Raw genomic sequence first — 56,814 nt, 5'->3', positions numbered from 1 at the left:
TCCTGGGGGACGAGACCGATCCGGCCTCCGCGGATGTGCCGCATCCGTCGCTCCGACAGCGTCAGCACCGGATCGTCGGCCACCGACACCGCGCCCGCGGTGATCTGTGCGCCGGCAGGGAGCAGTCGGATGACGGCATGGGCCAGGGTCGTCTTGCCCGAACCCGATTCACCGACCAGCGCCACGGTCTCGCCGGGCCGGACGGTGAGGTCGACGCCGCGCACCGCGTCCCGGTCGGCGCCGCGGTACCGGACGTGCAGCCCGCTCACCTGCAGCGCCGGCGGCGGAGCCGCCTCGAGCGTCCCGGTCATCGATCTCCCCATTCCCGGCCGACGGCGCGACCGATCCGGTTCACGGCCAGCACCAGGGCGACGACGACCAGCCCGGGCAGCGTGGTCAGCCACCAGGCGCTGGCCAGGTAGTTGCGGCCCTCGGCCACCAGCGAGCCCCACTCCGGGGCGGGAAGCGGTGATCCGTAGCCGAGGAAACTCAGCGCCGACACGGCCAGGATGGCCGCCCCGATCTCCAGTGCGGCCAGCGCCAGCACGGGTCCGGAGGAGTTGGGCACCACGTGCCGGATCAGCACGACGGGCCAGCGGGTGCCGACGCCGACGGAGGCCTCGACGTAGGCGGACCGTCGGACCCGGACGACCTCGGCGCGGACCAGCCGGGCGAAGGTGGCCACCGCGCCGAGGCCCACGGCGATGGCGACGTCCAGCGTGCCGTACCCGAGCACCGTGACGATGACCAGCGACAGGAGCAGGCTGGGGATGGCCAACAGGACGTCGACGACCCGCATGATCGCGTCCGAGGCCCACCCGCCGGCGTACCCGGCGACGACGCCGAGCAGGCAGCCCACGACCAGGCCGAAGGCGACGGCCAGCAGGCTGGTCCGCAGTGACGTCGCGGTGCCGTGCACCATGCGGGAGAAGATGTCCCGTCCGAGGTGGTCGGTGCCGAACCAGTGATTCCAGCTGGGCGCCTGCAGCTTGTCCAGCGGGACGCCGATGATCGGGTCGTACCCGGTGAACCAGGCCGGCCGCAGCGCCCACCCGACCGCGACCAGCACGACCAGGATGGCGAGCGCCAGCCCGACCTGACGCCGGACGGTCGCCGGCCGCACCCGGCGCTGCGCCCGGCTCGGCGGCGTCGCCGGAGCAGGGCTCACGGTGCCGGTGCGCTCGCGGGGGACCGTGCTCGTCACACCGACCTCCTGGAGCCGTCGTGCACGGAGATGCGCGGGTCCAGCACCGGGTAGAGCAGGTCGACGACGAGGTTGACGACCACGAAGACCACGGCCGAGAACAGCACGATGCCCTGCACCACCGGGATGTCCTGGGCGCCCACCGACGTCTGGGTCAACCGACCGAGACCGGGCCGGGAGAAGACCGTCTCGGTGACCACCGATCCGGCCAGCAGCCCGCCGACGGACGTGCCCAGCACGGTCAGCACCGGCAGGGCCGCGTTGCGCAGCACGTGGTGCCCGTACACCCGGGTCCGGGGCAGCCCCTTGGCGTGGGCTGTCTGCACGTAGGGCTGCCGACTGACCGAGAACAGGCTGCGGGCGAGCACCTGGGCGATGGCCGCGGCGGTCGGGATGGCCAGCGTGACCATCGGCAGCACCAGCGTCGACAGGCCGGCGTTCCCGACGGCGGGCACCCAGCCCAGCTCGAAGGAGAAGATCTGCAGCAGCATCAGGCCGATCCAGAAGGTCGGCAGGGACACCCCCAGCGGGGGGAACATCAGCAGCGCCCGGCGCAGGCCGTCCCGCTGGGTGTACGCGGCCAGGAAGGCGACGCCGACGCCGAGGATCACGGCCAGGAGCAGTGCGGACCCGGCCAGCACCAAGGTGGGCGGCAGCGCGGCGAGGACTTCCGCGGTCACCGCCCGGCCGGTCCGGATGCTCTCACCGAGGTCGAGTTGCAGCACGCCCGTCAGCTGCTGCCAGTACTGCACGATCACGGGCCGGTCGAACCCGTACTCGGCGCGCAACGCTGCGGCCTGCTCGGGGTCGGCGAAACTGCCGGAGTCACCGATGTTCAGCATGATCGAGACGGGGTCGCTGGGCAGCAGGTACAGCAACGCGAAGGTCAGCGTGAAGGCCGCCCACAGCACGAACACGCCCTGACCGATGCGCCCGAGCAGGTAGCGGGTCAGCGTCCGACGGCCCCGGGGCGAGACCTCCACAGTCTCGTCCGGACCCGCCAGCAACGCCGTCTCGATCGCGGTCACCGCCCGCTCACCGCCGCGGAGAGCCCTGGGACCGCTGCGCGTGCAGCCGATCTGCGGAACACCGGCTCGGTGAAGTGGCCCCGCAGGGTGGTCGCGCTGTACTGGGTGCGGAAGTGGCCCCGCTCCTGCAGGATCGGCACGACCTCGTCCACGAACCGGTCCAGCGAGTCGGGGATCAGCGCGGGCATCAGGTTGAAGCCGTCCGCCGCCCCGGCCTCCACCCAGGCGATCAGGTCGTCGGCCAGCTGCGCGGCCGTACCGACGAAGTACCGGTGGCCGCGCCCACCCTCATGCCAGCCGACGAGATCACCGACGGTGGTGATGGTCCCGGACCGGACCAGCTCGACGATCTGCCCATACCGGCTGGCGTGACCCTGGAACTCCTCGACCGGGACCAGTCGCTCCACCGGGAACGGGTCGTTCACCGCGTAGTCCAGCAGGTCGAACCCGACCAGCTCCGACAGCACCCGCAACGGATTGTCCGCGATGTTGAGCGACCGCAGGTCGCGGGCGATGTCCAGCGCCTGCGCCGCGGTGTCGGCCAGCACCGGGCTCAGCCCGGGCAGGATCCGCACGGCGTCCCCGTCCCGGCCCGCGGCGCGGGCCTGCGCCCGCACATCGGTGGCGAACTGCCGGCCGGAGGCGATGGTCTCCTGGGCGGTGAAGATGGCCTCCGCGTACCGGGCGGCGAACGACCGGCCGTCGGTGGACGATCCGGCCTGCACCAGGACCGGGTGACCCTGCGGTGGCCGCGCGATGTCCAGGGGCCCCGCCACAGTGAAGAACTCACCGCGGTGGTCGATGGGCGACACCCGCTCTGGATCGGCGAGCACCCCGGTCGCCTTGTCGCCGACGATCGCATCCGGCTGCCAGCTGTGCCACAGCGCCAGCACCACGTCGACGTACTCGGCGGCGCGGGCGTACCGCTGCGCGTGCGGCAGCCGGTCGGTGGCGCCGAAGTTACGCGCCGGGTGGGACGACGCGGTGGTGACGATATTCCATCCGGCGCGGCCCCGACTGATGTGGTCCAGGGACGCCATCTGCCGGGCCAGGTTGTACGGCTCGGAGTACGTCGTCGACACCGTGCCGATCAGCCCGATCCGCTCGGTCCGGCTCGCGATGGCGCCGAGCAGGGTCAGCGGCTCGAGCGGGCCGAGCAGGTAGTTCCACGGATTGTCCCCGAGCCCGGGGGCGTCGGCCAGGAAGACCGAGTCGAACAGGCCACGCTCGGCGGTCCGGGCCTGGCCGATGAGTGTGGCCGGGTCGAGCTGCTCGGCCACCGAGGCGCCCGGGTACCGCCAAGCCGCCTGGTGGTTGCCGAAGGGGCGAAGGAAGAGATTGATGTGCATGACGATCAGGCCACCCAGGCGTCGTAGAACCAGTCACGCGGCGAGGTGTCCACCCCGAGGCCGTGCACGTCCGGGGCCGCGCCGACGACGATGACGTACTGGTAGAGCGGAATCTCGTAGCCCTGCTCGATGAGCAGCCGCTGGGCCTGGTCGAGCAGCTCCTGCCGGGCGTCCGGGTCGATCTCGGCGGCCTGGCCGTCCAGCAGGACCCCGAGTTCGTCGTCGGCGGGCAGCTGGGCGACGTTGCGCTGACTCGGCGACCACACCTGGCGCAGGATGTCGCCGTCGGCGCGGGTGCCGCTGGACTGGAACAGGTCGTAGTCGCCGCTGGCCAGCAGGTCCGCCCCCTCGGCCGTGGTCACCTGCTTGATGTCCAGGGCGATGCCGATCTCGGCCAGTCGCTGCTGGACGAGCTGGATGACCTGCTCGTGTCCCTGGTAGAAGAACACCCGGACACGCAGCTGCTGGCCGTCCCGCTCGCGGACGCCATCGGCGCCTACCGTCCAGCCGGCGTCGTCCAGCAGCTGCCGGGCCGCGTCGGGTCGGTGGGTCAGTGCCTCGCTCAGATCGAGGTACGCGGGACTGCTGCTGGACAGCGCGCCGGTGGCCACGCCGTGCGTGGGCGTCAGGACGGTGTCGGTGATCTCCTTGCGGTCGAAACCGATCTGGATGGCCTGCCGGACGGCGGGGTCAGCCAGCACCGGGGACGTGGTGTTGGCCTGGAAGTGGTAGGGATGACCCTCGTTGACGTGCGAGATGATGTCGAGACCGGCAGCGGTGAGGACGCTCTCGTCCTGCGGTGAGACGGTGAGGTAGGCGTCGACCTGGTCGGAGGTCAGCAGGCCGGCGCGCACGCCCGGCTCGCTGACGAAGGTGAACTCGACGCCGTCCAGGTACGGCCGACCCTCGTGCCCGCGCAGCCCGGAGGCGGATCCGTAGTCGTCCCGCGCCGCGATGCGCACCGCCTCGTCGGGCGTGTAGTCGGTCAGGGTGAACGGTCCGGAGCCGATGAGGTCCTGCCCGAGGCACACGTCAGCCGGGTCGGCGGCCAGCGTGCTGGGCGCCAGGATGCCCAGGCTCTGGGTCGAGGTCGCCTGCAGGAACGGGGCGTTCGGCTGCTCGAAGGTCACCTGCAGCCGGTTGCCGTCGACCACCTCGATCGACTGGGCGCCGGCCAGGTACCCGTTGGCGATCTGGGCCTTCGCCCCGAGCTCCTGGATGCGTTCGAAGTTGGCCTTGACCACCTCCGCGGTCAGCGGCGTGCCGTCCGAGAAGGTCACCCCGTCGCGGATGGTGAAGGTGTAGACCCGGCCATCGGGCGAGATCTCCCACGAGCTGGCCAGCCAGGGCTCGATCTCGCCGGTCTCCCGGTCCTGGTCGGTGAGCGAGTCGACCAGCGTGCGGGTGACCACGACCGAGGCGGTCAGGGTCTGCTGTTGCGGATCCAGGCAGGTGGGGTCGCGGTCGAGGGCGAAGCGCAGGGTGCCGCCGGTGACCGGTTGCCCGGCGCCGGTCGACCCGGACGACGGAGCTCCGGCGGCCGCGGACGGTGGCGTGGTCGGCGCGTCACTGCCGCAGGCGGCCAGCAGCAGCGCCGCCGGCAGGGCGACGGACAGCAGTCGGGGACGGAAGGGGGAACGCACGGGGGACTCCTCGAGAGGCGGGACGCGATGGCGGCCCGGAGACGGGGTGCCGCCAAGGGGGGCGGCCAGACGCGCACCGACGGGTGCGGGACGACGGGGTGGTACTCGGACGGGACGCTCGGCTCACTGGCCCGGACACAGGTCGGACCCGGTGCGCCCGTGGTCGACGACCCGGCGCCGCACCAGTCGCACACTCATCTGGCCTGCTCCTGCTCGCCGAGCAGCCCGACCACCGTGTCGTACAGCGCCGTCGTGGTCAGCTCCACCGAAGTCAGGTCGATGCGCTCGTCGTTGCCGTGGAAGCGGCGGCGGAACTCGGCCAGTCCGAGGTCGCGGGAGAACAGGCCGAAGCCGTAGACGACGCTGCCCAGCTCCCGCAGGTGCCGGCCGTCCGTGCCACCCGGCATCATCACCGGCACCAGCCGGGCGCCCGGGTACGTGCCCCGGACGGCGGCGGCGATGGCGTCGGCCAGCGGCGTGTCGGCCGGCGAGACGCTGGCCGCCCGATCGCTCTCGGCGACGATCTCGACGGCGTCGGACCACGGCTCCAGGACGCGCCGCAGGTGGGCGTCGACGTCGGCGCCGCGCTGACCGGGCAGCAGCCGGACGTCCAGCCCGACGCCGGCCGTCCCCGGGATGACGTTCCGCTTCGCCCCGCTGTGCAGGGTGGTCGGCGCGATGGTGGCGTGGGTCAGCGCGTGCGCGTACCCGGCCAGCTCGCCGAGTTCCGGCAGGGCGGCGTTCAGGGTGGCCGGGTCGGTGAGCCGGGCCCGCAGCGACGGCGGGAGGTCGAGCGCGGCCACCACGGCCCGCCAGTGGTCCAGCACGACCGCCTCACCGGGGTCGTCGGCGATCGCCTGCACGACCCGCGCGGCCAGCACGGCCGCGTTCTGCGCGCCGTACGGCGTCGAGCCGTGTCCCGGACGCCCCGTGACCTCGAGTTGACGGGCTGCGCCGCCCTTCTCGCCCACCGTGAGGGTGATGCCCGGCTGCTCGCCGCCGCCCAGCACTACCCCGCCGTTCTCGGTGAGCGCGTAGTCGGCCCGGATCAGGTCGGGACGGTGGGCGGAGATCCACCCGGCCCCGAACCGCCCGCCCGCCTCCTCGTCGGCCACGGCCGCGAAGACCAGATCCCCTCGCAGCCGGCCGGGTCCGGCAGCCAGCGCCCGGGTGACGACCGCCATGGCGGCGGTCAGGTTGAGCATGTCCACGGCGCCACGACCCCAGACCTCGCCGTCGACGATCTCCGCGCCGAACGGGTCGTGGCGCCAGCCGGACTCATCGACGGGCACCACGTCGAGGTGGCCGACCAGTGCCAGCGACGGTGCGGACGGATCCGTGCCGCGGATGCGCCCGACCAGGCTGGTCCGCCCGGGCGCGGGCTCGATGACCTCGTACTCGAAGTCGCTGCCCGCGAAGTGCTCGCGCAGGGTCGCCACACTGCGGTGCTCCTGCCCCGACTCGGGCCGCCCGTCGTTCACGCAGGCATTGCGGATCAGCTCGCGCAGCAGCGGCACGGTGCCGGCGAGCGGCGGCGCGCCCGCCGCGACGGGAGCCGGTTCGTGCACGGAACTCACGATGGCACTCGTTCCTGGCCGGAGCCGGGTGAAGGGAACGTCAGGTGGGGCCGACACCGTGCACGCCGGCCTGGTGGAGCGCCACATGCGCACGGACGCGGTCGAGTTCGGCCGAGAGCAGGTCGATCAGGACGAAGTCGCCGTCGAGCTCGCCGCGGTCGCGGACGAGCTGGTAGGTGCGTTCGATGCGGCCCCAGCGCTCCCGCCAGCGGTCGCGTTCCAGGGTGCTGCGGGACGCCAGGACGACATCGGTGTAACTGCGGGCCACCTGGTCGTACAGCGTGGTGAGGCCGGGCAGCCCGGCCCGGTGCTCGAGGACGGTCATGGTGCGGCTCCCTGCTGTGGGTCAGCGCGGTGGTCAGCGCTGCGGGCCCGGCCGTGATCGGCCGGAGGGTCGGGTCCAGGGCTCGACGGGACGTCGAGCGGGGGACGTCAACAGCAGGCAGACGCGGTGCGGAGCAGATCGATGTGACGCCGTGTGACAGGTGTAGGCGTCATCGAGAACCGTTGATGGACATCAGGCTTCGAAGCCTCTCGTATGGCGAGCGAGGGTGCCGACCGGCGCGAGGGCGAGCAACGTCGTCGCGGTCCGGAGGTCGGGTGAGCCGGGGCGGACACGGCCCCGTACGGCATGGATCGGTCAGCCGGAACAGATGCTGCTGTCGACCCGGTGCAGGTCGATGACGCGGCGGCGGACCAGGACGGGCAGCGCACGCGTGGCACCGATCTGCACGACCATCACCTCCGCGGTCGCGGCACCACACCGGGATGCCGCCTCGTCCGTGCTTGCGGGATCGTCGATCCCGCCGGGTCCTCACCTGGGGCACCCCACCAGGACCGGAGGGTTGCCGTCCGGCCAGCCAGGGCTGTGGGCCGGAACTCATGACCAGGTCGGAAGGTAGCCTAACGATTCCGGTCCCGTCAACCACGCGGTGGCCAGACGTCGACACCGGCTGCGCCGCGATCCGTCTCGACGCCGGTGCGACGTCCGGCACGGCTTGACCGGCTTCCGGACCGTGATCTACCGTCCGGCACGGTCATGAGTTCCAGCGTCAAGCCCTGGCTCGCTGGACGGCAACCCTCACGATGTGGCGGGGTGCCCCAGGTGACGACCCGGTGCGGGCGATCGGTCCGCGCAAGCACACCGTCGAAGCGGGGAACCAGGGTGCTGATCACCTTCCGACGCCTGCACGTCGATCTGGCTCGCGTCTGCAGCGCCGCCTGTTGCGGCTGACGCCTCTCCGTTGTGCACCGGGTCGCCTGTGACCCGCAAGGCTGTCCTGACCGCTCCCGCCGGAAGGTGTTGTCTCCATGACGTTGTCGGATCCGTTGGCCCATCCTGCCTGGACGTCGCTGACCGGCGAGCACCGGCGTTTCGCCGAGTCGCGGGGCCGAGCGGTTCGCTACCGGACCGACGTCGCGCCGTTCATCGCGCTGCCACCGGATCCCGGGCGGGAGGACTGGGCGGACCTGGCTGCGCTGGCCGGGGCCGGCACCGTCGTGCCGCTCACCGGACTGGTCGGGCCGCCTCCGGAGCATTGGCCGGTGGTGCAGCGGGGGGCCGGCGTGCAACTCAGTGGAGAGCGCATCGTCGGTGCCGCCGACCCCGAGGCCGTGCTGCTGACCGAGGCCGACGTGCCCGAGATGCTGGCCCTGGTGGAGCGGACGAAGCCGGGCCCGTTCCGCGCCCGGACCATCGAGCTGGGCCGGTACCTGGGCATCCGGCGGGACGGTGTGCTCATCGCCATGGCCGGCGAGCGCCTGCACCCGCCGGGATGGACGGAGATCAGCGCGGTGTGCACCGATGCCGCCCATCGGGGGCAGGGTCTGGGGACCCGGTTGGTGCTGGCCGTCGCGGCCGGCATCAGGGAACGCGACGAGGTGCCGTTCCTGCATGCGTCCGCGGACAACGCCAACGCCATCCGGCTGTACGAATCGCTGGGCTTCCGGCTGTCCCGGCGGGTCGAGTTCACCTTCTTGGAGGTGCCGGCCGATGTCCCGGTGGGCTGATCCGGGAGTGGCCGGCGTTCGCCGCTCCCGGTCGCCGGTCCGCTGGTCAGGCTCGGGAGGGTCGCCGACGGTGGGCCTCCCAGCGGCCCCAGTGCGCGACCTGCTCGACCGGCAGCCGCCGCGGCTCGGCCCAGCGACCGCGCGCCGGGTAGCCCAGCGGCACCAGCGCCATCGTGGTCGCGTCCTCCGGAAGGTGCAGCAGAGCTCGCACCTCGTCCTCATGGCCCACGTGGAACGACGTCAGCGCGCTGCCGATGCCGTACGCACGGGCGGCGAGGATGAGCTGCTGCACGGCGCCGTAGATCGACGCGCCCAGGCGGGGATCGGTCGATCCGACTGCGTTGCGGAGTACCGGGAACACCCAGACCGGGGCCTCGGCCAGGTGTCGGGCCAGGTGCTCGGTCGCCCGGAACGACGCCGGGCTCAGACCCTGGTCGACCGGCGCGGTGGCGGTCGAGAGTTCCTCCCGCCGGACGCCGTACGCGCGCTCCCAGCCCTCGAGGTACCAGGGCGCGATCGTCTGCTTGGTCTCCGGGTCGGTCACCACGACCCAGCCCCAGGACTGACGGTTGCCCCCGGACGGGCCGCGGGTGGCGGTGTCCAGGATGTCCCAGAGGATCTCGTCCGGGATGGGGCGGTCGGACAGGTACCGGCGGGCGGGTGTGGTCCGCAGCGCGTCGAGCAGGTGCTGGTCGGGAGTGTCCGTCATGGCTCCTCTTCGGCTGATAAATGAGAGTGGTTGCGGCGCGGATGGTGTCGTACCGGCGTGATCAGTGCGGTCACTGTACGCGGGTCGCTGCGTCCTGGGGAGGGTTGCGGTGAGTCTGGTCGTGGGCATCGAGATCGAGGGTGATGGTGGGCATCCGGCGGCCTGGCGGGCCGCCGACCATCCGCCGGACACACTGCTGTCGGCTCGCCGGATCGGGACACTGGTGGGCGAGCTCGAGGAGGCCGGCGTCGGCTTCCTGACCATCGCGGACGCGACGCCCAGTGGGGCCGGGGGCGCGGTGCCGGCCCGGCTGGATCCGGTGGTGCTGGCCTCGCTGCTGTCCGCGTCGACCACGGCGATCGGTCTGGTGCCGCAGGTGCACACCGCGCACGGTGAACCGTTCCACATCGCCAATCAGCTGAGCAGTCTCGACCACGGCTCGCGAGGACGCGCCGGCTGGTGGGTCGGCACGGAGGCGTCCGCGGACCGGGCACGGGCGGCCGGACAGCCATGGCCGGCGCACCCGGCAGTGCTGGCCGCGGAGGCATCCGACGTGGTGGACGCGGCCCGTCGACTGTGGGACTCGTGGGAGGACGATGCGATCATCGCCGACGAGATCAGTGGCCGGTTCCTGGACGCGGACAAGGTGCACCACATCGACTTCCGTGGGGATCAGTTCTCCATCCGGGGGCCAGGCCTGATGCCCCGGCCGATCCAGGGTGGTGTGCCGGTGTTCGCGGATGCCGGGCATCTGCGGCCGGGTCTGGCCGACGTGGTCGTGGTGCGGGGACCGAGTGTCTCCGCCGTTGCGGCGGCGGCGGGAGCGGCCCGGGCCGCCGGCGCGCCGCGGGTGGTCACCGAGGTCGAGGTGGTGCTGGACGCCGGGGGCGGTGCCGCGAACGACCGGCTGGCCGCCCTGGACGCGAACACCCCGTGGCCGCGGGGGGAGCGGGTGCGCCTGGTCGGCCACCCCGATCCGGTGGCGGTCGGGCTGCGCGAGCTGGCCGGGTCGGTCGACGGCGTGCGCGTGATTCCGGCCGTGCTCGACGTCGACCTGCCGGTCCTGACTGCGGCGGTGCTCCCGGCGCTCGGCGATCTCGTCCGGGTGCCGCGGCCCGGGGGCCGGCTGCGAGACCTGTTCGGGCTGCCCCGGCCGGCCAGCCGATATGCGCACCTGGCGATCGAGAGGGAGTCCGTCCGTGGCGTCTGAGGAACTGGCGCGGCCCGATGCTCAGTTGCACCTGGCCGGGTTCTTCCCGTTCGGGCCTGCCTACGTGTGGTCCGAGGCGGAGCGGAACGACATCTACTACGACTTCGCCGCCTGGCGTCAGCTGGCGCAGGCGGCGGAGCGGGGCCTGTTCAGCACCCTGTTCCTGGGCGACAGTCAGCGACTCCGAGAACATCTCGGCCGGATTACCGACACGGCAGTGACCGGCCGGCCGGACCAGCTCGTACTGTTCGCCCACCTCGCCGCCGTCACCGAGCGGCTCGGCTTCGTGGCCACGCTCAACACCACCTACACCGATCCGGTGGACCTGGCCCGCCGGCTGGCGTCGGTCGACCTGCTCAGCGGCGGACGGGTCGGCTGGAACGTCGTCACGACCGACAACGACTGGACCGGTGAGAACTTCCGCCGCGGCGGCGATGTCACCCACGAGGTGCGGTACCGGCGTGCCGAGGAACATCTCGCGTTGGTGACCTCGCTGTGGTCGGCGTGGGAGCCGGGCGCCGTCGCCACCGCTGCCTCGGCTCCCCACTGGATCCGGCCGGGGGCAGTGCACGAGGTGGCCGGCACCGGATCGCTGTCCGGCGTGCGGGCCCGGCCGTCCGTGCCACCGAGTCCGCAGGTGCGGCCGGTGCTGTTCCAGGCCGGGGAGTCCGACGAGGGACGTGAGTTCGCGGCCCGGCACGCGCAGGGCATCTTCTCCCGCTACCTGCAGTTCGACCAGGCCCTGGCCTTCGCCACCGACATGCGCCGGCGGCTGGTCCGGGCCGGTCGCCCGGCCGACGACCTGCGCATCTTCCCGGCCACCCGGATCATTCTGGGCGACACCGACGCCGAGGCCCGGGCCAGAGCGCGGTGGTTCGGCGACCGGACCTGGCCGGACCGCCGCATCCGCGCGGTCATCGAGGCGGTGTGGGGACACGACCTGTCCGACCACGATGTCGACGGCCCGCCGCCGCACACCGACCCAGTGGTCCCGACCCAGACGTTGACGCACGGCGTGGTCAACACCAACGACCGGCCGCTGCGCACCGCCGCCGCGTGGCGCGAGCTGGCCGAGCAGCGGGGATGGTCGATCCGACAACTGGTCCGGCACCTCAACGCGAGCATCGAGTTCGTCGGGTCGCCGGCGACCGTGGCCGACGAGCTGACCCGATACGTCCGAGCCGGCGCCATCGACGGGCTGAACCTGCAGCCCAACGCGATGCCCGGCGGCTTCGACGAGGTGGTCGATCGGCTCGTGCCCGAACTGCAGAACCGCGGCGTGTACCGCACGGCGTACGAGGGGACCACCCTGCGGGAACAACTGGGTCTGGCGGTGCCGAGCTGACCTCGCCGCGCGCTCAGTGGCGCCGGGTCATGCCGCCCGTCCCGACCAGTCCTGCCGTGGCCCTGACCGATCGTCAGCGGCGGACGGCGCTGGCCGCGTGCCTGGCCGCGGGTTTCGCCACCCTGGTCGACCAGGGTCTGCTGGGCATCGTGACGCCGGCCCTGCAGCGGTCGTTGGCGGCCGACACGGCGCAGACGCAGTGGATCCTGTCGGGCTACTCGCTGACCTTCGGCCTGGCCCTGGTCCCAGCCGGTCGACTGGGCGACCGGTTCGGCCGGCGCCGGCTGTTCCTGACCGGCGTCGCCCTGTTCTCCCTGACCAGCCTGGTCAGTGGCCTGGCCGTCGATCCGTGGCTGGTCATCGTCGCGCGGCTCGTCCAGGGAGCCGGCGCGGGCATGCTCAGCGCCCAAGTGCTCGGGGTGATCCAGGACCTGTTCGCCGGCACCGCACGGGCCAGGGCGCTGGGGGCGTACGGCGTGGCCGCCGGACTGTCCGGGCTGGTCGGGCCGATCGGCGGAGCGGCCCTGGTGACCGCCTCCGACGACTCCGGCTGGCGGCTGGCCCTGCTGGCTAACCTGCCGTTCGCGCTGGTCGCCTTCGTGCTGGGCCTGCTGGCGTTGCCCCGGCCGCGGCTTCGCGCGGACGCGGGGGCGGCCGCGGTGAGCGTCGACCCGGTCGGGCTGACCGGGCTGGCCGCCGCCACGGTGCTGCTCCTGCTGCCGATGGTGTGGGCGGGCGCGTCGGTGCCGCTGCTGCTCGGCGGCGCGGCCGTCGCGCTGATGCTCTTCGTCGGGTGGGAGCGCTGGTACGCCCGCCACGGGCGGACGCCGGTGCTGCTGCCGGACCTGGGCCGGGCGCCCGGCTACGTGCGTGGCGTCACCGTGGCGACCTTCTGGTTCGGCGCCGGGGTCGGGCACGGCACGGTGCTCAGCCTGTACCTGATCTCCGGCCTGGGTTTTTCGCCGATCGTCGCCGCGCTGGTCGCCCTGCCGCGGTCGGTCACGTTCGTGATCACCTCGGCGGTGAGCTGGCGGCTCGCGGTGCGGTTCGGGCACGCAGTGGTGTCGGTCGGTGTGGCCGGACAACTGCTCGGCGCGGCCGTCATCGGGCTGGCCGCGCTGTGGTTCGCGCCGTCCTCCTTCCTGTGGACGGTGGTGGCGGTGGAACTGCTCATGGGGGTGGCGCACGGGCTGTCCGAGGCGCCGAACCGGACGTTCACCCTGCAGTCCGTTCCGTCCCACTCCGCAGGGCTGGCGGCCGGCTTCCTGCAATTGAGCCAACGACTCTCGGCCACCCTAGTGGTGGCCGGTGCGGTCGGGATCCTGCTCGGCGGCGCCGGCGGGCCGACCTTCGGCACGGACGGGTTCGTGGTGGCCTCCGCGCTGGTCGTGGGGCTGCTCGCCGCGTCGCTGGTGGCCTCGATTCTCCTGGGTCGGGGCCAGCGTACGTCGCTGGAACGCGGCGACGGAGCGGTCGTGACGGCGGCCGCACCGCGCCCCGAGTCTCCCTCGCCAGGGGCCGATGTCGCGCCCGACGCGATCAGGTGACATCTGTGCCGACGCGTGTATACACTCATCGCGTCCTCGATCCCGAGCTGCGCGTCGACCCCGGTCCCGGAGCCGCTCCCATCCCGTTCGACGGAGGAACCGCGACCGTGCTGACCGCCCCGGCGTCCCGCTCCGCGGGACTTGGCGCGTCCGCCCCGCGACACCTGCTGACGATCCCGACCGTGCGTCGCCGGGTGCTCGCCCGCCGGCGTCACGTCGACCTCGGACGACTGTCCAGCCAGCTCTGTCGCTGAGCCCCGTCCCCACGAGGCTCGTCTCACCTGCGATCGCGCACGCCCGCGATCGGTCGGTGGGACCTTCGAGAATCGAAGTGACACCATGCTGTTCGCTGTCTCCGTCGACGGGCCCGGAAGTCACCCGGCCGCCTGGCACGACGAGGTCGTGCCCCGGACGTCGACCCTCGACCCGACCCGGTTGACCGAATCCGTGCGCACCGCGGCCCGGGCCGGATTCGCGTTCGCCGTCTTCGCCGACCGGTTGGCGCCACGGCACGGAGGGGACGACCTGCGGTACGACGCGGTCACTCTGGCGGCCCGGCTCGCCCCGGTCACCACCTCGATCGGCATCGTCCCCGAGGTGTCGGCTCCCCTCACCGAGCCGTACCACGTCTCGAAAGCCGTTGCCACACTCGACTTCATCAGCGGTGGTCGGGCCGGCTGGAACCCGCGGCCGACCGTCGACCCGGCCGAGGCCCGGTACGCCGGGCGGCCCGAGGTGGCGTCGGTCGAGGAGCGACTGGCCTGGGCGGACGAGCACCTGGAGATCACCCGGCGGCTGTGGGACAGCTGGGAGGACGACGCCGTCATCCGCGACGTCGACGCCGCCCGCTACCTGGACGCCGGCAAGCTGCACCGGGTCGACTTCCGGGGCCGGCACTTCGCGGTCCGCGGCCCGTCGACGACCCCGCGTCCGCCGCAGGGTCATCCGGTCACCGTCATCGACGTCGTCGACGACGCCTCGACCGCGCTGGCCGTCCGGCACGCCGACGTCGCCGTCGTGCACGCCGAGGACATCGACGAGCTGCGCGAGCGACGGGCCGAGGTGGCGGCGGCGCTCGAGGCGGCCGGCCGGCGATCGTCGACCCGGATACTCGGGCGGCTAGCCGCTTTCGGCGACTCGCGGACCGAGGCCGGGGAGCGGCTGCGCCGTCGCCTGGACGAGATCGCCGGGCCGATCACCGGCGCGCTGACGGTCACCGGTCCCGTCGCCGACATCGTCGATGAGGTCCGGACCGCGGTAACCATCGCTGCCGTCGACGGCTTCCTCGTCCTGCCCCCGACCGTCACCGGCGGACTGCAGGTCTGGACGGACGCCGTCCTCCCGGCGCTGCACCTACCGGTCCCGCCCGCCGGCGCCGCCCTGCGGGACCGGCTCGGGCTGACCCGCCCGGCCAACTCGCTCGTCGCCGCCTCCTGAGGAGTGCTCATGACCCACAGATCGCGCCAGGTTCACCTGGCTGCATACTTCCCCGGCGTCAACCACCACACCGTCTGGCGTCACCCGGATTCGGGAAGCCAGATCGAGTTCGACTCGTTCGTCGAGTTCATCCGCACCGCTGAGCGGGGCCGGTTCGACTTCTTCTTCCTGGCTGAGGGTCTCGGGGTGCGCGAGCACCGCGGGGCGATCGTCGAGCACAGCATCGCGGGCCGGCCGGACAGTCTCACCGTGCTGCCGGCCCTGGCGGCGGTCACCGAGCACATCGGGCTGGTGGCCACCATCAACTCGACCTTCAATGACCCGTACCAGCTGGCCCGGCAGTTCGGCTCGCTCGACGTGCTCAGCGGCGGCCGGGCCGGCTGGAACGTGGTCACGTCCGTCGGGGCCGGCGACAACTTCAGCCGGGGCCGGTACCTGGACTACGCGGACCGCTACCGTCGCGCCACGGAGGTCATCGACGCCTCCCGGCGGTTGTGGACCTCCCGCCCGGACGGGCCCACCGGGCCGGGACCCTCGGTCCCGATCGACTACCGGGGCGAGTTCGTCACCGTCGACGGCCCGTTCAGCGTGCCGTCGAGCCCGCAGGGACATCCGGTCATCGTCCAGGCCGGCGACTCGGACGACGGGCGCGAGTTCGCCGCGCAGCTCGCCGATGTTGTCTTCACCCCGAGCCGCGACCTCGACGGGGCCCGGGCCTTCTTCCGGGACGTCAAGTCCCGCCTGCCCCGCTACGGCCGGGCCGGGGACGACCTGCGCATCCTGCCCGGGGCGTCGTTCGTCCTGGGGGACACTTCCGACGAGGCGCGGGAGCGGGCTGCCCATCTCGAGGACCTGGCCGTCTCCGGCCCGGTCGCCATGTACCTGCTCGAGCAGCAGTGGGGTCGTGACCTGTCCGCGTACGATCCCGACGGCCCGCTGCCCGACGTCGACCCGGACTGGGAAGTCATGCCGGCGCGGGTGCGGACCCAGGAGGACCAGGACCCGCGGGCGGTGGTGGCGCGGTGGCGGGCCATCGCCGAGCACGACCGGCTGTCCATCCGGCAGCTCATGGCCCGGGTGCGCGGACTGTCGGCGATCGTCGGAACACCGGTCCAGGTCGCCGACCACATCCAGCACTGGGTCGAGACGGAGGCCTGCGACGGGTTCATCATCACGCCCGCGGTGATCCCATCCGGTCTGGCCGAGTTCGTCGACCGGGTGGTGCCGATCCTGCAGGAGCGCGGGGTCCACCGGCGGGACTACACGGGCACCACCTTGCGCGAGCACCTCGACGTGCCGGTGCCCGAGCTGCGCATGCCGGTCGCCCAGGGCGCATGACCCGCGGGCCGATACCGGCTCGCGTCCTTCCAGAACGACCACGGAGACGGGAGTTCCATGACCACCCTGAACGAGTACCTGGCCCAGAAGCGCGACGCAATCCTGACGCGCCGCGCGGCGGCGGAGCGCGGCGAGGGCCGCGGACCGCATCAGCTCCGGGCCGAGACGACCGCCGAGGGACGCAGCGGTGTCCGGCGGATCCGCATCCGCGACTTCCAGATCATCATGGACAGCGGACCGGACTTTGCCGGGTACGACCTCGGCCCGTCCTCGCCCGAACTCCAGCTCGGCGTGCTCAGCAGCTGCCTGACCCACATCTATCTCATCCAGGCGGCCGATCGGCAGGTGCCGCTGGACTCGCTGCGGGTGGAGGTCACCGGCACCATGCACCCGCAGGCCGGCCAGGCCGGCCTGGAGGACGTGCCGATCTACCCCCACCAGCTGCACTACACCGTGCACCTGGAGTCGCCGGCGTCCGAGGAGGAGCTCCGTGACCTGCACGAGGCGGTCGAGCGCAACTGCCCGATCTTCAACCTGCTGCGCGAGCCCCAGCAGGTGACCGGCACCGTCATCAACCACGCGGCCGCCCGGGAGACGGTCGACGTCGCGGTCTGAGTCATTCCTGGTCCGGCAGCATGGCCTGGACGCGTTCGTCCCGGGCCCGCCGGAGGTGGGCGCTCATCAGGACCCGAGCCAGATCACCGTCCCGCTCGCGGACGGCCTGGACGATGGCACCGTGGTCCGACACTGCCGGATCCGGTGCATCGTCCGGCCGCCGCTTGCCGTGGTAGATGCGCAGCAGGGCGTCCAGGTCGGTCAGCAACCTGGCGAGCGTCTCGTTGTGGGCGGCCCGACGCAGGGCCCGGTGCCACCGCATGTTCACATCGCGTGCGGCGTCGACCGTCTCGACCCGGAACCGCTCCTCGGTGAGGAAGTCCAGGCGCTGCAGGTCGAACTCGGTGCGGTTCGTCGCCGCCTGCTCGGCACTGGCCGCCTCGAGCAGGATGCGTACCCCATAGATCTCGAGGATCTCCTCGGGATCGCGCCGCCGCACCACGAAGCCGCGGGTGGAGCGTTCCAGCCAACCCTCGTTCTGCAGTCGGCCGAGCGCCTCGCGCACCGGGGTCCGGGACACGCCGTAGCGCTTGCTCAGCACCGTCTCCAGCAGGACGGTGCCCGGCGGGTGCAGTCCCTCCAGGATCTCGTCCCGCAGTCGCTCCAGCTGGATCTGGGTGAGGTCCCGGACGTTGTCGTCGGGGCGGGCCTCGTCCGGGGCCAACTCGTCCGGACCGGGGTGAAGGCTCACGTCCACCCGGCTCCTCCCGATCACCCAACCCGTCGCTGCGCGCGGCCGACCGCGCGGCGAACCGGGGCGCGGCCACCCAATCTAGCGGGGCCGGAAGCGCCGGACCCGGGCACCACCGGGCACCCGGGTCCCGACCGACGGCAGGATCGCCGTCGTCAGCCGCGTGCCCGGCTGCCCGGGATCGCGTCGAGCAGCCGCCGGGTGTAGTCGTCGGCCGGGGCGGCGAAGAGCTCAGCGGTCGTCGCCTGCTCCACCAGCCGGCCCTGCTGCATGACGCCGACGCGGTCGGAGATCTGCCGCACCACCGCCAGGTCGTGCGAGATGAACAGGTAGGTCAGTCCCAGCTCGACCTGCAGGTCGGTGAGCAACTGCAAGATCTGGGCCTGGACCGACACATCCAGCGCGGACACCGGTTCGTCCAGGATGACCAGCTCCGGGCGCAGCACCAGCGCCCGGGCGATGGCGGTCCGCTGCCGCTGACCGCCGGACAGCTCGCCGGGCCGGCGGCGCAGGTACGACGCGGGCAGGGCGATGTGCTCGAGCAGCTCGGTGACCCGCGCCTGCCGATCGCGACCCGATCCCACCCCGAAGGCGCGCAACGGCTCCTCGATGATGTCGTACAGCGAGAAGCGCGGGTCCAAGGACGCGTACGGGTTCTGGTGCACGAACTGCACCCGAGACCGCAGTGCCCGCCTGGCGCCTCGTGAGAGCTGCTCGAGGTCGGCGCCGTCGATGGTGATTGATCCGCTGGTGGGGGAGTCCAGCCCGCCCACCAGACGGGCGGTGGTGGACTTGCCGGAGCCCGACTCGCCGACCAGTGCGAAGGTGCTGCCCCGGGCGATGGAGAAGCTGACGCCGTCGACGGCGACCAGGTCCACCCGGCCGGAGTCGGGCAGCACGACGCGGAACTGCCGACGGACGTCGGTGACCCGGACGAACTCGTCGGCGCGGCGCTCGATCGGGTCGGCGGGTCGGGCGCCGGGCGGCGACGCGGACGCCGTCGCGACGATCCCGGCGGTGGCGGTCAGCCGGTCGCTGTGCAGGGACGGCGCGGCCGCGACCAGGCGCTGGGTGTACTCGTGCCGGGGCTGCCGGGTCACCTCGGTGGCCGGACCGGTCTCCACCACCTCGCCTGCCTGCATCACCACGATCCGGTCCGCCCGGTCCACCGCCACCCCGAGATCGTGGGTGATCAGCAGCACGGACGTGCCGCGGTCGTGGGTGAGCTGCTGCAGCTTGTCCAGCACCGTGCGCTGCACGGTCACGTCCAGACCGGACGTGGGCTCGTCCGCCACGATGAGGGCCGGGTCGCAGGCGAGCGCGATGGCGATGAGTACGCGCTGGCGCATTCCACCCGAGAGTTCATGCGGGTACTGCTGACTGCGCACCAGCGGCCGGTCGATGCCGACGGCGTCCAGCAGGTCGGCCGCGGCCAGCCGGGCGGCCCGCCGGGGCAGCTTCTCGTGGATCCTCAGCCCCTCGGCGATCTGGTCGCCGATCCGGGTGACCGGGTTGAGCGAGACGGTCGGGTCCTGCGGCACCAGGCTGATCTCGGCGCCGCGGAGCGACCGGAACCGGCGTTCGGAGAGCCGGGCGATGTCCTGGCCGCGGAACCGGATCGCCCCGGCGGTGATCAGTCCCTCAGGGGGCAGCAGGCCGAGCACGGCGTGTGCGGTGGTCGACTTGCCGGAGCCCGACTCGCCGACCACGGCGACGACCTCGCCGGCCCCGACGGTGAAGTCGACGCCCCGGACGGCCGGGTGCAGCCGCCCGCCGGAGGCGTAGTCGATGTGCAGCGACTGGACGTGCAGCAACGGTTCACCGGGACCGGTCATCGGGCCTGCCGCCATTCGCCGTCCAGTGCGCGGCCGATGCGGTTGGCGGCGATGACGACCACGATGACGACGAGGCCGGGCAGGGTGGTGACCCACCAGGCGGTGGCCAGGTAGTTGCGGCCGTCGGCGACCAGCGCGCCCCACTCGGGCGCGGGCGGAGCGGCGCCGAAGCCGAGGAAGCTCAACGCGGCGATGGACAGGATCGCGCTGCCGAACTCCAGGGCACCGAGGGCCATGATCGATCCGTAGGAGTTCGGCAACACATGCCGGCCCATCACCGACCACCAGCGGACCCCGCCCTTGACCGCGGCCTCCACGTAGGCGGCGTTGCGCACCCGGAGCACCTCCGAGCGCATGACCCGGGCGAACGCCGCGACGGCGCTCACCCCGACCGCGATCGCCACGTTGAGCGTGCCGAACCCGAGCGCGGTGATGAGGATGAGGGAGATGAGCAGCCCGGGCAGGGCCAGCAGCACGTCCACCACGCGCATGATCACGTTGTCGACCACGCCGCCGAGGTAGCCGGAGATCAGGCCCAGGAGCGCGCCCACGACCAGCGCCAGGACCAGCGCGATGGCTACCGCGCGCAGCGAGTACTGGGCGCCGTGCACGACCCGGGCGAACAGGTCCCGGCCGATGCTGTCGGTGCCGAACCAGTGTTCGGCGCTGGGCGGACTCAGCTTCTCCCGCGGCACCCCGACGAGCGGGTCTGCGGCGGTGAACCAGCCGGGCCGGACAGCCCACAGCACGACGAGCAGCAGGACCCCGATGGACAGCAGCAACCCGGGGCGGCGGGCGAACCACCGCCACCGGCTGCGGCGGCGGCCGGTGGTCGCCGGCGGGGCCGCCGGGGCGGACGCCGCCGGTGCGTCGGCCGGTGCCGTGGTGGCACCGGCGATCTCCGCGAGAGTCACGTGGTTCCTTCCGAAGTCAGCGGATGGGCCGCACCGCCGTGGCGATCAGGCGACGGCGGTCGTCGCCCGGCGGATGCGCGGGTCGACCACCGGGTAGAGCAGGTCGACCAGCAGGTTGACGAGGGCGAAGACCACGGCCGAGATGACCACGACGGCGAGCACCACCGGCGTGTCCTGCCCGTCGACCGCGGTCTCCGTGAGCCGGCCGAGACCATCCCGCGCGTAGACGGTCTCGACCACCACTGAGCCGGCGAGCAGATTGCCCACGGTCAAGCCCACCACCGTCAGGGACGGCAGCATCGCGTTGCGGAACGCGTGCCGCAGGTGCACCCGCAGCCGGGATGCGCCCTTGGCCCGGGCCGTCTCGATGTACGGACTGGCGAGCACCTCGCGCAGGCTCTTGGACAGCACCTGGGCCATGACGGCCGCCGTGGGCAGCGACAGCGTCAGGGCCGGCAGCACCACCGAGGCGAAGCCGCTATTACCCCACGGCGGGAACCAGCCCAGCCGGAAGGAGAACACCTGAAGCAGGACCAGTCCGAACCAGAACGTCGGGATGGCCGCGGCCAGCGGCGGCAGCGACTGCAGCAGCTGCCGCAGCCACCGGAACGCCACCAGGTTGGACAGCACCCCGACCAGCACGCCGACGAGCACGCCGATCAGCAACGCCACCGAGGCCAGCTGGAGCGTCTGCGGCAGCGCGGCGACCAGCGAGTCGCGCACCTCGATCCCGGTGGTGATCGAGGTGCCCAGGTCGCCGCCGAGCATCCGTCCGAGGGCCAGGAAGTACTGAACGATCAGCGGCCGGTCATAGCCGTAGCGGGCCATGATCTCGGCGACCTGCTCCGGCGGCATGCTGACCGAGCCCGACCCGCCGCGGCCTCCGCCTTCCACCGCGTCGAGCTTGATGGCGATCGGGTCCGCCGGCAGCAGGTACAGCAGCAGGAAGCTGATGGTGAACGCCGCCCAGATGACCACGACCGCGGACAGGATCCGGCGGGCGACGTACCGCTTCATCCCCGCACCCGGGACGCGCCGCCGCGGCTCACTGCTCGATCCAGGTGTCGACGAACGTCGGCCACCACGGAGCCTCGAAGTCCACGCCGTGCACCTCGGGGGCGAACGCCAGCGTCTGGCTCGACTCGTTGACCGGGATGCCGTAGCCCCGCTCGATGACGATCTGCTGGATCTGGGCCAGCAGCTCCTGCCGCTGGGCGACGTCCAGCTCGCTGGTCTGCTCGCTCAGCAGCTGTTCGAGCTCGGGGTCGTAGGACTCGGTGAGGTAGGTGCTGAAATCGGGATCGAAGTAGGACACCAGCACGTCCCCGTCGGGCCGGGTGAGATTGCTGTACAGCAACTGCCAGTTCCCGGCCGCGCGATTCTCGCTGATCTGGGCCTGGGTGAGCTGCTGGATCTGCAGGTCGATGCCGATGCGCCGGAGCTGCTGCTGCACCAGCTCGTGCAGCGGCTGGTCGCCGGAACTGGAGCTTTGCACGGTGATGGTCAGCGGCCGGCCGTCCCGTTGCCGGATCCCGTCGGCGCCCTCCGTCCACCCTGCCTCGTCGAGGAGCTGGGCGGCGCGGTCGGGGGCGTAAGCCAGCTCGTCCGAGAGGTCCACGTAGTTCGGGTGCGTCCTGGACAGGATGCCGGTGGCGGGGGCCTGGTACTCGGTGAAGACGGTGTCCACGATCTCGGGCCGGTCCAGGGCGACCTGCAGCGCCTGGCGGACCGGCTCCTGGCTCAGGATCGGGTCCCGCAGGTTCACCGCGTAGTAGTACGGGATGCCGGCGGAGGCGCGGGCCGCGATCTCGAAGCCCTGGCCCTTGAGCAGGTCGACGTCAGTGGCGGGCACGGCCGATTCGACCTGGATCTCCCCGCTGGTGAGACTGCCGGTCCGCACGGAGTTCTCGGGTAGGAACTGGAAGGTGACCCGGTCGAGGTACGCCGGGCCGACATGGGCGTTCTTCGGCGACGACCACTCGTAGTCGGCCCGCTTGGTCAGCACGACCCGCTGGTTGGGCACGACCTCCTCGATGACGAACGGTCCACTGCCGATGACGCCCTCGGCCAGACGCTCGTCCGGTGTCTTCGTCCGGATCGTCTCGGGGGCGACGATGCCGAGCGGCTTCTCCGAGAGGGCCTGCAGCAGACCGGCCTTGGGTCGGTCGAAGGAGACCGTGATGGTCAGCGGGTCGACGACCTCGCTGCCCTGGTAGCCCAGCAGGTACGCGGACGACTGGAAGGCCTTGCCCTGCTTGCCGAGCTCGATGACGTCGTCGAAGAACGTCTTCACGGCGGTGGCGTCGAGCACCTCGCCGTTGCTGAAGGTGACGCCGTCCTGCAGGTGGAACGTGTACGACTGCTGGTCTTCGGAGATCTCCCACGACGTCGCCAGCCAGGGCACGATCTCGCCCGTGGCGGGCACCTGCTCGGTGAGGTTGTCCACCACGGCGTTGGCGATGAAGTTGCAGCCGGAGGTCTGAGCCTTGTCGAGCCCGCACGGCGGCTGGACGCCGACGGTGATCGAACCGCCGGTCTGCGGGTCCCCGGCGGTCTCGGCTGCCGTGCCGGAAGCGGCTGCCGCGGGAAGACTGTCGGACGGTGACGTGCTGCCGCCGCAGCCGGCGGCCAGGGCCAGCGCGGCGGCGGTGACCAGGGTGAACAGGGCTCGTGTACGGCGCACCGAGGGCCTTTCATGACGGATCGACGGGACGAGATCGACAGGACCGCATCGATCGGGGGCGGGACGGACGGCAGAGACCGAGCAGCGGGCCGTTTCTGACGGCGCAGCGGCGTTCGTCGGGCACGGCCCGGAACCGATCCGGCACAGGGCATCGCACCGACCGCGGCGTCAGGCCGGGTCGGTATCGGGGATCAGGGCTGGATCAACGCAGGGGGGCTGTGCTGCATGGCGCGTCGGCGCCGGCAGTCCGGGGACGGCGGTCAGCGGCAACAGAGTGCGGAGGAGACCCGCTGCAAGTCGACGTGGCGGCGCGCCGCCAGACGCGTGCGGGTCAGGTCCCGCTGCGTCGCGCGTTCGAACATGACGGTCGGATGCTCCCTCTCGCGGCACCGGGCGGGCGCTCACGCTGTGTCCGTACGGGTCTCGGCAGATCGTCTGTCCGGGACGCACGACAACGGATCTCCGCTGGACCCTAGGGAACGCGCCGAGCGGCTGTCAAGAATTACGGATCCGTGTGTATACACAGTGGACCCGTCGTCGGCCCGGCCGAGCGCGGCTGCTAGCCTGCTCGCGGTCACGAGTTCCAGCGTCAAGCCCTGGCTTGCTGGGCAGCAACCCTCCGATCACGGCTGGGGTGCTCCAGGTGACGACCCGGCGGGCGGGAGCCGTCCGCAAGCGTGATCGATGGACCGGCCCCGGTCCACGTGTCCCGGGAGTTGATGGTGAGCCCGAGCCGGTACCGCCTCGCACTGGTGGGTCGTCGGTACGTCGACCTGTCGCTGATGTCCAGCGCGCTCTGTCGCTGACCCCTCCGTCCTGACCGGCCCTGGCCGGTGTCCCGGGCGGTCCCCCGGGCCGACCACCGGATCCCCGGATGCGCCGTTTCGAGCGTCGGCGCGGGCCCGACCTTCCCGATCTCTCCCGACCCCTACGCGAGAAGCGAGCACCACCATGCCCACCGACCAGTTGCACGTCGGCATCGAGGTCGACGGTGCGGGAGCGCATCCCGCCGCCTGGCGGATCGATCCGGACGCGGCCCGGGACGCCCTGGGCGGCGCCGGGATCCGTCGCGCCGTCGCCGCCGCGGAGAACGGGGGCGCCACGTTCGTCACGATCGACGACTCCCTGACGCCCCCGGCGACCGGACCGGCGACGCGGCTCGACGCGGTGGTCCGCGCGGCCTTCGTCGCCCCGACCACGTCCCGGCTCGGGCTGGTGCCGTTGGTGCACCCGGCCACGGTCGAGCCCTTCCACCTGGCAAGCCAGCTCGGCGGGCTGGACCACGCCACCGCAGGCCGCGCCGGGTGGCTCGTCGGCGCGGGGCCGGTGCCGGGTGCCCGGCGCGCGCTGGACCGGCCGGTGGCCGAGGGCGCCGACCTGCTGGCCGAGACAGCCGACGTGATCGAGGTGGTCCGCGCGCTGTGGGACTCCTGGGAGGACGACGCGGTCATCCGGGACACGGCCACCGGCCGGTACATCGACCGCGACCGGCTGCACGCCGTGGACTTCGTCTCCGGCGGAACCGGCGCCACCGCCGGTCCCGCCCTGCGTACCGTCCCGGACGGCGTGCGGGCACCGTTCTCGGTGAAGGGCCCGTCCATCGTGCCTCGCAGTCCGCAGGGGCACGCGGTGGTGTTCGCCCGGGAGGGCACCGTGCCGGCCGGTGCCGCCGACGTCGTGCTGGTGGGCTTCAACGCCGATCGGCCCACCGCTGCGCCGGACGTCACCGGGGCGGCGACGGTCCTTGATCTGCCGGTCACGCTGGACACCCCGGCCGCCACCGCCGCACAGCGACGGGCCGACCTGGACGGCCTGGCGTCGGACGGTGCCGGCGCGGGGTTCGTCGGCTCGGCCGGCGATCTGGTCGAGTTGCTGCGCGGCCTGCGGGGTGTGGTCACGGGCGTCCGCATCCTGCCGTCGGTGCTGTGGACCGATCTGCCGATCGTGGTCCGTGACGTGCTGCCCGCCCTGCGCGTCGACCGGGCCGTGCCGATCCCGCGGCCGGGCGCGACCCTCCGAGACACCCTCGGCTTGGGCCGACCCGCCAACCTCTTCGCCGCCTCTGGGAGCACCCGATGACCGACCGTCAGTACGACTTTCCCCGTCCCGACGCCCAGGTCCACTTCGGCGTCTTCTTCCAGGGCGTCAATCACCACACCATCTGGTCCGACCCGGCCAGCGGGTCCCAGCTCGACTTCGAGACCTTCCGGCAGGTCATCCAGACCGCCGAGCGTGGGCTGTTCGACGCGTTCTTCCTGGGCGAGGGGCTGCGGCTGCGCGAGTCGCACGGCCGGATCCACGATCTCGACGTGGTCGGCCGACCGGACGCCATCACCCAGCTCGCGGCGCTGGCCGCGGTGACCAGCCGGATCGGCTTGGTCGCCACCCAGAACGTCACCTACAACGATCCCGCCGACCTGGCTCGGCGGCTGGCGTCATTGGACGCGCTGTCCGGCGGCCGCGCCGCGTGGAACATCGTCACCACCGACAACGCCTGGACGGGCGCCAATTTCCGGCGTGGCGGCTGGCTCGACCACGAGCAGCGGTACGAGCGTGCGGCCGAGTTCGTGCAGACCGCACAAGCCGTCTGGGACGGCGGGCCGCAGGGCCCCGCGGATCGTCCGGAGGCCGTGCGGGTGAGCGGGTCGACGCTGGACGTCTCCGTGGTGCCGACGACACCTCGCAGCCCGCAGCAGCATCCGGTGCTGTTCCAGGCCGGCGACTCTCCAGCCGGTCGCGACTTCGCCGCCCGGTACGCCGAGGTCATCTTCTCCGCGCACGGCAGCGACCTGGACGACGCGCTCGCCTTCGCCCAGGACATCCGCACCCGGACGATCGCGGCCGGCCGCCCGGCCGACGACCTGAAGATTTTGCCCGGCACCGGCTTCGTGATTGGCGACACCCCGAAAGAGGCTGAGGAGAAGGCCCGCTGGGTCAAGGAGCAGCAGGTCACCCCGGCCACGGCGCTGTCGCTGCTGGGCCAGGTCTGGGGCGAGGACCTGTCGACGTACGACCCGGACGGGCCGCTCCCGGCCCACGACCCGGTGATCGACACCATCGGCGAGACCCGAGGATCGCCACGGCGCCGGCAGGCGGCGGGCGACATCGCCCGGCAGTGGCGCGCCCGGGCCGAGGCCGAGCACCTGTCCATCCGGCAGCTGGTCATCGCCGAGGACCGCTCCCGCGGTTTCGTCGGCACCCCGGCCGCCGTGGCCGAACGGCTCATCGAGTTCGTCCGCAGCGGCGCGACCGACGGCTGCAACATCAGCCCGTGGATCGTGCCGAGCGGCCTCGACGACATCGTCGACAAGGTGGTGCCGGAGCTGCAGTCCCGCGGTGCGTACCGCACCGAGTACACCGGGACCACGCTGCGCGAGCACCTCGGCTTGCGGCCGCCGGTCACCCGACGGGACGCGGGCGAGCCGGCGGCGGCGGTGGTGGCCCGGTGACGTGCGCCCGCCGACCCCGGCGCGGCTGACAGTCTGTCGATGGATGGTCTACTGGCGGTGCTGGCCGGGCTCCCGGGCGCCGGGAAGAGTGCGCTGGCCGAGGACCTGGGCACCGCGTTGCGCTGCGCAGTTCTGTCAGTGGATCCCGTCGAGGCGGCGCCCTGGCGCGCCGGGATCGCCCGGGACCAGCCGACCGGTCTGGCCGCGTATGCGGTTGTCGAGGCCGTCGCGGCCGAGCAGCTCGCGCTGGGGCGTCCGGTCGTCGTCGATGCGGTGAACGCCGTCGAGCCGGCGAGGGAGCAGTGGCGTCGCCTGGCGGCCCGGGCCGGTGTGGTGCTGCGGTTCATCGAGGTCCGGTGTTCCGACGAGCAGGAGCATCGGCGTCGCCTGGCGACCCGGGTCCGGGCCATCGACGGCTTCCCGGAGCCGTCGTGGGAGTCCGTACAGGATCGCCGCGCTGACCTGGTGCAATGGCGGGAGGCACGGCTGGTGCTCGACTCGATGGCCCCGCGGGCCGAGAACCTGCGGGTTGCGCTGGCGCACCTGGCCGCGGCCGGGGCTGAGCTCCGGCCTCGCGTCAGTCGCCGACCGCCATCGGTCGGGACCCGTCGGCGGTCCACTCCTCCAGCGACCCGTCGTAGACCCGCAGGTCGTCGTACCCGGCCGCGACCAGGCCCAGGGCCAGCCCGGCCGCGGAGATGCCGGCGCCGCAGTACAGGACCGTCGGCTGCGATCCGGGGGCGCCGAGCACCGGCTCGGCCAGCGACCGCACCGCGTCCGGATCCAGCAGTCGTCCATCGGCGGCGTCCCGCAGGCTGCCGGCGGGCAGGTTCCGGCTGCCCGGGATGTGACCGGCGCGCGGGTACCGGGTGGTCCCGACCCCGCGGAACTGCTCGGCCCCCAGGGCGCACACCAACTGCCCGTCGGCGCGGCCCTCGACGATCGCGGTGACGTCGTCCAGGTCCGCCCAGGTGGTGCGCCCGGGGCGCAGGGTGAGCGGGCCGTCCGGCGTCGCCGGCGGCCGGTCACCGGCCTCGACGGGTCGGCCGGCGGACCGCCACGCGGCCAGTCCGCCGTCCAGCACCCGCACGGGGAGTCCGAGGTCCCGCAGCATCCACCAGGCCCGGGCCGCCCAGAACCCGTCGGTGCTGTCGTACACGACGACCTCGACGCCATCGACGACGCCGAGGGCGCGGAGCGTCCGCTCGAGGCGCTCGTCCGGGGCGACCGAGAAGTGGTACGCCACAGCCGGATCCGACACCGCGGTGAGCAGGTCGAGGTGCCGGGAGCCGGGGACGTGCTCGGCGAGCCAGGTGTCGCGACCGGACCGCGCCGGCCAGCGTTCGGTGTCGGTGGGCGGGTCCAGATGCGTGGTGGCGTCCAGCACGACCAGGGTCTCGCGGGCGGTGGTCAGCCGGTCGCCCAGGTCGGGCACGCTGATGATCGGGTGTTCAGGCATGGCGGTACCTCGTCGCTGGGTGGTCGGGCATGGTGCGGGCGTGGCCGACGCCGTACAGGTGCTCGCGGAACGTCGCCCCTTCGTAGTTGTTCCAGACCAGACCGCGCCGTTGCAGTTCCGGCACGACCAGGTCGACGAACTCCGGGAAGGAGACCCCGGAGACGGTGTCGGAGATGTTGAACCCGTCCACCCCGGCCTCGTCGACCCACTGCTCGAACTGGTCGGCGATGGTGGTCGGGGAGCCGACGAACAGCGCGCCCATGCTGGACACGCTCAGGAAGTCGCCGATCTCCCGCGGCGTCCACCGCCGGGTCGGGTCGGCCCTGGTGAAGACGGACAGCGACCCCTGGATCCCGTCGTTCTCCACGTACTCCAGCGGCATGTCCGGATCCAGCGAGGCCATGTCGACGTGCACCAGCGCGCTGAACCGGGCCAGGTTGCCCTCGGGGCTGGCGTACTGGCGGTGCCACCGGTCGTACTTGGCCTGCGCCTCCTCGTCGGTCGCCCCGGTCACGACGGTGGACAGCGGGAACACCTTGAGGGCGTCCCGGGGCCGGCCGGCCACCTCGGCCGCGTCCCGCAGCCGGGCCACGGTCGCGGCCACCATGTCCATCCGGGGGAACGAGACGAACACGCCCTCGGCGTGTTTCGCCGCGAACTCGACGCCGGCCCGGGAGCTGCCGGCCTGGTACAGCGTCGGTGTCCGTTGCGGCGTCGGCTCGACGATGAACTCGCCGGGGACGTCGAAGTAGGTGCCGTGGTGCTCGATCCGGTGCACCTTGCTCGGGTCGATGAACACCCGGGACGCGCGGTCGTGGACGACCGCGTCGTCCTCCCAGCTGCCCTCCCACAACTGGTAGGCGACGTCCATGAACTCGTCGGCGATCCGGTAGCGCTCGTCGTGCGGGACCATCACCGCGCTGAAGTTCTCCGCCTCGCTGCGCGAAGACGAGGTGACGACGTTCCAGCCGACCCGGCCGCCGGTGACCAGGTCCAGGGTGGCGAACTTGCGGGCCAGGTCGAACGGCTTCTCGTACGTGGTCGACGCGGTGATGGCGAAGCCGAGATGCTCGGTGGCACCGGCCATCGCGGAGACCAGCAGCATCGGGTCGATGATCGGGATGCCGATCGCCTCGCGGAGGGTGACGTCGGTCGAGCCCTGGTAGACGTCGATGATGCCCTGGGTGTCCGCGATGAACAGGGCGTCGAACTTGCCGCGCTCGAGGGTGCGGGCGATGTCGGTCCAGTAGTCCAGCCGGCGGTACTCCCGCACCCGGTTGTCGGGGTGGGTCCACAGGCCGATGGCGGTGTGGCCGATCGTCCCGGACTTGAAGCCGTTCAGCATGATTCGTCGGGTCATCGCGGTGAGCGTTCCTCCTCGGACGGAGCGGGCCGGGCTGGATCGTGGCCGGGTTGGTCGGTCCCGGTGCCCAGGAAGATGTCGTGGGCGGTGGCGGTGTCGAAGTCGGCGATCGGCCCGGACCACACCTGCCGGCCGGCCCGCAGGCCGACCACGTGCGAGCAGGCCGCCCGGACCAGACCCAGGTTGTGCTCGACCACCACGATGGCCACGCCGCGGTCCCGCATCCGGGTCAGTGTGTCGGCCACCGTCGGCACCAGGGCGGGCGCCAGGCCCGCGGTCGGCTCGTCGAGCAGGACCACCGTCGGCGACGCCATCAGCGCCCGGCCGATGGCCAGCATCTGCCGCTGCCCGCCGGACAGCGAGGCGGCCTGGTCGCGGCGCCGGCCGAGCAGCTCCGGGAAGACCTCGTCGACCTGCTCGAGGGTCTCGCGGTAGCCGACCCGCCGGCCGCCGGACAACCAGGCCAGCCGCAGTTGGTCGCCGACGGTGAGCCCGGCCGGCCCACCGTGCACCTGGGGCACGAAGGCCAGACCGGCGGCGTACCGGTCCGGGGTGGCTCGACCGGCCAGATCAGTGCCCGAGACGGTGATCTCGCCGGTGCTGCGGAGCAGGCCGGCGATGCCGCGCAATGCGGTCGACTTGCCCGCGCCGTTGGGTCCGACCAGCCCGATGCCGTCGCCCGGGGTCAGCGTGAACGAGGTCTCGTGCACCACCGGCACCGAGCCGTGGAACACCCGCAGGTCCCGTACGGTCAGTACCGGCGGCCCCACCGGTTCCGGACGGGGCGCGGGGCCGGCCGCGAACTGCTCGTCCAACGCGTGCGGATCGTCGGGGACCAGGTCGATCTCGAGTTCCAGGTCGCCGATGTACCGGGCGACCACGGCCGGGTCGTCCAGCGTCTCGGTCACCGGTCCTTCGGCCAGCACCGATCCGGCGTCGAGCACCACCAGCCGGTCGGCCAGCTCACGGACCCGGGTGAGGTCGTGCTCGACCAGCAGGATGCCGACCCCGTCGCGGCGCAGCGACCCGATCAGGTCGGCCACCGTCCGTCGGGCCGTGCCGGACAGTCCGGCGAACGGCTCGTCCAGCAGCAGGATCCCGGCGCCGGAGACCAGCACCCGGGCCAGCTCGACCAGCCGCTGCTGCCCGACACTGAGGCTGCCGGCACGGGTCCCGGGCCGGTGGACCAGGTCCACCCGCGCCAGCGCGTCCAGAGCGGCGGCGCGGCGGCGCCGGGCCGCCCGGGCCGCGCCCGGCAGCCCGATGGCCTCGAGCAGATCGGTGCCGCGGCGCGGCAGTCCCAGCTCCACGTTCTCCACCACGCTGAGATCGGGCACCAGGCGCGCGGTCTGGAACATCCGGGCCACGCCGGCCCGGGCCCGCTGCGGCGCCCCGGCGCGGCTCAGCCGGTGCACGTGCTCGCCGCGGGTGACGGTGACCTGGCCGCCGTCGGCGGAAACCGCCCCGCTGAGCAGGTTCAGCAGCGTGGTCTTGCCGGCACCGTTGGCGCCGATCAGGCCGACGCACTCGCCCGAGCGCACCTCGATGTCGACACCGTCGACGGCCCGGAGCGCCCCGAACGACACGTGCAGGCCCGTGCCGGTGAGCACGCTCGTGGCCGTGATCGCCGTCGGGCCGCCGGTCGGTCCGGTCGTCGGCGCGCTCACCGGCGCACCTGCCGGGCGCGGGAACGCAGCCACGACCAGCTCTGCCGGAACGCCTGCTGCGCTCCACCGGGCAAGAACAGCGCGACGGCGGTGACCAGGGCGCCGTAGACGACCAGGCGGTAGTCGTCCAGGAAGCGCAGGTACTCGGGCAGCGCGATGACGATGAGCGCGCCGACCAGCGGCGCCCAACGCCACCCTCGGCCGCCGATGATCGGGATGATCAGCAGATTGATCGAGGCGGTGGTGGTGAACTGGTCCGGGAACGCGCCGCCGGCCAGTTGCACGATGAGCGCGCCGCCGAGCGCTGCGGTCACCGCACTGAAGGCGAACGCGACGATGCGCATGGCGGGGACGCGCACGCCGAGGGCACCGGCCATGGGCGGGTCGTACCGGCCGACCAGCATGGACAGGCCGATCGGCGAGGTGCGCAGCGTCTCCTGCAGCAGGCAGACGAGGGCCAGGATGACGATGGCGGCGGCGAAGATCGACGTCACGCCGGTCAACCCGAACACCTGCAGGAACCCGACGCCGGTGATGCCGGCATCGCCGTTGGTCAAACCGGTCCAGTTGCGGGCCACGATGGTGCCCAGGGTGCCGAGCGCGAGGGTGCCGACCGCGAAGTAGTAGGCCCGCAGCCGGAGCAGCAGCATCCCGGCCAGCACGGCCAGCACCACGGCCACGGCGATCCCGCTGAGCAGCGCCACCACCGGTCCCTGCGGCACGGCCAACCGGGCCCAGGCGTACCCGCCCGCGGCCAGGAAGAGGGCGTTGCCGACCGAGACCACCCCGGAGAAGCCGACCAGCACGTTGAACCCGACGGCCGCCACGGCGTAGGCGGCGACGAGGGTGAACACCCGAAGGTCGAACGGCCCGGGCCGCAGCACCAGCAGCACCAGCGCGCCGACCAGCAGGATCACCGCCGGCTGCGTCCACCGCCAGTGCCGGGCCGGGACGCCGTCGGTCGCACCGCGCGGCGCCGCGGCAGTGGCGGCGGTCGTCGGCACCGGGGTCGGGGCGGTCATGCGACTCTCGCCGTCGCGGTCCGGCCCAGCAGCCCACCGGGCCGCACGACCAGCACGATCAGCAGCACCAGCGGCGCGATCGACTGCCGCACCGCGTCGTTCAGGTATCCGCCGGCCAGCGACTCGGACAGCCCGACGACCAGCCCGCCCACCACGGCACCGCCCGGGCTGGCCAGGCCGCCGATGATCGCGGCGGCGAAGCCGTTGACGCCCAGCGGGAGTCCGGACTCCGGGGCCAACGGCACCACGGACGCGACCAGCACGCCCGCGATACCGCCGACCACCCCGGTGATGACCCAGGCGATCACGAGCATCCGGCCGACGCGGACCCCGGCGTCCCGGGCGGCCTGGATGCCGCCGGCCACCGCGCGGAGCTGCAGGCCCACGTCCGTGCGCCGGCCGAACCAGCGCAGCGCCAGGAACACCAGGACGGCCACGACCACCAGCAGCAGGTAGTGCGCGGGCACCCGCAGGTCGCCGACCGGGATGCTCACCCCGGCCAGCGGGCTGGACAGCCGTTGCGGCTGCCGGCCGAACCACACCCCGGACAGCTGGGTGAGCGTGATCGCCACCCCGAGGGTGCCGATCACCACCACGTCCACGTCCAGTCGCCGGTCCCGCATCGGCCGGACGAACAGCAGCCCCAGCACGAGACCCGCCACGGCCGTGGCCAGCAACCCGGCCAGCAGCCCCAGGAACCAGCCGTACCCGGCGCCGGCCACCGTCACCGCGACCAGACCGGCCAGCACGAGCAGGTCACCCTGCGCGAAGTTGGCCAGACCGGAGCCGGTGTAGAGGGTGACGATGCCCAGCGCCGCCAGGGCGTACACCGCGCCGATGCCCAGGCCGATGGCCAGGAAGTAGGTCAGCTGTCCCATGGTCGGACGCCCGTCACTGCCCGTCGACGGTGACGACCGCGCCGTTCTCGTACTTCTTCCAGACCAGGTTGCCGCCACCGAGACCGACGTGGTTGTCGGCCGAGTACGTCCAGGAGCTGCCGATCCGGCCGGACAGCATCTCGTCGCTTGAGAAGATCTCCATCGCGTCCCGCAGCGCGGCACGATCCGGGCCGCTCTCGGCCAGGCTCTCGGTGATCACGGTGAGGATGTCGTGGGCGGACAGCGCATCGCTGGGCACCTGGCCGCCGTCGAACTCGGCGGCCCAGCGCTCCGAGAGCTCCTGCACCTGCGGCTTGCTCCGGTCGATGGCGTCCTGGAAGTACAGCTCGTCGGCCGCGTCGCCGGCCAGCCGGGCCACCGCCGGGTCGACCGCGGACGCGGTCCCGATGATGGGCAGGCCGAGCCCGACCTGCTGCGCGCCGAGGGCCAGAGTGGCGTAGGGCTGGCCGACCGTCCAGGCCAGCACGCTGTCCGCGCCGGAGTCCTTGGCCTTGAGCAGCGCCGCGGACAGGTCGGCGGCGTCGACGGCGAAGGTGTCCGACAGCACCGGCGCCAGCCCGGCATCGTTCAGCGCCTGCTCGAGCACCGGCTTGGCCGTGGACCCGAAGGCCGAGGTGTCGGTCAGCAGCGCCGGCTTGGTCAGGCCCTCGGCCTTGAACCGCTCGATGATGCCGGCGATCTGGCCCTGGTCGGTGGGGCCGGTCTGGAACACCCACGGGTTCTGCTGCCGGGTGATCTGCGAGCTGATGGCGAAGGCCAGCACCGGGATCTCGGCCGTGCCGATCACCTCGGACTGGGCCAGCACCACCGGCGAGTTGTAGGTGCCCGCGATGGCCACGGCGCCGTCCTGCACGAACCGGTCGACCAGGGCCACGCCGGTGGTGGGATCGCCGGCGTCGTCCTGGATGTCGAGCTCGATCGGGCGTCCGTCGACGCCACCGGCGTCGTTGATCTCGGCCGCGGTGAGCTCGAAGCCCTTGCGCATCTGCTCGGCGGGGGCGGCCGAGGCACCGGACAGCGGCAGCTCGATGCCGATGACGATCGGCTCGCCGGCGGCGCCCGTGGGGGCGGCGTCACCGCTGCTGCTCGCCGACGACGCGGCGCTGGAGGAGCTGGAGGTCTCGGCGCCGGTGCTGCCGGTGCCGGTGGAGCAGGCCGCGAGGGCCAGGCCGAGGGCGGCGATCGAGGCCAGTCGCAGGACGTGGGTGGGGCAGCGCACGGGGACTCCGTTCGTGACGGTCCGGCGGAACCGCACCGGGCCGGATCGGCGTCGCGGTGCGGGCGCGGGGAGTTCGGGGATGGGTCGGAGCTGCGGTGGTCAGCCGGCGGCGGCAGGCCGGCGACAGGAGGTTCCCGGCGCGTGCAGCAGGTGGCTCAGCCGACACCGCTGCAGCGTCCCGGCGGGACCGGCAGGTCGGGTCAGCGGAGGCGTCGGCACAGCGGCAGACCCTAACCCGCACGGATCCAGAAGTGAACATGATCGTGACGTCGGACTCGTTCGGATGCGTGTGGATCCATGCGGATCCACGCTCGCACCATTGCCGGGAGACCTGGAACACTGCAGCCATGCAGTCCTCGAGCGGAGCGTGCCGGTGACCGTCTCCGATCCCACGCGCTCCGATCCCACGCGCTCCGATCCCACGCGCGACCACGACGTCCCCGCCGACGTCGACGGCCGGCTGTACCTGCAACTGCGGCAGGACATCCTCGACCGCAAGGTCGTCCACGGGGAGCTGTTGCTGGAGACCACGGTCGGCAGCCGGTACGGCGTCTCCCGGACCCCCGTCCGGGCCGCCCTGGTCCGGCTCGAGCACGACGGTCTGGTGGAACGGGCCACCCGCGGGTACCGGATCCGCACCGGGACCGCCGAGGACGTGCTGGAGATCTACGAGGCGCGGATCGCCCTGGAGGGCGTCACCGCCGCCGCAGCCGCGTTGCGTCGGACCGACCTGGAACTGGCCCGGCTGCAGCACCTGCAGGCCGAGTCCGAGGCCGCCGAGGACGCCGTCGAGTGCAACGCGCTCCACCGCCAGTGGCACGAGGTGCTCTGGGAGGCCGGGCACAACCGGACGATCGCCGACACCCTGGTCCGGCTCTGTGCCCAGCTGACCCTGGTCGAGGACGCGCCGATCCTGGCCCGTGAGGAACTCGAGGCCAGCAGCGCCGGGCACCGCGAGATCGTCGTGGCCATCGAGGAGCGGGACGCCGACCGGGCGGGTCGCGCGCTCACCGACCACCTGACCCGGACGCGGGACATCCGGCTGGCCGACTTCGCCCGCGCTCGCCGCTGACCGGAGCGGGATCCCCAGCCGGCTGAAGGTGACGCCCGCCACACCGACCCGGAGGATCGGCCGTCTCGACGGTGCCTACAGTGTTCGACGGGGCTGTGATCGCCGACAACGCACCTGGCACGCGCCCAACGGATCCACGGCGCCGGCCGGCTCGCACCGAACGAGCAGCGCACGGTGTGCGAAGTGCACACGGGTGAACACCACGTCGCCCGGCGCAGGGTGGACCCCCGTGTCGTCGTCGGCAGCAGGAGTGTTCCCTCGTGTCTGATCTGCACCCGTCCGGTTCCAGCCCGACTCCCGACCCGTCCGATCTCCCCACCCCGGCCGTGCGCACGGCCGCCCAGGTCCCGGTGCCCACGGCCTCGGCCATGCGCCGCGCGCTGCGCCGGGCCCGGGACGGCGCCACCCTGGACCACACCGAGGCGGTGGTGCTGCTCCAGGCCGCCGGGGACGACCTGGCCGAGCTGTGCCGGATCGCCGGGAGCGTGCGGGACGCCGGGCTGACGGACGCCGGCCGCCCGGGCGTCATCACCTACTCCAAGAAGGTCTTCATCCCGCTGACCCGGCTGTGCCGGGACCGGTGCCACTACTGCACCTTCGTGACCGTGCCGGGCAAGCTGGCCGCAGCGGGCCAGCAGCCGTACCTCTCGCCCGACGAGGTGCTCGAGATCGCCCGCCAGGGCGCGGCTCTGGGCTGCAAGGAGGCGCTGTTCACGCTCGGCGACCGACCCGAGGACCGGTGGCCTCAGGCTCGCGAGTGGCTCGAGGCGGCCGGGTACGACAGCACCATCGACTACGTCCGGGCCATGGCCGTCCGGGTGCTGGAGGAGACCGGGCTGCTGCCGCACCTGAACCCGGGCGTGATGTCCTGGCAGGAGCTGCAGCGGCTCAAGCCGGTCGCCCCGTCCATGGGGATGATGCTGGAGACGACCTCGACCGAGCTGTTCACGGTCAAGGGCAACGCCCACTACGGCTCGCCGGACAAGGACCCGGCCGTGCGGCTGCGGGTGCTCGAGGACGCCGGCCGCTCCACCGTTCCGTTCACCACCGGGATCCTGGTCGGCATCGGCGAGACGGTCGCCGACCGCGCCGAGTCGCTGTTCGAGCTCCGGCGGATCGCCCGGCAGTACCGGTCGATCCAGGAAGTGATCGTCCAGAACTTCCGGGCCAAGCCGGACACCGCCATGCGGTCGGTGGCCGACGCGGACGCCGGCGAGTACCTGGCCGCGGTCGCCGTGGCCCGACTGGTGCTCGGGCCGGCCATGCGCATCCAGGCGCCGCCGAACCTGTCCGAGCCCGAGGAACTGCTGCGGCTGATCGCCGCCGGCGTGGACGACTGGGGTGGCGTCTCCCCGCTGACGCCCGACCACGTGAACCCGGAGCGGCCGTGGCCGCAGATCGACCGGCTCGCCGAGCTCACCGCCCAGGCCGGCTACCAGCTGCGCGAGCGGCTCACCGCGCACCCCGAGTACGTGCGGAACTCCTCGCCCTGGCTCGATCCGCGGGTCGTGCCGCACGTCCGGGCGTTGGCCGACCCGGACACCGGCCTGGCCGTCGAGGATCGGATCCCGGTCGGGATGCCGTGGCAGGAGCCTGATCCCGAGTGGGGTTCGGCCGGCCGGGTGGACCTGCACACGGCCATCGACGACGAGGGCCGGCGGACCGAGACCCGCAGCGACTTCGACGCCGCGTACGGCGACTGGGACGTGCTGCGCGAGCAGGTCACCGAGCGGCGGGCCCGGGAGGCGCGGGACGACCACGCTGGTCGTCCAGTGCCGGAGCGGCTCGACGCCGAGGTGGCCGCGGCGCTCCGCGCGGCCGAGGCGGACCCGTCGGGCATCAGTGACGCCCAGGCGCTCACCCTGATGACCTGCGACGGCCCGGCGCTGGACGCGCTGACCCGGCTGGCCGACGACCTGCGCCGGCAGATCAACGGTGACGACGTCACCTACGTGGTGAATCGGAACATCAACTTCACCAATGTCTGCTACACCGGCTGCCGGTTCTGCGCGTTCGCGCAGCGCAAGACCGACGCCGACGCATTCACCCTGTCGTTGGAGGAGGTGGGCCGCCGGGCCGACGAGGCGTGGGAGGCCGGCGCGTCCGAGGTCTGCCTCCAGGGCGGTATCCACCCCGACCTGCCCGGCACCGCCTACTTCGACATCGCGGCCGAGATCCGGCGCCGGCAGTCGGATCTGCACATCCACGCGTTCTCCCCGATGGAGATCATCAACGGCTCCGCGCGCACCGGGCTGTCCATCGAGGAGTTCCTCACCGAGGCGAAGGCCAACGGGCTCAACAGCATCCCGGGGACGGCCGCCGAGATCCTCGACGACGACGTCCGGTGGATCCTGACCAAGGGCAAACTGCCGACCGCGCAATGGATCGAGGTCGTGACCACCGCGCACCGGGTGGGGCTGCCGTCGTCGTCCACGATGATGTACGGCCACGTGGACACCCCGGCGCACTGGGTCGGGCACCTGCGGCTGCTGGGCCGGCTGCAGGACGAGACCGGCGGCTTCACCGAGTTCGTCGCGCTGCCGTTCGTGCACCAGTCGGCGCCCATCTACCTGGCCGGGGTCGCCCAGGCGGGCCCGTCGACGCGGGACAACCGGGCGGTGCACGCGATGGCCCGGATCCTGCTGCACGGCAAGATCCACAACATCCAGACCTCCTGGGTGAAGCTGGGTGTCGACGGCTGCCGGGCCGTGCTGCAGGGCGGCGTGAACGACCTGGGCGGCACCCTCATGGAGGAGACCATCTCGCGGATGGCCGGCTCGCAGCACGGCTCGGCCAAGACGGTGGCCGAGCTGGAGGAGATCGCCGCGGGCATCGGGCGGCCGATCCGGCAGCGCACCACCCTGTACGGCACGATCGATCCGGAACGACAGCGGCTGGCCCGGGTGAACGGCCGGCTCAACCTGGCCCTCAGCCCGGTCTGACGACCACCCCGACCCGGAGGACCTCCATGGCGGACACCGCATTCGACCCGCACGAGCTGCTGGCCTCGGCCAAGCTCGGCGTACTGGCCACGATCAAGGCCAACGGCCTGCCGCAGCTGTCGCCGGTGACCCCCTGGTACGACCGGGACGCCGGCGCGGTGTTCGTCTCGATGACCGAGGGCCGGGCCAAGACGGCCAATTTGCGGCGCGACCCGCGGGCGGCGCTCGAGGTGACCAGCAGCGACGGCTGGTCGTGGGCGACCGTCGAGGGCGCGGTCACGCTCACCGGCCCAGGCGTCGACGCGGACAGCGCGGAGGTGCAGGCCCTGGTCGACTACTACCGGGCCGCGGCCGGCGAGCACCCGGACTGGGACGAGTACCGCCGGGTGATGGTGGCCGACCGGCGGGTGCTGATGCGCCTGCAGATCGAGCGGATCTACGGCGCTGACATCAGCCGCTGACATCAGCCGCTGACTCGGCGGCGCGGGTGATCGTCCAGACTGGACTCATGGAGCTGGAACACCTGCTCGAGACGGTCCACGGGTTCGACGGTGTGCTCGACCTGGCGCCCGACGAGGCCAGTGGCGCCCCGGAGATCGCCTGGGGCGACCACTTCCTGTACTGGTCCGCCGACGGCGCGGTGCCCGAGCGGGTGCAGCCGTACGCCACCGTGGTGACCAAGGACTACCCGGACGACGACCGGTCCGACCTGGACCCGCCCGACCGCTGGCGGGTGAACGTCCACGTGGGCCGGGCCCGGTTCGCCGAGCTGACCGGCGAGGACACCCGCCACATCTCGGACCGCTGGGACTTCGCCGTCGCGGATGTGATGCTGCCCCACCCGGTGTACGGAGCCTTGGGCTGGGTGTCGGTGGTCAACCCGGGGGAGCGGACCTCGGCCACCGTGCTGGCCCTGCTGCGGGACGCGCACGAGCGAGCGCGCGCCCGGGCTGAGCGCCGGGAGCCGGAGCCCGATCCGGGGACGTGACCGGGTTGTCCCCATGGCCGGGTTGTCCACACGGCGACCGGCGCGACGACCGGCGCGGCGTTTCGACGACCGAGCATGGTCCCCGGCCGGAGCACCGGCCCCGCCCGGCCCGGCCGGATGGATCGCTCGTCGGAAGGACGTCGACATGCAAGGCTTCTCGATCACCACGGAACGGATCGCGGCCACCGGCGGCGCCGCCACCGACATCGGCGGTCGGCTGGCCGGTGAGATCGGCACCATGCACGGCCTGCTCGCCGACCTGCGCGCCGGCTGGCAGTCGAGCGAGGCGGCGCCGCGGTTCGCCGCGGCCATGGAGGGTCACCTGGCGGCGGCGGCGACGCTCAAGGACGCTCTGCTCACCCACGGCTCCTCGCTGACCAGCACCGCGCAGCAGTTCGACGCGGCCGAGTCGGCCCTGGCCGGGGCCATGCCGGCGGTGGCGTGATGGCGGTCATCGAGGTCAACTACGCGGCCATGGCCGCGGGGCACGACGGGCTGGTGGCCACCTGGGGCCGGATCGAGCAGCTGCTCGGCGAACTGGACGCCACCGTGGCCGCGACCGCGGACATGCAGGCGGAGACCCTGGTCGCCTACCGCGGACTCAAGGCCCGCTGGGATGCCTCGGCCGCCGACCGGCAGCTGACCCTGCGGGCGCTGGCCGACGCGGTGGCCGGGGCCAGTGAGCAGTACCGGCAGGTGGACGCGGCCATGGCGGCGCAGTTCCTGGGGTGAGGGCGGCGGCGGGCCTGCGGCAGGATGACCGGCATGACGCACGCCAACCTGCTGGGCCCGCCGCCGATCCACCTCCCCGTCGACCCGGCCGCGGCCCGGTTGGACGGCGGTGAGTCGGCCGAGTCGGTGGTGCGGGACCTGCCCACCTCCAGCCTGGCCTGGGCCGTGCTGGCCGAGGCGGCGCTGGACCGCGGCGACGACGTCGCCGGCTACGCCTTCGCCCGGACCGGGTACCACCGGGCGCTCGACCAGCTCCGGCGCAACGGGTGGAAGGGCGCCGGGCCGGTGCCGTGGTCGCACGAACCGAACCGTGGGTTCCTGCGCGCGCTGTCGGCGCTGGGTCAGGCTGCCGCCCTGTTCGAGGAGACCGACGAGGTCGAGCGCATCCGCGCCTTCCTGCTGGACGCCGACCCGGACATCCCCGCCGACCGGCTGCCCTGACCGCCGAGTGCTCCCGCCATCCGGCCACCCCGTTGAACGCAGGGTGGCCGGTGCGTGTCGGGCCGGCGACGAGTCGCTCGGAGCCGCTGATCGGCCTGGTCCCGCGGGCTAGCGTGGACCCGCAGACGCTGGCAGGGGTGTGGGGGAGAAGCGCATGACGCAGCTGGAGGACGCGCCGACCCGGTTCAGCCTGGTCGACGCGTCGGGGTACACGGTCGACAACTCCGACCACGACGATCCGGTCCTGGTCCGGCCGGACGGCACCCCGGTGGAGACGTGGCGGGAGGACTACCCCTACGACCACCGGATGACCCGCGGGGAGTACGACCGGACCAAGCGGGCATGCCAGATCGAGCTGCTCAAGCTGCAGCGCTGGGTCAAGGAGACCGGTCAGAAGCTGATCATCGTCTTCGAGGGCCGGGACGCCGCCGGCAAGGGAGGCACGATCAAGCGGTTCACCGAGCACCTGAATCCGCGCGGCTCGAACGTCATCGCGCTGGAGAAGCCGACCGACCGCGAGCGGACCCAGTGGTACTTCCAGCGCTACGTGTCGCACTTCCCGGCCGCCGGCGAGATCGTCCTGTTCGACCGGTCCTGGTACAACCGGGCCGGCGTGGAACGGGTCATGGGCTTCTGCAGCCGGGACGAGTACGAGGCGTTCTACAGCGACGCCCCGGCGTTCGAGCAGCTGATCACCGACAGCGGCACCCACCTGATCAAGCTGTGGTTCTCGGTGACCCAGAACGAACAGCGCACCCGGTTCATGATCCGCGAGATCGACCCCATCCGGCAGTGGAAGCTGAGCCCCACCGACCTGGCCTCGCTGGACAGGTGGGACTCCTACACCGCGGCCAAGGAGGCGATGTTCGCGAACACGGACACGCCGTACGCGCCGTGGACCGTGATCAAGAGCAACGACAAGAAGCGCGCCCGGGTCAACGCCCTGCGTCACGTCCTGTCGCAGCTGCCGTACACGGACAAGGACATCGACTCGATCGGCCAGCCCGATCCGCTCATCGTCGGCTCGGCCGCGAACCTGGACGCACCGGAGCAGCGCTGACGTCCTGCCGGCCCGGCCGGTGACCGATCAGGGCGCGCCGGCCGGGCTGACCAGCAGCAACGGCGCGGTGTGCCGGTACCAGGTCCACCGGTCCATCGGGCGCGGGTACTCGATCCCGTCCCGGGTGACGGTGGCGGGCTGGGTGCCCAGTTGCACGGCCCGTCCGACCGTCACGGTCGACCGCTCGGTCCACGGCAACCGGCCGCGGCGGACCACCGTCACCCGCACGCCCCGCTCGGCGTCGGGCACCACCTCGAGCCGGCGGGCGTCCCCGCCCAGCACCCGGTGCTCGTCCACGTACGCGGCGCCCCGCACCGGCTCGACCCGGCCGGCGCCGAGCAGCACGCCGCCGTTGTCGTCCCGCACCAACGGCACCGGCACCGCCGGCGCCGCGGCCAGGCCGGACAGGGCGGTCGCGGTCACCGGTCCGGCGGGCAGCCGCCACAACCGGGTGGTCGGCGTCGTCGTCGCCGGCCGGTAGGCGACCTCGACCTCGCCGAGCCGGTCCCGGCGCAGCAGCCGGAGCACCACCGCGGCCAGGTCCGCGTCGTCGCCCACCACCAGCACCCGCCCGGTCAGCAGGGCGTCGATCTGCTTGCTCGGCCGCGGCCCGACCCGGTGCACGGCGGTCACCGCGGGCAACTCGTCGAACTGCCCGTCTTCGGCTCCCGGATCGGCGCCGGCGCAGATCACCACACTCAGCTGCGGCACCGACTACCCTTCTCACGGCCCGTCCGATGACGGGTCCGTCGTGCTGCGCTCCCGCCGTCGGGATCGCGCCGACGTGACGACGACTGCGCACCGCCCGCCCGGGTGTGCGCACGGTGGGGAGTGTGCCATGTCCGTTCTGGTCCTGATCGGCGCCCAGTGGGGCGACGAGGGCAAGGGCAAGGCCACCGACCTGTACGGCGAGCGCGTCCAGTGGGTGGTCCGGTACCAGGGCGGCAACAACGCCGGTCACACCGTGGTGCTGCCGGACGGGCAGAAGTTCGCCATCCGGCTCATCCCGTCCGGCATCCTCACGCCGGGCGTCACCAACGTCATCGGCAACGGCGTGGTGGTGAACCCCGAGGCGCTGCTGTCCGAGCTGGACGAGCTGGAGGCCCGCGGCGTCGACACCTCCGGGCTGCTGATCAGCGCAGACGCGCACCTGGTCATGCCGTACCACGTGGCCATGGACCGGGTCACCGAGCGCTACCTGGGCAAGGCCAAGATCGGCACCACCGGGCGCGGCATCGGCCCGGCCTACCAGGACAAGGTCGCCCGGCTGGGCATCCGGGTGCAGGACCTGCTCGACCCGTCGATCCTGCAGCAGAAGGTCGAATCGGCCCTCGAGCTGAAGAACCAGATCCTGGTCAAGGTCTACAACCGCAAGGCGCTGGACGGTCAGCGGATCGTCGACGAGGTGCTGGCGCAGGGCGAGCGGTTCGCCCACCGCATCGCCGACACCCGACTGCTGCTGGACGAGGCCATCATCCGCGGCGAGCACGTGCTGATGGAGGGCTCGCAGGGCACCCTGCTGGACGTCGACCACGGCACCTATCCGTTCGTCACCTCGTCGAACCCGACCTCGGGCGGCGCGGCCGTCGGCGCGGGGCTGGGCGCCACCCGGATCACCGCCGTGATGGGCATCCTCAAGGCGTACACCACCCGGGTGGGGTCGGGGCCGTTCCCGACCGAGCTGTTCGACCAGTGGGGCGACTACCTGCGCACGACCGGCGGCGAGGTCGGCGTGAACACCGGCCGGGACCGCCGCTGCGGCTGGTTCGACGCCGTCATCGCCCGCTACGCCACGCGGGTCAACGGCATCACCGACTACTTCCTGACCAAACTGGACGTGCTCTCCTCGATGGAGCAGGTTCCGGTCTGCGTGGCCTACGACGTTGACGGCGAGCGGGTCGACGAGATGCCGCTCACGCAAACGGGTTTCCACCACGCGGTGCCGGTGTACGAGTACCTGCCCGGCTGGTTCGAGGACATCTCGGGGTGCCGCACCTTCGACGAGCTGCCGGCCAACGCGCAGGCGTACGTGCGCCGGGTCGAGGAGCTGGCCGGGGCCCGCATCTCCGCGATCGGCGTCGGTCCGGGTCGCGACCAGACCATCGTGCTGCACGACGTGCTGGGCTGACTCCGGTCGGCCGGTGCGGGTCAGCCCTTGACCGGCGGTGCGGTGGACTGCACGCGCGCGTCGAGCGCCTCCAGCAGCCCGGGCAGATCGGGCGCCACTGCCAGGTCCTGCAGGGTGGCGCCGGCCAGGAAGCCGGCGTCCACGATGCCGCGCAGGGCGTCCCGCAGCGGCGTCCAGAACCCGCCGGCGTCCAGCAACCCGACCGGCTTGGCGTGGAACCCGAGCTGACGCCAGGACCACACCTCGAAGAGTTCCTCCAGCGTGCCCAGCCCACCGGGCAGGGCGGCGAAGGCGTCGGCGCGGTCGGCCATGATCGCCTTGCGCTCGTGCATCGACCCGCACACGATCAGCTCGCTCACCCCGTCGTGCATCCACTCCCGTTCGACCATGCTCCGCGGGATGACGCCGATGACCTCACCGCCCGCCCGCAGCGCGCTGTCGGCCAGCACCCCCATCAGCCCGGCCCGGCCACCGCCGTAGACCAGGCCGATGCCGCGCCGGGCCAGTTCCGCGCCCACCTCGGCGGTCAGGGCGGCGTGCGCCGGGTCGTGCCCGTTCGACGAGGCGATGAAGACGGCGAGACGGCGCACGGGACGCTCCGGGGCGGTGACGAGGGGGACGGCGGGGCGGGTCATCGTCTCAGACGTGCGGACGACCGCGCTGTCGTCCATGATCGGCCGATGAGGCGGCTGGGCGCGGTGTGGACGGTGTCGCTGCTGGCTCTGCTGTCCGGGTGCGCCGGTGCGGGGGACGGCGTCGTCACGGTGACGCCCCCGGTGGGCGCCGGCCCCTGGACGGCCGAGGACGCCGCTCGGGCCTGGGATCTCGCGCTCGACGACCTCGAGGGCCCGCCGCTGCTGATCACCGATCTCCAGCTCCAGCAGCTCGGTGACTGGCCGGACGGCGAGGAGAAGCAGGCGTCCCTGGACGGGGCGTACACCCTGCAGGACCCCGCCTCGGCTGTCGACCCCGCGCCGCGGTCGATCGCCCTGGGATCGAGCAGCCGTGTGATGCGGGTGCTGTCCGCGGCCGAGACGGTGGAGCTGATGCGGGCTGGTCAGGGAGGGTGCGGCGATGGCTGCGCCCCGCTGACCCTCACCGACCCGATGCCGGTCGACATGGAGGTCGTGACCGTGCTGGGCCCGACCACCGTGCCCGGCTGGGAGTTCACGGTGGCCGGCACCGAGGTGCGGCTGCAGCAGGTGGCCGTCGATCCGGCGGAGTTCCTGGCCGTCGAGACGTTCCCGGACGTCGATCCGTCGTCCCCTGCCACCTCGGCCGAGGTGCTCGCCGACGGCACCGTCCGACTCAGCTTCATCGGGAACGTCCCGGCCGACAGCGGACCGTGCGGCAACGACTACTCCGGCGGCGCGACCGAGTTCGAACGCGTCGTCGTGGTCCGGGCGGTGGGCGTGCCCAACGAACAGTTCCGCGACATGCCGGACGTGTGCGACGCCGCCGCCGGCCAGCGGGCGGTCGACATCCACCTCGAGCGCCCGCTGGCCGACCCGGGGCGGATCACCCCCAGCGGACTTCCCCGGGCCCCCGCCTGGCCGGTGGGGGGCCCCCCCGCCCCCCGCCGGGGGGGGCCCCCCCCCCCCCCCCCCCCCCCCCCCCCCGACCGGGTGCTGATCACCCCGAGCGGACTTCCCGTGGGCATCACCGGCCGTACCGACTGAGCCGTCGTTGGGCGGTCAGCTCTCCGGGTCGACCATGAACGCGCGCAGCTCCTGCGGGCACCGGCAGGCGACCGCGATCTTCGCCGCCCACCGCACGGCCTCGTCCCGGGTCGGCACGTCCAGGACGGTGTAGCCACCCTCGATGCGCGCGGTCTGCGGGTAGGTGCCCTCGGTCACCGTGCCGTCCCCGTCGACCAGCACCGGCGGGACGCCCTCGTCGATGCCACCGCCGAACACCCAGACGCCGGCGGCCCTGGCCTCCCGGACCACGGCGTGGGCGGCGTCCGAGACGGCCGGCATCTCCGCCGTGGTGGCGTCCATGACCCCGCTGGGGAAGGAGATCAGGTACTTGGTCACTGCGCCGCGTTCCGCGCGGCCAGTCCGTCCAGTCGCAGCAGGTTCGACTCGTCCCGGTGGACGCCGTCGGTCCCGACGTGCCGCTCACTGATCTGCGGACCCTGCTTGATCACGTGCACGAACGCCATGCCGTGACCGCGGCCGAGGTCGTACTCGGTCTTCAGCCAGGCCAGGATCTCCCCCGCCTTGGTGTCGGCGCCGAACCCCTGCGCGTGCGCCGCGTCGACGATCTCCTGCGGGATGCGCCCGGTCTTGCGTTCGACGGTGTCGAGGTAGGCCTGGAACGACACGGTGTCCTCCTGAGGTGGTGGTGCGGTCGTCGGTCCGACTGCCGGGCGTGGGCCGATTCATCGGTCGGACCGTCACCCCACCACGCGCCGATGATTCCGGTCCCAGGGGCCGGTCGAGTGATCATGGACCATGCCTCCGACCGCCGACTCATGAGCAACGCCGACCTGTGGACGCTCGTCCACGCCGAACGGGCCGCCCTCGCCGACGACCTGCGGCACCTCGACGAACCGGACTGGGCCACTCCCTCGCTGTGCGACGGCTGGACGGTCCGGGACGCGGTGGCCCACCTCACGGTGAGCGGGGTGCTGAGCGGACCGCGGTGGCTGGCCGGCGTCATCCGCTGCCGCTTCGACTTCGACCGGCAGGTGGCCATGCGGCTGGCCGAGCAGCTCGGCGACTCGGGGGCGGACACGCTGCGCCGGTTCTGCGCCACCGTGACGAGCACGACGGCGCCGCCGCTGCCGAAGCTCGCGCTGCTCGGCGAGGTGGTGGTCCACGGGACCGACATCCGCCGCCCGCTGGGCCTCGTCGGGGACCACCCGATCGACACGCTGACCCGGGTAGCCGCCCACTACGCGGGCACGGATCAGGTGGTGGTCGCCCGGCGCCGGGTGGCCGGGCTGGAGCTGCAGGCCAGCGACGGCCCGTTCGCCACCGGTCGCGGACCGGTGGTCATCGGACCCACCCTGTCGCTGATCATGGCGATGACCGGCCGCGTCGCCGCAGTGGACGATCTGGCCGGGCCCGGCGTCCCGGTCCTGCGGCACCGGTGCTGACCCACCGGGAGAGCGATCCCTCAGACGTGCACGGTCGCCCGCCACTGTCGCCACAGGTCGACGTCGCCCTCGACGCGCAGTCCGTCGCCAGTCCCGTCCGCCCCGCCCAGGCGGTTCCACAGGCCCAGGTACACGGCCGCCGGTGAACCGGACAGCCGCAGGTCGGGCGCTGGAACGTCGGTGATCAGCTCGGGTGCGGTGTCCGGGCCGGTGCGCACCGACCAGGTGCGGTCGGTGCCGTCCGGCGCCACCGTGATGACGGCGGGGGTGGTGGTCCGCAGCCCGGCGCGCGGCGACGTGGCGAACAGCGACAGCAGCTCGTCGACACCGTCCAGGGCGAGATCGTCGGGGATCTGCGCTTCCGCGTCCGTGAGCGGGCGTTCCGCGCGGGCGGCCTGCAGATCGACCCGGTGGACCACCGTCTCGTGCGTCTGCCGACGGGCCCAGAACAGTCGGGCCGGCAGCGGGAAGTCGAACAGCCGCCACGCCTGCACGTCCTCGGGGGCGTCGGCCAGCGCCAGCAGCAGTTCCTGCCCGCCCTCGGCGAACCAGTCGGGCAGGTCGGCCGGATCGTCCAGCTCGGGCGGCACGTCCTGGCGGTGCGGCCGGGTCGGCAGCGCCTGGGCCACCACCGACGCCGCCCACCGGTGCACCCGACCGGTGTGGGCCACCAGCTGCAGGACGTCCCAGTCGGGGCAGCCGGGTACGGCGGCCGAGCGGAGCGCCGGCGGCTGCCCGTCCCGTCCGGCCAGCGCATCGATGATGAGGTCGACCTCGGCGCGCAGTGCGGTCAGGTACCGCTCGGTGGGCAGCACGGAGGCCACGGTCGCGGCCGCGTCGACGGATCTCATCCGGACATGGTGACGCGTGCGTGTGTCGGCCAGATCACCGACCCGACGTCACCGACCGGTCGCGACGACCGAGCGCACCCACGCAGCCGCCGCCGGGGCGCACCCGGCGCGGATCCGGCCGAACAGCTCGGCCGCGGCGATCCCCGGCCACCCGTCCGGCAGCAAGGCGGCAGGCAGCCCGGGATCGAGGTACGGCAGCACCCGCCACCGGTCGACCGCCCGGACCAGCACCGCGAACGCGGCCGGCCCGTCCGGGACACCGGTCCCGGCGGCCGGATCGTCGCCGGTGTGCGCGGCCAGGAACTCGCCGGCGGCGGCCGCGGCGGAGGGCAGGTTCCACCACCGGGCCACCGCGTCGGACAGCGGGCCGCCGACCTCGGGGACGCCGGTGAACAGCGTGGTGCGCTCGCCCAGACCCAGCTCGTCGATGACCGCGCGCACCTCCGGGCGGAGCCGGTCGGGGGCGATCCACAATCCGGGAGCCACCGTGCCGCAACCGATCCCGGTGAGCCGGCGGCGAAGCTGGTGGCGGCGGTCCCGTTCGGACTCCGGGATGCTGAATGCGACCAGGCACCACGGGTCCGCGGCCGCGGCGCGGCCGGTGGCGAAGATCCGGCGGTCTCCGCGCCGCAGCATCGCCTCCGCCGTCGGGGTCACCCGGTAGCCGGCCACCCCGCCCACCTGCTGAGTGGCGAGCACCCCCTTGGCCTTCAGGCGGCTCACCGTGGTGCGGCCCACCGCGGCGGACACCCCGACCGCCTCCAGCAGGGTCAGCAGGTGCGGGGTGGCGATCCAACCGCCCAGGTCGCGCAGCGCCAACCCGATCACGGTGCGCAGCAGGGACGTGCCGCTGCCCGGCCGGGCGTCGAGATCCTCCAGCACGGAGGGCCCTCCTCCGGTCGTGGCGAGCTCGCTCATCCGAGTTCGCGCAGCGCCGTCGCCACCGCACCGATGCCGGCGGCCACCTCGGCGAAGCTGGTGCTGAGCGGGGACAGGCCGATGCGCAGCCCGTCCGGCGGCCGGAAGTCCGGAATGACGCCGCGGTCCCACAGTCGCTGGGTCACCGCGCGGAAGGCCGGGTGGTCGACGGTGACGTGCGAGCCGCGCCGGTCGGCGTCCCGCGGGCTGGCCAGCCGGACGCCGGACGGCACCAGCTGCTCGTCGACCAGGTCGAGCGCGAACTCGGTGAGCGTCACCGACTTCGCCCGGACGGCCGGGATCCCGGCCTGCGCGATCAGCTCGATCATGCCGAGCATCGGCTGCATGGCCAGGATCGACGGGGTGCCGGTCAGGAACCGGCGGATGCCCGGGGCCGGCCGATAGGACTCGGCCATGTCGAACGGGTCGGCCGCGCCCATCCAGCCCTGCAGCGGTTGCCGCAGTTCCTCCTGCAGGTCGGCCCGGACGTACCCGAAGGCGGGTGATCCAGGCCCGCCGTTGAGGTACTTGTAGGTGCAGCCGACGGCCAGATCGACGCTCCAGCGGTCCAGTTCGGTGGACACCACGCCGACGGAGTGGCACAGGTCCCAGAGCATCAGGCCGCCTGCGTCGTGCACCTGGGCGGTGATCGCGGCGGCGTCGGCCAGGAAGCCGGACCGGTAGGCCACGTGGCTCAGCACGACCACGGCGGTGTCCGGGCCGAGCAGCGGGGCCAGGTCCTGCGGGCGGACGCCGGCGTCCGCGGCGCTCGGCACCCACCGGATGTCCAGTCCGCACTCGGCGGCGATGCCCTCGACCAGGAACCGGTCGGTGGGGAAGTTGTCGCGGTCCACGACGATCTCGCGCCGGCCGGGCCGGGCGGCGATCGCGGCCCGGATCAGCTTGTAGAGCAGCACCGAGGTGGAGTCACCGATGAACGTCTGGCCGGCCGCGGCGCCCAACGCGACCTCGGCCAGTCGGTCACCCACGCGGGTGGGTGCGTCCATCCACTGCTCGTCCCACCCCCGGATGAGCCGGCCCCCCCACGCGTCGCGGACGAAATCGGAGACCCGGCGGGGCGTCTCGCGCAGCGGACGACCCAGGGAGTTGCCGTCCAGGTAGGCGACGACCTCGTCCGGGGTGAGGAAGCGCTCGCGCAGGCCGCGCAGCGGATCGGCGGCGTCGAGGGCGGCGGCCCGTGCGGTGATGTCGGCGGCGCTCGACCGCGGGCTCGTCAACGGGCTGGTCAACGGGGCACTCCGATCTCGGTGCGAACGGCGAACAACTCGGGGAAGAAGGTCAGATCGAGGGCCCGGCGCAGGAAGTCGACGCCCGAGGAGCCGCCGGTGCCGGTCCTGAAGCCGATGGTCCGCTGCACGGTGCGCAGGTGGCGGAACCGCCAGGCCTGGAAGTTGTCCTCCAGGTCGACCAGGCTCTCGCACGCCTCGTACAACCCCCACGGCGCGTCCTGCGACTCGTACACGACCCGGAACACCGGGACCAGTCCGGGCTGGAACGTCCACGGCTGCGACACGTCCCGGCCCAGCACGTCCTGCGGGACCGGGTAGCCGCGACGGTGCACCAGGTGCAGGAACGCGTCGTACAGGGTCGGCGTGGCGAGCAGCCCGGCCAGTAGCTCGTGGGCGGCCGGGTCGGCGTCGAACACCGGCAGCATCTTCGCGTTCTTGTTGCCCAGCACGAACTCCACCGCGCGGTACTGGAACGACTGGAAGCCCGAGGCGTTGCCCAGTACGCCGCGGAACTGGGAGTACTCCCGCGGCGTGAGGGTGGCCAGCACCGACCACTGCTCGGTGAGCACCCGCTGGATGTGCTTGACCCGGGCCAGGCACTTCAGTGCGGGTGCCAGGTCGTCCGCCGCGATCAGGTCGCGCGCGGCGATCAGCTCGTGCAGCACCAGCTTGAACCAGAGCTCGCTGGTCTGGTGCTGGACGATGAACAGCATCTCGTCGTGGTGCTCGGGGGAGCTGCGCGGGTGCTGGGCGGACAGCAGCCGGTCCAGGTCGAGGTAGTCGCCGTAGCTCATCGGTGACGGCGTTCCGGCTGAGAAGTCGGTCCGGATCGACGCTTCCAACGGGCGCTCGGCCGGACGGAGCGAGGCCTCGGTCTCGGGCGTCGATGACGTCATGACCTCGGATCCTATCAAGTTCGTGACGTCCGTCAAGGATATGAAATCACCGAGCGCCGTCGGTGGGGCTCGCAACGCCTCGATCCGTCCAGCCGTGGCGCAGACCGTCGAGGACGCCAAGGGGGGTCAGATCCTGACCGGCGCGCCAGTGGTCGTCGAACTCGCCGTCCGGCAGGCCGTCGCGGGTGACATCGATCAGCTGGAGCGTCAGGTCGCGCCACGGCCAGCGCATGCCGACCCGCCGGGTGGTGGCGTGGGCAGCGCCGTAGAGCCGGGCGGCCAGGCGGAGATCGCGTTGCTGGGCGGCGAAGTTCGCCCGGGTCTCGATGAAGGCACCGCCGGCGCCCGTGCCGGAGGGGAAGTGGTCGGCCATGCACCGCTCGACCCAGGGGATGCCCTCCTCCGGCCGACCGGAGAACAGGGAGACGGCCAATGGGGGGCCGGAGACCAGCCAGCTCGCCATCGGGACACCAGCCGCGGCGGCCCGGTGCTGGACCTGCACCGCCTGGGTCAGCGCCGACTCGCGCTGTTCGCTCGCGGCCAGCGCCAGGACGTCGACCGCGTCCACCAGCAGGTGCAGGTGGACGGTGTCCGTCTTCTCGGCCAGCGCCCGCAGGTGCCGGTGCAGCTCGAGGAGCAGGGCATGGTGATCGGTGACCCAGGCGGCCGCCATGGCCCCGACCAGCATCTCGGTCATCGGGTCGATCCGGGGGTCGCCCCGTGCGGGTCGGGCGGTGAGCGCCGCGTCGAAGTGGGGCCGAGCCTGCCGATGGCGGCCCTGCAGAGTGAGGATCGCCGCCAACGCCAGTCGGGTCACGGCGAGGTCGCGGGCGTCACCGTCCCGTCGCAGGTCGTGCTCCAGGGTCAACCAGCGTGTCGCCTCGACGAGACGACCGCGGTAGTACCAGTAGAAACTCAGCGGGGCCGCCAACAGCTCACCGGACGCGGACGGTGACTCGATGAGGCGACGGGTGAGCGTGGCCCGCACCGTGGCGTGATCGTCGTCGAGCGCGTCGTACCAGGCAGGCTCCCCGGTCGTGCCCAGTGGCGGCCGGCGGCCGATGAGCTCGGTGATGAAGTGATCGCGGCGCAGCTCGACCTGGCCGGCCATCCCGATGGTGCGCAGGGACGTGCGTGCGTGGTCGCGGACCGTGACGAGCTGCCGGAAGGTCGTCGGGTGATCTGGATGGTCCGCGCCGACGCGAGTGAGCATCGATCGGTGGACCAGTTCGACCAGGACGTCCCCGGCGTCATCGACGTGGGTGTCGAGGACTGCGGCCGCGGCGGCCTGCGTGAACGGGCCGGGCAGGACGGAGAGCTGCCGGTGCGCCGCCCGCTCGCCATCGGTGAGCAGTTGGTAGCTCCGGTCGATGGTGGAGCGCAGCGTGATCCGGTGGTCATGGCCACCCCGGCCCGGTCGTCGCAGTCGACCGGGATCGGCGCGCACCTGGCTGGCGATCTCGGTCAGTGAGAACGCAGGAGCGCGGGCAGCGGCAAGCTCCAGCGGCAGCGGGAGACCGTCCAGGGCGACGCAGATGTCGACGACGGCGGCCATGGTCCGCTCGTCGACCTCCAGTCCGGGATCGGCCGCCAGCAGCCGTTGCAGGAAGAGCTGCACGGCCGAGTGGTCGGACGGGTCGTCGCCGGGCAATGGAAGTGCGAGCGGTTCGAGCGTCCACCCGACCTCGCCGGCCACCCCGAGCCGCTCACGGCTGGTGGCCAGGATCCGGGCCACGGCACCGTCGGGCGGATCGTCGAGGACCACCTGCACCATCGACGCAACCGACGCCAGCAGGTGCTCGCAGTTGTCCAGGACCACGAGTACCCGTCGGTCGGTCAGGTAGCGACGCAGGTCCTGCACCGGGGTCGCGTCGGCCGACGGGACGAAACCGATGGTGGACGCGACGACGTCCACGACCAGTGTGGGGTCGTCGACGCCGACGAGGTCGACGAACCACACACCCTCTTCGTAGGCCTCGGCACCGGTCCGGGCCACCTCGAGGGCCAGCCGGGTCTTGCCGCTCCCGGCCGGCCCGGTGATGGTGACGAGCTGCTGGTCCTTCAGGAGGCGGACCAGCCGGGACACGTCGGCATCCCGTCCGATCAGCGGCGTCAGGGTCGACGGCAGGTGGACTCCGGCCGACGGCCGCGGCGGCGCGACGTCCGGCGGCTCCGCTGGTCCCGGTCCGCGCGCGGTGATCGGTGCGGTGGTCGTCGTCGGCGGGCCCGCCAGGTCGGGGTCGTCATCGAGGATGCGGCGGTGCAACGCCCGCAGGTCGCGGCCAGGTTCGATGCCGAGCTCGTCGAGGAGGGTCCGCCGAGCCTCGTGGTAGGCCTCCAGAGCCTGCTCCGTGCGACCGCTGCGGTGCAGCGCCTCCATCTGCAGCGCCCGGAGCGTCTCGTGGAACGGGCAGGCGGCGAGCAGCGGACGGAGGTCGGACAGGGCGGTGTCCAGCGCGCCGAGTGCGACGAGGACCGCGATGCGTCGTTCCTGCAGGTGCTCCCGCAACTCGTCGAGCCGTGCCACCGCAGGCCGGGCCCAGTCCGCGTCGGCGGCTCGACCGTACGGACGACCGCGCCACCGGCTCAGGGCCTCGTCCGCCCGACCGAGTGCCGCATCGAGCCGACCCGCGGACAGCGCGTCGCGGACCCGAGCGGTCGTCTCGGCCAGGAACAGCGAGTCGATGGTCGACGGAGTGCCCACCAGCCGGTACCCGCCGGCGTCGTTGAGCAGCACCTGTGGGGGCCGACCGCTGCGGCGGTCGGGCTCCACCAGTTGACGGAGCCGCCAGATGTGGGAGAGCAGGGTGGAGGCGACGCCGGCTGGCGCGTGGTCGCCCCAGGCGGCCGCCGTCAGCGCGTCCACCGACACGTGCTCGTTGGCGTGGATGGTGAGCAGGGCCAGCATCGCCGGACCCTTGGTGCCCAGCACCGGTTGCGCACGCCCGCCCTGCTCGATGAGCAGAGGACCGAGATCACGGACACGCACGCGAGCGACGGTAGTCCGCGCCCGGGCGCCCGGCCCGCCCGAGCGTCGTTCGAACTGGATCGGCCGGACTGGACAGGCACTGGATCGGGACCGGATCGACTTCTCGGATGCTCGAGCCGTCCTCGCCGGAACGCCGGGACCAACCGTCCAGCGGCCCCGGCCACACCCAAGGAGCACCCGATGCCCATCTACCAGGTCGCCCACTGCGGTCTCCCGCTGACCGTCACCCAGCGGGACCGCCTCGCTCGAGGCATCACCAGGATCCACCACGACGTGACCAACGCACCGGAACCGTTCGTCCGCATCGTGTTCCAGCCCGTGCCGTTCGGGCTCATGTACACCGCCGGCGAGCTGGCTCCGTCGATCATCGTCCACGGCAGTATCCGCGACGGACGCTCCGAGGTCGCCCGTCAGCAGATCGTCCAGCGCTGCTACGACCTCGTCGTCGACGTCACCAGTGCGGCGCCCAACCAGGTCGTCGTCTCGATCGACGAGGTGCCGTACAGCTGGATCATGGAGGCGGGTTACTTCATGCCGCCGGCCAACGACACCGCCGAGGGCGCCTGGATCGCCCAACTGCAGGCCGCCTATCCCGGCGACTTCGACGATTGGGGTTCGGGAGGCAAGGCCCCGGAGATGGACGGGGACCGTGACGACCAGAGCCGGCTGCAGCGCCTGCGCCGGCTCACCGATCGATACGTCACGCTGGCCCGCGGCCAGGGCCAGGACGTCCGCAGCCTGTTCGGCCAACTGATCGATCAGTTGGGGCCCGAGCCGGCGACCGAACCCGCGGGCAGCGGTCGGCGCTGATCCGCAGGTCAGGAGTCGGACAGGTGGTCGGGCAGGCCTCAGCTCCCGAGCTGCTCGACCACCTTGACGATGCGCCGCTGCCGGGTCGCCTCGGCCTTGGCCTCGGTCACTGCCCGCACGTGCTCCTTGCGCCGGCTGGGAGCCAGTGCGTCGAACGCGTCCCGGACGCCCGCCTCGACCAGCGCGGCGGCCAGGTCCTCGGGGAGCTCCACACTGCGTGGCGCGGCGTCGTGCTCGAGCGTGACGGTGACCTCGTCACCGCCGGCCACCCCGGCCGCCTTCCGGTGGGACGCGGCCAGGGGGATCAGGAACCGGCCGCCCATCACCGCGATGGTGGAGTCGTAGGAGTACTGCTGCACGGTGACCCGGACGGGCACCCGCTTGCCGGCGCCGAACGCCTCGACCACCTCGGCCGGCACCTCGATGCCGACGTTGTTGCCGTCCTGGAACAGCGTGGTGCGGAAGGTGGGCATCCTGGACTCCCTCGTGCGACCTCGCCGGTGATCGGGACGGTAGCAACGGCAGGTCAGGACCTGGCTCAGGGCCCTGGCCGCGGCCCGCCGAGCCGATAGGGTCATCGACCGTGCGCATCCTCGTCATCGGTTCCGGAGCCCGCGAACACGCCCTGTTGCGGGCCCTGCGGCGGGATCCCGCGGTCACCGACCTGCACGTCGCACCGGGCAACGCCGGCACCGCGGCACTGGCCACCACCCATCCGCTGGTCGTCGGCGATCCGGACCAGGTGGCCGCGCTGGCCGTCCGGCTCGGGGTCGACCTCGTCGTGATCGGCCCGGAGGTCCCGCTGGTGAACGGGGCCGCGGACGCCCTGGCCGTGGCTGGGGTGCCGGTGTTCGGGCCGACCGCCGCGGCGGCTCGGCTGGAGGGCTCCAAGGCGTTCGCCAAGGACGTGATGGCCGCCGCCGGGGTGCCGACCGCCGCCGCCGTGACCGTCACCCACCCCGACGGCATCGCCGACGCGCTGGCCGCCTGCGGGTCGCCGTTCGTCGTCAAGGACGACGGTCTGGCCGCGGGGAAGGGAGTGGTGGTCACCGCCGATCCGGATGCCGCGACCGCGCACGCCCGCGCAGTGCTGGCGGCCGGCCACCCGGTGCTGGTCGAGGAGTACCTGGCCGGCCCCGAGGTGTCGCTGTTCGCCGTGTGCGACGGGACGCGGGCGGTCGCGCTGCTGCCGGCCCAGGACTTCAAGCGGATCGGCGACGGTGACACCGGCCCCAACACCGGCGGCATGGGCGCCTACGCGCCGTTGCCCTGGGCACCCGCCGACCTGGCCGACCGCGTGATCGCCTCGGTGGTGCAGCCGGTGTTGGACGAGATGCGCCGCCGGGGCGCGCCGTTCGCCGGCCTGCTGTACGCCGGCCTGGTGCTCACCGCGACCGGGCCCAAGGTCATCGAGTTCAACTGCCGCTTCGGTGACCCGGAGACCCAGGTGGTGCTGGAGCTGCTGGACTCCCCGCTGGGCGAGCTGCTCACCGCCGCCGCCCGCGGCGACCTGGCCGGCACCGAACTGCGCTGGCGGGACGGCGCGGCCGTCACCGTGGTGCTGGCCGCGGCCGGTTACCCCGGCACCCCGCTCACCGGCGAGGAGATCACCGGCGCCGAGACCGACGGCGTGCTGCACGCCGGGACCGCGCGGTCCGAGACCGGCGCGCTGGTCTCGGCCGGCGGCCGGGTGCTGTCGGTGGTCGGCACCGGCACCGATCTGGGGGCCGCCCGGGACACGGCGTACCGGCTGGTCGACGCGGTCGGCATGCGCGGCGCACAGCACCGCACCGACATCGCGCTCGCCGCGGTCCGCGGCGAGATCGCCCTGCCCACCGCCTGAGTCAGACCGGCCCGGCGGTCCACTCAGCGGCCCAGGAACGCCCGCATCGCGGCCAGCGCCTCCACGATCGTGCCCCGGCTGCCGGCGAAGGAGAACCGCAGGAAGCGGTGCCCGTCGACCGGGTCGAAGTCCATGCCCGGCGCTGTGGCCACCCCCACCTCGTGCAGCAATCGCTGGGCCAGCACGGCCGAGTCGTCGGTGAGGTCCGAGACGTCGGCGTAGACGTAGAACGCGCCGTCGGCCGGGGCGGTGCGGGTGATGCCCAGCTCGGCCAGGCCGGACAGCAGCACCTGCCGGTTCGCGGCGTACTCGACCACGTGGCCGTCGCACTCGGCCGTGGCGTCGAACGCGGCGAGGGCGGCGTACTGGGCCGGGGCCGGCGGGCAGATGGCCAGGTTGCCGGCCAGTGCGTCCACGGTGTCGACCAGGTCGTCCGGCACCAGCAGCCAGCCGATGCGCCAGCCGGTCATCGACCAGTACTTGCTGAACGAGTTGACCACGAAGCCGGTGCGGTCGGTCGACCACGCGCAGGTGGTCGCGACCGTGGTCGGGCCGGGATAGGTGATGCCGTGGTAGAT

General features: G+C 72.7%; 54 protein-coding genes, 1 pseudogene and 3 riboswitches (2 of these 58 cut by a window edge). Of the genes and pseudogenes, 23 read left to right on the top strand and 32 right to left on the bottom strand.

Features of this window, described 5'->3' with window-relative positions:
* From JL106_RS05415 to JL106_RS22425, 8 genes are all read right to left on the bottom strand, one after another.
* Positions 1-311 carry the start of a dipeptide ABC transporter ATP-binding protein gene (locus JL106_RS05415; RefSeq protein WP_205259674.1) on the bottom strand. It extends 1,354 nt beyond the left edge of the window, so only the first 311 of its 1,665 coding nucleotides appear in the window; its start codon is at positions 309-311; the stop codon falls past the left edge of the window.
* On the bottom strand, positions 308-1,204 hold the full coding sequence (locus tag JL106_RS20745) for an ABC transporter permease (RefSeq protein WP_328841421.1): 897 nt from the start codon (positions 1,202-1,204) through the stop codon (positions 308-310). The genes JL106_RS05415 and JL106_RS20745 overlap by 4 nt, the downstream gene beginning before the upstream one ends.
* The gene (locus JL106_RS05405; protein WP_328841419.1) at positions 1,201-2,232 is read right to left on the bottom strand and encodes an ABC transporter permease; all 1,032 of its coding nucleotides are present in this window, start codon (positions 2,230-2,232) and stop codon (positions 1,201-1,203) included. The genes JL106_RS20745 and JL106_RS05405 overlap by 4 nt, the downstream gene beginning before the upstream one ends.
* Positions 2,229-3,581, bottom strand: a complete 1,353-nt coding sequence (locus tag JL106_RS05400) for an LLM class flavin-dependent oxidoreductase (protein ID WP_205259673.1) — start codon at positions 3,579-3,581, stop codon at positions 2,229-2,231. The genes JL106_RS05405 and JL106_RS05400 overlap by 4 nt, the downstream gene beginning before the upstream one ends.
* A gap of 5 nt (positions 3,582-3,586) precedes the next feature.
* Positions 3,587-5,224 carry an ABC transporter substrate-binding protein gene (locus tag JL106_RS05395; protein WP_205259672.1) on the bottom strand — a complete coding sequence of 546 codons (1,638 nt, stop codon included), beginning with the start codon at positions 5,222-5,224 and terminating at the stop codon, positions 3,587-3,589.
* Positions 5,225-5,418: 194 nt separating this feature from the next.
* On the bottom strand, positions 5,419-6,801 hold the full coding sequence (locus JL106_RS05390; RefSeq protein ID WP_205259671.1) for a M20/M25/M40 family metallo-hydrolase: 1,383 nt from the start codon (positions 6,799-6,801) through the stop codon (positions 5,419-5,421).
* Positions 6,802-6,841: 40 nt separating this feature from the next.
* A complete protein-coding gene (locus JL106_RS05385; RefSeq protein WP_205259670.1) occupies positions 6,842-7,126 on the bottom strand; it encodes a hypothetical protein in 285 nt (94 codons plus the stop codon).
* Between the two features lie 107 nt (positions 7,127-7,233).
* Positions 7,234-7,299, bottom strand: coding sequence for a putative leader peptide (locus JL106_RS22425; RefSeq protein WP_407940103.1), 66 nt, complete (start codon positions 7,297-7,299; stop codon positions 7,234-7,236).
* A 279-nt stretch (positions 7,300-7,578) separates the two neighbouring features.
* A riboswitch (SAM riboswitch) is annotated at positions 7,579-7,689 on the bottom strand.
* Positions 7,690-7,836: 147 nt separating this feature from the next.
* A riboswitch (SAM riboswitch) is annotated at positions 7,837-7,949 on the top strand.
* A 163-nt stretch (positions 7,950-8,112) separates the two neighbouring features.
* On the opposite strand from JL106_RS22425, the gene JL106_RS05380 reads away from it, so the two are divergent.
* Positions 8,113-8,811, top strand: coding sequence for a GNAT family N-acetyltransferase (locus JL106_RS05380; RefSeq protein ID WP_205259669.1), 699 nt, complete (start codon positions 8,113-8,115; stop codon positions 8,809-8,811).
* 46 nt (positions 8,812-8,857) lie between these two features.
* Here the strand turns inward: JL106_RS05380 and JL106_RS05375 are convergent, their stop codons facing one another.
* Positions 8,858-9,520, bottom strand: coding sequence for a nitroreductase family protein (locus tag JL106_RS05375; protein WP_205259668.1), 663 nt, complete (start codon positions 9,518-9,520; stop codon positions 8,858-8,860).
* Positions 9,521-9,629: 109 nt separating this feature from the next.
* Here JL106_RS05375 and JL106_RS05370 point away from each other — a divergent pair, with 109 nt between their 5' ends.
* From JL106_RS05370 to JL106_RS05345, 6 genes are all read left to right on the top strand, one after another.
* Positions 9,630-10,730 (top strand): LLM class flavin-dependent oxidoreductase, encoded by a 1,101-nt coding sequence (locus JL106_RS05370; protein ID WP_205259667.1) that lies wholly within the window; start codon positions 9,630-9,632, stop codon positions 10,728-10,730.
* The gene (locus JL106_RS05365; protein WP_205259666.1) at positions 10,720-12,075 is read left to right on the top strand and encodes an NtaA/DmoA family FMN-dependent monooxygenase; all 1,356 of its coding nucleotides are present in this window, start codon (positions 10,720-10,722) and stop codon (positions 12,073-12,075) included. The genes JL106_RS05370 and JL106_RS05365 overlap by 11 nt, the downstream gene beginning before the upstream one ends.
* 56 nt (positions 12,076-12,131) lie before the next feature.
* Positions 12,132-13,622, top strand: coding sequence for an MFS transporter (locus JL106_RS05360; RefSeq protein WP_205259665.1), 1,491 nt, complete (start codon positions 12,132-12,134; stop codon positions 13,620-13,622).
* Positions 13,623-13,961: 339 nt separating this feature from the next.
* On the top strand, positions 13,962-15,059 hold the full coding sequence (locus tag JL106_RS05355; protein ID WP_205259664.1) for an LLM class flavin-dependent oxidoreductase: 1,098 nt from the start codon (positions 13,962-13,964) through the stop codon (positions 15,057-15,059).
* A 9-nt stretch (positions 15,060-15,068) separates the two neighbouring features.
* Positions 15,069-16,397: an NtaA/DmoA family FMN-dependent monooxygenase gene (locus JL106_RS05350; protein ID WP_205259663.1), complete on the top strand. Its 1,329-nt coding sequence runs from the start codon at positions 15,069-15,071 to the stop codon at positions 16,395-16,397.
* A 57-nt stretch (positions 16,398-16,454) separates the two neighbouring features.
* Positions 16,455-17,012, top strand: a complete 558-nt coding sequence (locus JL106_RS05345; protein WP_205259662.1) for an OsmC family protein — start codon at positions 16,455-16,457, stop codon at positions 17,010-17,012.
* A 1-nt stretch (position 17,013) separates the two neighbouring features.
* Here the strand turns inward: JL106_RS05345 and JL106_RS05340 are convergent, their stop codons facing one another.
* From JL106_RS05340 to JL106_RS22420, 6 genes are all read right to left on the bottom strand, one after another.
* Entirely contained in the window at positions 17,014-17,703 is a 690-nt protein-coding gene (locus JL106_RS05340; RefSeq protein ID WP_205259661.1) for a GntR family transcriptional regulator, read from the bottom strand.
* 155 nt (positions 17,704-17,858) lie between these two features.
* Positions 17,859-19,538, bottom strand: coding sequence for a dipeptide ABC transporter ATP-binding protein (locus JL106_RS05335; RefSeq protein ID WP_236006855.1), 1,680 nt, complete (start codon positions 19,536-19,538; stop codon positions 17,859-17,861).
* Positions 19,535-20,452, bottom strand: coding sequence for an ABC transporter permease (locus JL106_RS21535; RefSeq protein ID WP_328841410.1), 918 nt, complete (start codon positions 20,450-20,452; stop codon positions 19,535-19,537). The genes JL106_RS05335 and JL106_RS21535 overlap by 4 nt, the downstream gene beginning before the upstream one ends.
* A gap of 45 nt (positions 20,453-20,497) precedes the next feature.
* Positions 20,498-21,469 (bottom strand): ABC transporter permease, encoded by a 972-nt coding sequence (locus JL106_RS05325; protein WP_205259660.1) that lies wholly within the window; start codon positions 21,467-21,469, stop codon positions 20,498-20,500.
* Between the two features lie 28 nt (positions 21,470-21,497).
* Positions 21,498-23,135, bottom strand: coding sequence for an ABC transporter substrate-binding protein (locus JL106_RS05320; protein ID WP_205259659.1), 1,638 nt, complete (start codon positions 23,133-23,135; stop codon positions 21,498-21,500).
* Positions 23,136-23,395: 260 nt separating this feature from the next.
* Complete coding sequence (locus tag JL106_RS22420; protein ID WP_407940099.1) at positions 23,396-23,497, bottom strand: putative leader peptide; 102 nt, start codon at positions 23,495-23,497, stop codon at positions 23,396-23,398.
* A 210-nt stretch (positions 23,498-23,707) separates the two neighbouring features.
* Positions 23,708-23,819, top strand: a riboswitch (SAM riboswitch).
* Between the two features lie 267 nt (positions 23,820-24,086).
* Between JL106_RS22420 and JL106_RS05315 the strand changes: the two genes are divergently transcribed.
* The 3 genes and pseudogenes from JL106_RS05315 to JL106_RS22415 form a co-directional block, all read left to right on the top strand.
* Positions 24,087-25,214, top strand: a complete 1,128-nt coding sequence (locus tag JL106_RS05315) for an LLM class flavin-dependent oxidoreductase (protein WP_205259658.1) — start codon at positions 24,087-24,089, stop codon at positions 25,212-25,214.
* On the top strand, positions 25,211-26,584 hold the full coding sequence (locus JL106_RS05310; protein WP_205259657.1) for an NtaA/DmoA family FMN-dependent monooxygenase: 1,374 nt from the start codon (positions 25,211-25,213) through the stop codon (positions 26,582-26,584). The genes JL106_RS05315 and JL106_RS05310 overlap by 4 nt, the downstream gene beginning before the upstream one ends.
* A gap of 39 nt (positions 26,585-26,623) precedes the next feature.
* Positions 26,624-26,965, top strand: a pseudogene (locus JL106_RS22415) (AAA family ATPase); the annotation flags it as partial.
* A gap of 196 nt (positions 26,966-27,161) precedes the next feature.
* Here JL106_RS22415 and JL106_RS05300 read toward each other — a convergent pair.
* Genes JL106_RS05300 through JL106_RS05275 form a run of 6 tightly spaced genes read right to left on the bottom strand, consistent with a single transcriptional unit; the run spans position 27,162 to position 34,213 of the window.
* Positions 27,162-28,043 carry a sulfurtransferase gene (locus JL106_RS05300; RefSeq protein WP_205259656.1) on the bottom strand — a complete coding sequence of 294 codons (882 nt, stop codon included), beginning with the start codon at positions 28,041-28,043 and terminating at the stop codon, positions 27,162-27,164.
* On the bottom strand, positions 28,036-29,403 hold the full coding sequence (locus tag JL106_RS05295) for an LLM class flavin-dependent oxidoreductase (RefSeq protein ID WP_205259655.1): 1,368 nt from the start codon (positions 29,401-29,403) through the stop codon (positions 28,036-28,038). Before JL106_RS05295 ends, JL106_RS05300 begins: the two co-directional genes overlap by 8 nt.
* Complete coding sequence (locus tag JL106_RS05290) at positions 29,400-31,073, bottom strand: ATP-binding cassette domain-containing protein (RefSeq protein WP_205259654.1); 1,674 nt, start codon at positions 31,071-31,073, stop codon at positions 29,400-29,402. The genes JL106_RS05295 and JL106_RS05290 overlap by 4 nt, the downstream gene beginning before the upstream one ends.
* Positions 31,070-32,095, bottom strand: a complete 1,026-nt coding sequence (locus tag JL106_RS05285; RefSeq protein ID WP_205259653.1) for a branched-chain amino acid ABC transporter permease — start codon at positions 32,093-32,095, stop codon at positions 31,070-31,072. The genes JL106_RS05290 and JL106_RS05285 overlap by 4 nt, the downstream gene beginning before the upstream one ends.
* A complete protein-coding gene (locus tag JL106_RS05280) occupies positions 32,092-32,973 on the bottom strand; it encodes a branched-chain amino acid ABC transporter permease (RefSeq protein ID WP_205259652.1) in 882 nt (293 codons plus the stop codon). The genes JL106_RS05285 and JL106_RS05280 overlap by 4 nt, the downstream gene beginning before the upstream one ends.
* Positions 32,974-32,986: 13 nt before the next feature.
* Positions 32,987-34,213, bottom strand: coding sequence for an ABC transporter substrate-binding protein (locus JL106_RS05275; RefSeq protein ID WP_205259651.1), 1,227 nt, complete (start codon positions 34,211-34,213; stop codon positions 32,987-32,989).
* Between the two features lie 373 nt (positions 34,214-34,586).
* On the opposite strand from JL106_RS05275, the gene JL106_RS05270 reads away from it, so the two are divergent.
* The 8 genes from JL106_RS05270 to ppk2 all read left to right on the top strand — a co-directional run bounded on the left by JL106_RS05270 (position 34,587) and on the right by ppk2 (position 41,448).
* Entirely contained in the window at positions 34,587-35,285 is a 699-nt protein-coding gene (locus tag JL106_RS05270) for a GntR family transcriptional regulator (RefSeq protein ID WP_205259650.1), read from the top strand.
* A 326-nt stretch (positions 35,286-35,611) separates the two neighbouring features.
* Positions 35,612-38,227, top strand: a complete 2,616-nt coding sequence (locus JL106_RS05265; RefSeq protein WP_407940102.1) for a bifunctional FO biosynthesis protein CofGH — start codon at positions 35,612-35,614, stop codon at positions 38,225-38,227.
* A gap of 26 nt (positions 38,228-38,253) precedes the next feature.
* Positions 38,254-38,688, top strand: coding sequence for a PPOX class F420-dependent oxidoreductase (locus tag JL106_RS05260; RefSeq protein ID WP_205259649.1), 435 nt, complete (start codon positions 38,254-38,256; stop codon positions 38,686-38,688).
* Between the two features lie 47 nt (positions 38,689-38,735).
* Entirely contained in the window at positions 38,736-39,215 is a 480-nt protein-coding gene (locus tag JL106_RS05255) for a DUF6194 family protein (protein WP_205259648.1), read from the top strand.
* A gap of 145 nt (positions 39,216-39,360) precedes the next feature.
* Positions 39,361-39,660 (top strand): WXG100 family type VII secretion target, encoded by a 300-nt coding sequence (locus tag JL106_RS05250; protein ID WP_205259647.1) that lies wholly within the window; start codon positions 39,361-39,363, stop codon positions 39,658-39,660.
* Complete coding sequence (locus tag JL106_RS05245) at positions 39,660-39,947, top strand: WXG100 family type VII secretion target (protein ID WP_205259646.1); 288 nt, start codon at positions 39,660-39,662, stop codon at positions 39,945-39,947. The genes JL106_RS05250 and JL106_RS05245 overlap by 1 nt, the downstream gene beginning before the upstream one ends.
* A gap of 33 nt (positions 39,948-39,980) precedes the next feature.
* Positions 39,981-40,388, top strand: a complete 408-nt coding sequence (locus JL106_RS05240; RefSeq protein ID WP_205259645.1) for a DUF3151 domain-containing protein — start codon at positions 39,981-39,983, stop codon at positions 40,386-40,388.
* A gap of 154 nt (positions 40,389-40,542) precedes the next feature.
* Positions 40,543-41,448: a polyphosphate kinase 2 gene (gene ppk2 / locus JL106_RS05235; protein WP_205259644.1), complete on the top strand. Its 906-nt coding sequence runs from the start codon at positions 40,543-40,545 to the stop codon at positions 41,446-41,448.
* A 27-nt stretch (positions 41,449-41,475) separates the two neighbouring features.
* Here the strand turns inward: ppk2 and JL106_RS05230 are convergent, their stop codons facing one another.
* Positions 41,476-42,159, bottom strand: coding sequence for a hypothetical protein (locus JL106_RS05230; RefSeq protein ID WP_205259643.1), 684 nt, complete (start codon positions 42,157-42,159; stop codon positions 41,476-41,478).
* 127 nt (positions 42,160-42,286) lie between these two features.
* On the opposite strand from JL106_RS05230, the gene JL106_RS05225 reads away from it, so the two are divergent.
* Entirely contained in the window at positions 42,287-43,576 is a 1,290-nt protein-coding gene (locus JL106_RS05225) for an adenylosuccinate synthase (RefSeq protein ID WP_205259642.1), read from the top strand.
* A 20-nt stretch (positions 43,577-43,596) separates the two neighbouring features.
* Here JL106_RS05225 and JL106_RS05220 read toward each other — a convergent pair whose 3' ends face one another.
* The gene (locus JL106_RS05220) at positions 43,597-44,166 is read right to left on the bottom strand and encodes an LOG family protein (RefSeq protein WP_205259641.1); all 570 of its coding nucleotides are present in this window, start codon (positions 44,164-44,166) and stop codon (positions 43,597-43,599) included.
* 90 nt (positions 44,167-44,256) lie between these two features.
* Between JL106_RS05220 and JL106_RS05215 the strand changes: the two genes are divergently transcribed.
* Positions 44,257-45,255, top strand: coding sequence for a hypothetical protein (locus JL106_RS05215; RefSeq protein ID WP_205259640.1), 999 nt, complete (start codon positions 44,257-44,259; stop codon positions 45,253-45,255).
* A 15-nt stretch (positions 45,256-45,270) separates the two neighbouring features.
* On the opposite strand, the gene JL106_RS05210 is transcribed toward JL106_RS05215, so the two are convergent.
* Positions 45,271-45,612, bottom strand: a complete 342-nt coding sequence (locus JL106_RS05210; RefSeq protein ID WP_205259639.1) for a YciI family protein — start codon at positions 45,610-45,612, stop codon at positions 45,271-45,273.
* Positions 45,609-45,902: a DUF4287 domain-containing protein gene (locus JL106_RS05205; protein WP_205259638.1), complete on the bottom strand. Its 294-nt coding sequence runs from the start codon at positions 45,900-45,902 to the stop codon at positions 45,609-45,611. Before JL106_RS05205 ends, JL106_RS05210 begins: the two co-directional genes overlap by 4 nt.
* A 150-nt stretch (positions 45,903-46,052) precedes the next feature.
* On the opposite strand from JL106_RS05205, the gene JL106_RS05200 reads away from it, so the two are divergent.
* A complete protein-coding gene (locus JL106_RS05200) occupies positions 46,053-46,679 on the top strand; it encodes a maleylpyruvate isomerase family mycothiol-dependent enzyme (protein WP_205259637.1) in 627 nt (208 codons plus the stop codon).
* A gap of 20 nt (positions 46,680-46,699) precedes the next feature.
* Here the strand turns inward: JL106_RS05200 and JL106_RS05195 are convergent, their stop codons facing one another.
* The 5 genes from JL106_RS05195 to JL106_RS05175 are packed head-to-tail and all read right to left on the bottom strand — an operon-like array spanning position 46,700 to position 53,583.
* On the bottom strand, positions 46,700-47,530 hold the full coding sequence (locus JL106_RS05195) for a maleylpyruvate isomerase family mycothiol-dependent enzyme (protein WP_205259636.1): 831 nt from the start codon (positions 47,528-47,530) through the stop codon (positions 46,700-46,702).
* Positions 47,531-47,578: 48 nt separating this feature from the next.
* A complete protein-coding gene (locus JL106_RS05190; protein ID WP_205259635.1) occupies positions 47,579-48,412 on the bottom strand; it encodes a PaaX family transcriptional regulator in 834 nt (277 codons plus the stop codon).
* 32 nt (positions 48,413-48,444) lie between these two features.
* Positions 48,445-49,698 (bottom strand): kynureninase, encoded by a 1,254-nt coding sequence (locus tag JL106_RS05185; RefSeq protein ID WP_236006851.1) that lies wholly within the window; start codon positions 49,696-49,698, stop codon positions 48,445-48,447.
* Positions 49,695-50,594, bottom strand: a complete 900-nt coding sequence (kynA, locus tag JL106_RS05180) for a tryptophan 2,3-dioxygenase (protein ID WP_236006850.1) — start codon at positions 50,592-50,594, stop codon at positions 49,695-49,697. The genes JL106_RS05185 and kynA overlap by 4 nt, the downstream gene beginning before the upstream one ends.
* A gap of 46 nt (positions 50,595-50,640) precedes the next feature.
* Positions 50,641-53,583: an AfsR/SARP family transcriptional regulator gene (locus tag JL106_RS05175; RefSeq protein WP_205259634.1), complete on the bottom strand. Its 2,943-nt coding sequence runs from the start codon at positions 53,581-53,583 to the stop codon at positions 50,641-50,643.
* 180 nt (positions 53,584-53,763) lie between these two features.
* On the opposite strand from JL106_RS05175, the gene JL106_RS05170 reads away from it, so the two are divergent.
* Entirely contained in the window at positions 53,764-54,393 is a 630-nt protein-coding gene (locus JL106_RS05170; protein WP_205259633.1) for a tautomerase family protein, read from the top strand.
* 38 nt (positions 54,394-54,431) lie between these two features.
* Here JL106_RS05170 and JL106_RS05165 read toward each other — a convergent pair whose 3' ends face one another.
* A complete protein-coding gene (locus tag JL106_RS05165; protein ID WP_205259632.1) occupies positions 54,432-54,866 on the bottom strand; it encodes a YdeI/OmpD-associated family protein in 435 nt (144 codons plus the stop codon).
* 110 nt (positions 54,867-54,976) lie between these two features.
* Between JL106_RS05165 and purD the strand changes: the two genes are divergently transcribed.
* Positions 54,977-56,236, top strand: coding sequence for a phosphoribosylamine--glycine ligase (purD, locus tag JL106_RS05160; RefSeq protein ID WP_205259631.1), 1,260 nt, complete (start codon positions 54,977-54,979; stop codon positions 56,234-56,236).
* A gap of 23 nt (positions 56,237-56,259) precedes the next feature.
* Here purD and JL106_RS05155 read toward each other — a convergent pair whose 3' ends face one another.
* Positions 56,260-56,814, bottom strand: the end of a protein-coding gene (locus JL106_RS05155; RefSeq protein WP_205259684.1) for a pyridoxal phosphate-dependent aminotransferase. It continues 555 nt past the right edge of the window; the window shows 555 of its 1,110 coding nt (coding positions 556-1,110); the start codon falls outside the window, past its right edge; the stop codon is at positions 56,260-56,262.

The sequence above is a fragment of the Nakamurella leprariae genome, from assembly GCF_016918035.1.
In the GTDB taxonomy this organism is placed as follows: domain Bacteria; phylum Actinomycetota; class Actinomycetes; order Mycobacteriales; family Nakamurellaceae; genus Nakamurella; species Nakamurella leprariae.
Note: the sequence above shows the minus strand (reverse complement) of the source record. Positions and strands in the feature narration are given on the sequence as shown.

Bases quoted from the DNA above. Each gene is read 5' to 3' on its own strand.
- JL106_RS05295 (WP_205259655.1), bottom strand. From the start codon at position 29,403: ATGACCCGACGAATCATGCTGAACGGCTTCAAGTCCGGGACGATCGGC.
- kynA (WP_236006850.1), bottom strand. From the start codon at position 50,594: ATGACGTCATCGACGCCCGAGACCGAGGCCTCGCTCCGTCCGGCCGAG.
- JL106_RS05165 (WP_205259632.1), bottom strand. From the start codon at position 54,866: ATGCCCACCTTCCGCACCACGCTGTTCCAGGACGGCAACAACGTCGGC.
- JL106_RS05240 (WP_205259645.1), top strand. From the start codon at position 39,981: ATGACGCACGCCAACCTGCTGGGCCCGCCGCCGATCCACCTCCCCGTC.
- JL106_RS05195 (WP_205259636.1), bottom strand. From the start codon at position 47,530: ATGAGATCCGTCGACGCGGCCGCGACCGTGGCCTCCGTGCTGCCCACC.
- JL106_RS05260 (WP_205259649.1), top strand. From the start codon at position 38,254: ATGGCGGACACCGCATTCGACCCGCACGAGCTGCTGGCCTCGGCCAAG.
- JL106_RS05350 (WP_205259663.1), top strand. From the start codon at position 15,069: ATGACCCACAGATCGCGCCAGGTTCACCTGGCTGCATACTTCCCCGGC.
- JL106_RS05245 (WP_205259646.1), top strand. From the start codon at position 39,660: ATGGCGGTCATCGAGGTCAACTACGCGGCCATGGCCGCGGGGCACGAC.
- JL106_RS05380 (WP_205259669.1), top strand. From the start codon at position 8,113: ATGACGTTGTCGGATCCGTTGGCCCATCCTGCCTGGACGTCGCTGACC.
- JL106_RS05385 (WP_205259670.1), bottom strand. From the start codon at position 7,126: ATGACCGTCCTCGAGCACCGGGCCGGGCTGCCCGGCCTCACCACGCTG.
- JL106_RS05400 (WP_205259673.1), bottom strand. From the start codon at position 3,581: ATGCACATCAATCTCTTCCTTCGCCCCTTCGGCAACCACCAGGCGGCT.
- JL106_RS05355 (WP_205259664.1), top strand. From the start codon at position 13,962: ATGCTGTTCGCTGTCTCCGTCGACGGGCCCGGAAGTCACCCGGCCGCC.
- JL106_RS05325 (WP_205259660.1), bottom strand. From the start codon at position 21,469: ATGAAGCGGTACGTCGCCCGCCGGATCCTGTCCGCGGTCGTGGTCATC.
- JL106_RS05170 (WP_205259633.1), top strand. From the start codon at position 53,764: ATGCCCATCTACCAGGTCGCCCACTGCGGTCTCCCGCTGACCGTCACC.
- JL106_RS05375 (WP_205259668.1), bottom strand. From the start codon at position 9,520: ATGACGGACACTCCCGACCAGCACCTGCTCGACGCGCTGCGGACCACA.
- JL106_RS05225 (WP_205259642.1), top strand. From the start codon at position 42,287: ATGTCCGTTCTGGTCCTGATCGGCGCCCAGTGGGGCGACGAGGGCAAG.
- JL106_RS05255 (WP_205259648.1), top strand. From the start codon at position 38,736: ATGGAGCTGGAACACCTGCTCGAGACGGTCCACGGGTTCGACGGTGTG.
- JL106_RS05315 (WP_205259658.1), top strand. From the start codon at position 24,087: ATGCCCACCGACCAGTTGCACGTCGGCATCGAGGTCGACGGTGCGGGA.
- JL106_RS05285 (WP_205259653.1), bottom strand. From the start codon at position 32,095: ATGACCGCCCCGACCCCGGTGCCGACGACCGCCGCCACTGCCGCGGCG.
- JL106_RS05250 (WP_205259647.1), top strand. From the start codon at position 39,361: ATGCAAGGCTTCTCGATCACCACGGAACGGATCGCGGCCACCGGCGGC.
- ppk2 (WP_205259644.1), top strand. From the start codon at position 40,543: ATGACGCAGCTGGAGGACGCGCCGACCCGGTTCAGCCTGGTCGACGCG.
- JL106_RS05280 (WP_205259652.1), bottom strand. From the start codon at position 32,973: ATGGGACAGCTGACCTACTTCCTGGCCATCGGCCTGGGCATCGGCGCG.
- JL106_RS05310 (WP_205259657.1), top strand. From the start codon at position 25,211: ATGACCGACCGTCAGTACGACTTTCCCCGTCCCGACGCCCAGGTCCAC.
- JL106_RS05200 (WP_205259637.1), top strand. From the start codon at position 46,053: ATGAGCAACGCCGACCTGTGGACGCTCGTCCACGCCGAACGGGCCGCC.
- JL106_RS05335 (WP_236006855.1), bottom strand. From the start codon at position 19,538: ATGACCGGTCCCGGTGAACCGTTGCTGCACGTCCAGTCGCTGCACATC.
- JL106_RS05215 (WP_205259640.1), top strand. From the start codon at position 44,257: ATGAGGCGGCTGGGCGCGGTGTGGACGGTGTCGCTGCTGGCTCTGCTG.
- JL106_RS05300 (WP_205259656.1), bottom strand. From the start codon at position 28,043: ATGCCTGAACACCCGATCATCAGCGTGCCCGACCTGGGCGACCGGCTG.
- JL106_RS22420 (WP_407940099.1), bottom strand. From the start codon at position 23,497: ATGTTCGAACGCGCGACGCAGCGGGACCTGACCCGCACGCGTCTGGCG.
- JL106_RS05345 (WP_205259662.1), top strand. From the start codon at position 16,455: ATGACCACCCTGAACGAGTACCTGGCCCAGAAGCGCGACGCAATCCTG.